Raw genomic sequence first — 56,488 nt, 5'->3', positions numbered from 1 at the left:
TCATCCTTGCCCCTTTCAGCCCGAACCGGCGGCATGCGGCGGCGCACCCGCCGTCCTGCGTCGTTTAAGCCATTCCTCGAACCTTTGCAGGACGACGAACAGCGACGGCACAACCGCAACCGTCAGGCATGTCGAGCCGATCATGCCAGTAAAGACGGCGATGCCAATCGATTTCTGCGCGCTTGCGCCGGCGCCTGTCTGCAGCACCAGCGGCAGCACGCCCAGGATGAAGGCGATCGAGGTCATCAGGATCGGACGCAATCGCACGCGGGCGGCCTCGATCGCCGCTTCGACGACGCTTTTGCCATCATGTGCCCTGAGGTGGCGGGCGAATTCGACGATCAGTATGGCGTTCTTGGCCGACAGCGCGATCAGGAGCACGAGGCCGATCTGCGTGTAGAGATTGACGGGCGCTTTCAGCGCCAGCAGAGTCAGCGCCGTTCCGATGAGGGCAAGTGGCACCGAGGCAATGACGGACACCGGCGCCAGCCAGCTTTCGTACTGGCCGGCGAGCACGAAATAGACCAGCAGCAGGCTCAGGGCGTAAACCAAGTAGATTTGCCCGCCGAGCATCTTCTCCTGTAGAGACGCCGCCGTCCACTCTGCCCCGTAGCCGCGCGGCAGGCTCTCAATCCGGACGTCGAGCGCGTCCATGGCCTCGCCGGAGGAATATCCTTCTGCCTGCGAACCGGTGATCTGGGCCGCGGGATAGAGATTGTAGAGGCTGATCAGCGACGGGCCGGTGACTTGCCGGATGTCGGCGAGCGCCGAAAGAGGCACCATTTGCCCCGACCGGCTGCGGACCTTGATCTTGTCGAGATTCTCGATCGCGACCCGGTCGCCAGCTTCTGCCTGCAGATAGATCTGGAACACACGTCCGAACAGACTGACCTGTCCGGCATAGCTGGAACCGATATACTGGCTGACGGTGTCGTAGACGCTGCCGCTGTCCACATCGAGGGCTTCCGTCTTCGTCCGATCCACGGAAACGGCATACTGCGGAGCGTCGGCCCGGAACGGAGTGAAGGCCTCGCGGAACACCGGATCGTCTTTCAGCGACCGCAGCATTGCAGCCGCCTCGCTCTGGAGCGCGGCATAATCGAAACGACCGTCGCGGGATTGAAGCTGCAAAGAGAAACCGGCGGCATTGCCGATGCCCTGGATCGCCGGCGGCGGCAGCACCAGTGCCTGCCCGTCCGGCAGGTTCTCGGTCGCCTCCCGCATGCGGGTGTAGAGCGAGCGAAGGTTCTCATTTGTCTGGCGCTCCGCCCAGTCCGTCAGGATGGCGTAGACAATGCCCGAGCTGGACTGGCTGGCATTGCCGTTGAGGGCGGAGACGCCGCTGATCGCGATGACGGTATCGACGGCCCCGATGGTTTCCAGCCGCTGCCGGACATCGTCGAGCGCCTCCCTCGTGCGTTCCAGGGAGGCACCTTCCGGAAGCTGCACGGAAATCAGGAAATAACCCTGGTCCTCTACGGGCAGGAAGGAGCTTGGCACACGCGATATGAGGAAGCCTGAGACCCCGACCAGCAGGATCGTCGCTATGCTGACGACGCCGCTGAACGAAACGAGGCGCCTGATCATGCCGACATACGCGCGTTCGCATGCCCCGTAAGCCGCGTTGAACCCGCGATAGACGAGGTTCGTCTTGTGAGAAGGGGAAGGCGCGCGAAGCCAGAGCGCGCATTGCGTCGGCTTCAGGGTCACGGCGTTGATGGCGCTGATGACGGCGGTTGCGGCGATGACCAGGGAAAACTGCCTGTACATCTGGCCACTCAGGCCAGGAAGGAACGCCGCAGGCAGGAAGACGGCAAGCAGCACGAGGGTGATGCCCACGATCGGCCCGGTCAACTCGTCCATCGCTAGCGCTGCCGCCTCGCGCGGTGATTTGCCCTCGCGCAGATGGCGCGCCGCCGCCTCGACAACGACGATCGCGTCGTCGACAACAATGCCGATCGCAAGAATGATGGCAAAGAGAGTCGAGAGGTTGATGGTGAAGCCGAAGGCCGCCATGGCGGCGAAGGCCCCGATGATGGTCACGGGAACGGTCGTCGCCGGCACGAGCGTCGCCCGCCAGTCCTGGAGGAAGATCAGGATTACCAAGAGAACCAGGACAGCCGCCTCGAACAGCGTGTGGTACACGTCGGAGATGGCGGCGGACACAAAGCGGGTAGTGTCGAAGGGTATGGCGTACACAAGCCCTTTGGGAAAGGCGGCAGACAGCGTCTCCATTTTCGCCTTCACGCGCTCTATGACATCGAGAGCATTGGCTTCGGGCAGCAGGAAAAGCGCGATGCCGGCCGCCGGTCTGCCGTCCATGGCGAAGTCCTGGCTATATTGCTGGGCGCCGAGCTCCACCCGCGCCACATCCCGCACCCGCGTGATCTCGTTGCCATCAGCCTTGACGATGACATCTTCAAACGACGGCACGTCGCTTAGCCTTGAATCGACCGTCAGCGTGTACTGGAAATCCTGTCCCGACGGCACCGGCGGCAAGCCGATCTGGCCGGCGGCGGTGCTGCGGCTCTGCCGGGCAATCGCGTTGGCGACATCGGCCGGCACCAGGCCGCGCGCGGCCATTCGTTGCGGGTCCATCCAGATGCGAACGGCATACTGGCCCGAGCCGAAGACGACGACATTGCCGATACCCGGCACGCGCAGCAATTCATCGACGAGGTTGATCGTCGCGTAATTCGCCATGAACAGGCTGCCATGGACGGGATTGTTGGACGACAGCGTGACGATCGACATGATCGCGGTCGAGCGTTTCGCGGTCTGTACGCCCTGCGACTGCACCGCGTCCGGAAGCGCCGGAATTGCGCTTGCCACACGGTTCTGCACCAGAACCTGCGCCTCGTCCGGGTCCGTCCCGATGGCGAACGTGACCGTCAATGTGTAGGAGCCGTCGCTGGTCGAGGTCGATTGCATATAGAGCATGTTCTCGACGCCGTTGATCTTCTGTTCGATCGGCAGCGCCACCTCGCGAACCAGCGTCTCGGCGTTGGCGCCCGGATAACGCGCCGTCACCTGGATCGAGGGGGGGACGATGTCCGGATACTGCGCCACCGGCAGGCCGATCACCGCAACGAGACCAAGGATCACCATCAGGATCGAAATGACGTTGGCGAGAACCGGCCGATCGATGAAGAAACGGGCGATCATGGCGCCACCTCTTGCGGCATTGCCTCGACCGAAACGACTTGCCCCGGCGCTACGGCGGCACCCCCACGGATCACCACCCGGTCATCCGGCTCAAGGCCGGAGCGAATTTCTCGTCGGCCGGCTTCGGCTGGTGCGCCAATCTCCACGAGCCGCTGCTCAATGCGGTTCTCTTCGCCGACCACCAGAACGGTCCGGCCTTCCTGCGTGTTGCCGATCGCCCTTTCGGGGACCGTCAGAGCATCTGGGCGCATCGCGACAGCGACACGAACCTTCACGAACATCCCGGGTGAGAGCAGAAGGTCCGGGTTGGCGATCTCCCCCCGCAGCGCCATCGTTCCAGTCGTCGGGTCTATTTCCGGGGCCACGTAATCGAGAGGACCGTTGAACGGATAACCGTCACCATCGGTGAGCGAAAGTTCCACGCTGACGGGTAGGCCAAAATTGCCGACCTGCATGCCGCGCTCCAGCATTCTGCGACGGATTTCCACCACCTGTCGGTCGGTTGCGGTGAAGTTCACATGGAGCGGATCGGGTTTGACCAGGGTCGCGAGTTTCTGCGCTGCCGCGCCGTTGATATAGGCGCCAACATCGGCAAGGCGTGCGGACAGGATTCCGTCAAAGGGCGCGGTGATCTCGGTGTATCCGAGGTTCAGTTCGGCGGTCCGCAGTCGCGCCCGTGCCGCCGCCAATTGCGACTCGGCAATGGCGTGCTGTGCGATTGCATCTTCGAGCGCGCTTGCCGAGACGACACTCTTGTCCTTGAGGTCGCGCTGCCGCGTCAGATTGGCAGCCGCCTGCGCGAGGCTCGCTTCTTGTTGCCGCACATCCGCCTGCGCGCTTGCGAGGCTGATCTCGTATGGCTCGCGCTCGATTCCGAAGATCACATCGCCCTTTTTCACCTTTTCTCCGTCCCGGAAGTTCACCTTTTCCAGCAGGCCGGAGGCCCGTGCCACGAGGTCAACCGATTGCTCGGCGGCAAGTGTTCCGGTGGACTGGAGGTATTGAACCACGTCCATCGCTTTCGGCTTTTCGACCGCCACCAGCGGCAACCGCTCCTGCGCCCCGGCACCCGAGGCGAGTGCCAGGACGACAAGGGCAGCAAGCCTTCCCGAGCGTTTTCCGATCATCGCGTAGTCCCCATCGATATGATGATCCTTCGAATCCCGTGAGACGGGCCGGGGAGGGCGCTTCCCCGACCCGTCTTCGATCAGCGCATCGCCGCCAGTTCGGCCTGCGTGATCGACCCATCCTTGTTCTTGTCGATGCGGGCAAAGGCCTGGGCATAGAGATTGGCCGATTGGATCTTCTTCGCGTTCGGCCGTCCCGCCTGTGCGGCGGCATCTATGAAGGCGGCGAATTCGGTCTTGTCGAGTGCGCCATCGGCATTGGCATCGACTTTCGCGAACATTTCCTGGGCGGTTGCCGAGGACGCGGCGACCAGCAACAACGCCGTCGCGATGGCGGGAATGGACTTGATGAACTGCAACATGGATGTCTCCTCAATATGTGTCGAAGTCGAAACGAATGATCAGTCCGGCGCGGCCGGTGAAGCGGGCCGAAAGCAGCCTGCCCGGTAGGTGGCGGGAGCCATCGGCGTCTCTCCTGCGAGTATGGATAACCCGAAGCACCTTGCGCCGCATGCCATGTTCATGGGGGGCAAGATCCGATGTGCCTATTCACCGGCTGGAACAGAAAAAGCCGCAGCGATCTGTGATCGCTGCGGCTTTGTCATTGCTGAAAGAACGGCGGCCTGTCAGCCCTTGATCGCTCCGGGGCCGGGCGTCGCGCCCGGAGGGCACTTGCCCATGATGATCATGCCGAGCACTTCGTCCTTGGTGACGTCCTGGGTGCGGGCATGGCCCACGACCTGACCGTTCTTCATCACGAACACGCGGTCCGCGAGGTCGAAGACGTCATGGATGTCGTGGCTGATCAGGAAGATGCCGATGCCCTCGGCCTTCAACTGCTTGATCAGTTCGCCAACCTGCGCCGTTTCCTGCGGGCCGAGCGCGGCGGTCGGCTCGTCCATGATCAGGATGCGGGCGTTGAACAGGATGGCGCGTGCGATCGCCACCGACTGCCGCTGGCCGCCGGAGAGCGCCTTCACCGGCTCCTTGAACCGCTTGAAGTTGGGGTTCAGGCGCCCCATGACTTCCCGCGCCTTGGCCTCCATTGCCACGTCGTCGAGCGTGCCCCACGGCGTCTTGAGTTCGCGGCCGAGATAGAGATTGGCGGCGGCGTCGACATTGTCCGCGACGGCGAGCGTCTGGTAGATCGTTTCGATACCATATTCCTTGGCATCGCGCGGGTTGCGGATATCAGCCGTCTCACCGTTGATCATGATGTCTCCGCTGTCGCGCCTATAGGCACCGGAGAGTATCTTGATCAATGTCGACTTGCCGGCGCCGTTGTGGCCGAGCAGGGCCACGACCTCACCGGGATAGAGGTCGACGGACGCCTTTTCGACGGCATGAATCCCGCCGAAGGCTATGGAAATGTCCTTCATTTCCACGAGGGGAGTTTTTTGCTCCGTCATGATGGACTCCTGATTACTTGGCGCGGGCGCGGTAGACGGTATCGAGCCATACGGCCACGACGAGCACCATTCCCACCACGATGCGCTGAAGGGGTGTGTCGATGCCGAGGAGCACCATGCCGGACTGAAGCGACTGCATGACAAGCGCTCCGAGCATCGCGCCGGCGACCGTGCCGACACCGCCAGCGAGCGATGTACCGCCGATGACGGCTGCCGCGATGGTGTAGAGCTCGTCGAGTTCGCCCTGGGCGTTCGTCGCCGCATTAAGGCGCGCCGTCGAGATCGCCGCCGCGATGGCGCACAGAATGCCCATCAGAGCGAAGATGCGTACCGTCACCCAGCGGGTCTTGATGCCGGCAAGTTCAGCCGCTTCCGGATTGCCGCCGATGGCGAAGACGTACCGGCCGAAACGCAGGCGGGTCGCGATGAAGGTCATCACGATGCCCACAGCGATGGCGATCAGGACCGGCACGGCAATGCCGTGTGAAATCTGCAGTCCGCCCTCTGGCCATGCGATGCCATTGGCGTCCGCGTAGCGACGGGCAATCGCGACTGGCCAGTAATAACTGTTGGCGATCAGCACGGCCCCAAGCACGATCACGCAACCGAGCGCGCCGATGACGTATTCCGCCCAGATCGGCTTCCGGGGAAAGGCAAAGCGCTTGCGCTGGCGGCGGGCATTGATGATGGCACCGACGATCGCCACGCAGGCGACGAGGCCAACGACCCAGCTCCATGTCGCGCCTACCGATCCCTCGGTTCCGCCACCCATGAGGCGGAAGGTGGGGTTCATCGGCGCAACGGTCTGGCCGCTGGTCACGAACCAGGTCGCGCCGCGCCAGACGAGCAGTCCGCCGAGCGTGACGATGAAGGACGGGACGCCGAGAAATGCGATGATGCCTCCATGAAGGGCACCGATCATGGCGCCAACGGCGAGACCGCTTCCGAGCGCCACGATCCAGATCGCGGGATGATCGAAGCCGAGCATCTGCGGAAGGATCTGGGCCTGCATTACGCCCATGATCATGCCGGTGAAGCCCAGGATCGAGCCGACCGACAGGTCGATGTTACGGGTGACAATGACCAGCACCATACCCGTCGCCATGACCGCGACCGAGGAGGTCTGAACTGTCAGGTTCCAGAGGTTGCGCGGTGTCAGGAACAAGCCGCCAGTCAGAAAATGGAAGCCGACCCAGATGATCAGCAATGCGCCGACCATGCCGAGAAGGCGGGTGTCGATCTCGGTCGCTCGAAAAAAACGCGTCACCGGGTTGGCGTCCGCCTGACGCGGTCCGCCTGTTGTCGTCGAATGCATGTTATCGGCCATTCTTGCCGTTCCCCACCTCTTCAGGCGCGTCGTCGTGGTTTCCCGGAGATGGTCCCGACTTGCGCTGGCTCCGGTGGCGCCGCTCGGGCGACGTCACCTCTCAATGACGATCCCGACGCCACGCCGCGGAGCGGGCAACGTCGGGATGTTTGGTCTGACGTTCGTGCTTGCCTTAGTTGCAGGCGGCGACGGAGCCGGCTGCAACGCCCTGGCAGGCCTCTTCCTTGCTGATCCAGCCTGCGTCGATGACGACGTTCAGGTTGTCTTTGGTGATCGGCATCGGAGCGAGGAACACCGACTTCATTTCAGCGCCCTTCGGGCCGCCGGTGAAGGTCTGGACGTTCGGGATTTCGTCCATCGACTTGCCTTCGGCGAGCGCCAGCGCGATTTCCGCTGCGTTCTTGCCGAGGTCGCGGGAGTCCTTCCAGACCGACACGGTCTGCGTACCGAGAGCGACGCGGTTCAAGGCAGCCTTGTCGGCGTCCTGACCCGAGACCGGTACGGAACCTGCGAGACCCTGAGCGTCGAGTGCGGCAATCGCGCCACCAGCGGTACCGTCGTTAGACGCGACGACGGCGTCAACGGCGTTGTTGTTGGCGGTCAGGAACTGCTCCATGTTCTTCTGGGCATTTTCCGGCTTCCAGCCGTCGGTATAGGCTTCGCCGACGTTCTTGATCTTGCCGCTGTCGATCGCTTCCTTCAGCACTTCCATCTGTCCGGAGAACAGGAAGTCGGCGTTCGGGTCGGACGAGGAGCCCTTGATGAACACGTAGTTGCCTTCCGGCTTCACCTTGAACACTTCGCGGGCCTGCATGCGGCCGACTTCCTTGTTGTCGAAGGTGATGTAGAACGCTGCCGGGTTTTCGATCAGGCGGTCATAGCCAACGACCGGGATGCCTTCAGCAGCTGCCTTTTCGATGGCCGGGCCGATAGCTTCGGAGTCCTGTGCCAGAACGATAATGGCATTGGCGCCCTGGGCGATGAGCGACTCGACGTCGGTCAGCTGCTTTGCGGCGGACGACTGTGCGTCAGCGGAGATGTACTTGGCACCGGCGGCTTCCAGCGCGCCCTTGATGGCAGCTTCGTCGGTCTTCCAACGCTCTTCCTGGAAGTTCGACCAGGAAACGCCGACGATTGTTTCGGCCATGGCTGCAGTATGCATGGTGACGATGACGGCCGCGCTGGCCATCAGCTTGAAAACGGTATTCATGATGTCCTCCCAAGTGACAGAACGGCCACCTCTCCTCAGCAAGCAGGCGACCGCGGAACGTCTGTCGAAAAGGCCTAAAAGACTTTTTTCTCGACAGTCGAGAAATTAAATGTCAGAGAATCCGGGAGCTGTCAACCTGCGCCAGGAAGAGCCGGAAAGGCCCCGTGTGGCAGCTTCGGGAGGAATATGCGAGCCGTCGCGGCGGCTGGGAGGTTGGTTACATGCTGGCCAAATCGAGCACCGAATTGGTGCGCCAGCAAAACAGCCATATCGTGTTGAGGGCGCTCAGGCTGCATGGCCGCCTGTCGCATACGGAAATCAGCGATTTCACCGGGCTCGCCTCCGCCACGGTATCGGCGATTACAGCCGATCTGGAACGCGCGGGGATCATCGAGAAATCGGAGCAAAAGCCGCTGTCGGGACGCGGCCGACCGCGTGTCCTCTTTACCCAGAGGCGCGGACATAGCTACCTCGTTGTGGTCATTATCTCCTCCGACGTCGTCCAGTACTCGCTTGCCGACTATTCCGGAACCCTTATCGATCGTTTCACCGAAACGCGTGTGGCCGGGGGCGTGGGGACTTTCATGGAAGGCGTGCAGCGTGCGCTGGAGAGGATGATCGAGCGAAACCGGGTATCGCCCTCCGCCGTGAGGGCGATCTCGATCAGCAGTAAGGGTCTTGTCGACTCGAGCGCGCCCGTCCTTCTGTGGTCGCCGGTACTCGGTACTGAGCGCGTTGATTTCCAGGCCGGCCTGTCACCACGCTGGCCGGCACGCATTCTCTTGAGCAATGAAACGCTTCTTGTCGCCCGGGCGCTGGGCCAGAAATCCGAGCGACGTTTGGGCCCCGACTTCCGCGGTCTCGTCACGCTGTCGCTGGGACACAGCATCGGGCTGGGCTTGGCCCTTCGCCGTGACCAGGATATCGATATTTCAGCGCCGAATTTCGGACATATGTTGCACGTCCCGGGAGGGGCGCTGTGTCGTTGCGGGTCGCGCGGCTGCATTGAGGCTTATGCCGGTTTCTATGCGATCTTGCGAACCGCTTTTGAGGTTCCGCGCGACACCATCCCCGCGAAATTCGTCCCCCTGCAAGAGGTCGACAAGCTCGCCATTCGTGCCAGAAGCGGCGAGCGTATGCCAAGCTACGCCTTCCGCGAAGCAGGGCTCGCCCTCGGATACGGTCTCTCGAGGCTGCTGAGCCTCTACGGTCATCTACCGATCTCGGTCACGGGGCCGGGCGCTCGCTATTTCGATCTTCTGCATCCCGGTCTGGCTGACGGGTTGAGCGAGGCCCAGGTCGTGCGGATGTTCGGCGTGCCGGCTTTGTCGGTGGTGTCGGACGAACCCATGCTCGTATTCGAGGGGCACCTCGACGGTGCCCTGACCGTTATGGATGAGGACCTGGTGGCCGGCGCCTGATCCGGAACGGGGCATGGAACCGTGGCCCGGACACAGCGCACGTCAGGATTTACAGGGCCTTTGCCTTCTTTTCGATTTTCCTTAAAAATAGGTGGGTGCTATAGATTTTATTAACCTTCGGGCAAGGAATTAACCATAAGACTTGTCGTATACGTCGGAGTGGGACCGTAAATCTTCGGTCCCCGCCAGGCATGAAGCCGCCCGCCGTACCGGTTCCGATCCGGTATGTTTTCATTGAAGAAGTGCCAGGAGCAACCTTCTGTGGGAACGGCGTTGCCCGCTTTTATGGTCGGGTGGCGGTAGAAATCCCCTGAATGCGCCTGGCTTGCAATGCGGCCGCCGTGAATGGCGACGTCAGCGGGGATCACAGGGCGTGGGGCAGGACTTGCCGACAGACGGAGCGAAAGCGGCCCAGGCTAGCAGCCTGAGGGATCGCCTGCGTTTTGCAGGTCTGGACGAGGAGACCAGCGAACGTCTGCGCCAGAACAGACCTATGATGCTGCCTCTTGTCGAGCGCGGCTTGAGGGATCTTTTTCAGCGCTTTGCCACTTCGCCCGATGCCACACGTGCCTTCACCGGCGAGCGGCAGGCCGACCGGCTTCACGACATTCTCCTCTCCCATTTTAACGTTCTCACGGACGCGCGCTTCGACGCGCTCTATGCCGAGCGGGTCAAGGTGCTCTCCGACACCGAGAGCAAGATGGGGCTCGACCCGCGCTGGACGGTTGCTGGCCACGGCGTTCTTCTTGAGCACATGCTGGCGGGCATACTCACCGAAATGTCCGGCGGCGGCTTCCTTCCGGTCGGCAAGCGTCGGCAAAAGGAAATGGCCAGTCTGGCTGCTGCGCTTGTCCGTCTCGTCATGGTCGATGCCGAGATCGCCGTCTCGCTGCGGTTCAATGAGCTCCGCATCAAGCATCACAATGAACTGGCAGGCCTGCGAGAGCGCGAGAGGGCGCAAGTCGTCTCGATCTTTCAGCCGGCCCTTGATGCACTGGCACGCCGCGATCTGTCCGTAACGATCGAGAGCGAGGTCCCGACGGAATACCAGGACATGGCAGATGCGTTCAACGCCGGCGTAAGGGAACTCGGCGATCTGCTAGAGAACGTTTCCCAACGCGTCTCGCAAACCCATGAGGCCGCGTCCCGGATCAAGGACTATCATACCTCTCAGACGCACCTCGGCGCCGAACAATGTCGGGAACTGGCCGAAGCGTCTGCCGCGCTGGAGCGTGTCTGGTCACGTCTGCGGGAAAGCACGGACCAGAGTTCGGCTGCCGAGAAAGCTGTGTCCATCACGCGCGAAGCCGTCGAACGCAGTGGTCAGGTTGCGGGTCGCGCGATCAGCGCTATGGCCGACATCGAAACCTCGGCGGAGCAGATCGGCCACATCATTGGCGCAATTGATGAAATCGCCTTCCAGACCAACCTTCTCGCGCTGAATGCCGGCATTGAGGCCGCCCGCGCCGGCGATTCCGGCCGGGGCTTCGCCGTCGTCGCACAAGAGGTTCGTGCGCTTGCCCAGCGGTCTGCGGATGCCGCCCGCGAGATCAAGACGCTTGTTGCTACGACCAAGTCGCAGGTCGACGCCGGCGTCGAGATCGTCGGCGAAACGCAACGCATGATCGGCGAGATCGCCGGCCAGGTTTCCGGTATCAACGAAACCATGTCGGGGCTCTCGGTGCTTGCCAGTGAAAACGCCGGCAGTGTCGGGGAGCTCTCCGGGACCTTCCGTTCCATCGGCAACCGAGCAACTGCGATGGGCGGAGCGGAGACGGAGGCAGATGAATTGCATACCGTTATCCTGGAGCTCGGCGAGACCGTCAGGCGGTTCCATCTGCAGCGCCGTTACGAGGCCGCGCCCGCGATGCAATCACCGCGCCGCGACGCGCCAGCTCAGCCGGTTCGGGAGCATCCGCTGCCGGCATCGCCTGCTGAACCTGACTTTTATTATCCCAATCATCTCGCGGGGCTGAGCGCATGAGGGGATTATTTACCACATTTGGATACACAGAAAACACGAGGGTGGAAAACCGCGGCTCGGAAGGCGCTGAGCGCCGACTGCCGACGGGAAGCCCGAGGGCGTTCTTTGGACGAGTTGAAAGACGAGGAAGCAATTGATGGCTGCAAAGAAGAATGATCCGGGCAACTTCAAGCTGGCGAGCGTGCTGGACTTGAACGAAGCCTCCAATCTGAAGGCCAATCTCCAGTCGTTGCGCGGCAAGCCGGTCGCCGTCGATGCCTCAGGCGTCGAGCGTCTCGGCGTGCAGTGCGTGCAGGTGCTCATGGCGGCTGCGAAGACCTGGGAGAGCGACGGAAAGCCGTTTGTCGTGGCCAAGGCTTCCGATGCCTTTTTGAAGACAATGCAACTGATTGGCGTGAACATCGAGCACCTGCTCGCGAAGGAGATTGCGAAATGAAGAAGAAGGTACTGACCGTCGACGATTCCAGGACGATACGGAACATGCTCCTGGTGACGCTGAACAACGCGGGATTTGAGACGATCCAGGCGGAAGACGGCGTCGAAGGCCTTGAGGTTCTCGAGGAGTGCAACCCGGACGTCATCGTCACGGACATCAACATGCCGCGCCTTGATGGCTTCGGTTTCATCGAAGGCGTCCGGCGCAACGAAAAGTACCGGGCCATCCCGATCCTCGTGCTGACGACGGAAAGCGATGCCGAGAAGAAGAACCGTGCTCGCCAGGCCGGCGCGACGGGCTGGATCGTCAAGCCCTTCGATCCGACAAAGCTGATCGACGCCATCGAGCGCGTAACCGCCTAAGCCGGGAATTTCTCCTATGGATATGAACGAAATCAAAGAGATCTTTTTCCAGGAGTGCGAGGAACAGCTCGCGGAACTGGAATCCGGTCTGCTGAAAATGAACGACGGGGATCGCGATCCCGAGACGGTCAATGCGGTGTTCCGTGCCGTCCACTCGATCAAGGGTGGTGCCGGTGCGTTCGGCCTCGACGATCTCGTGGCCTTTGCCCACGTTTTCGAGACGACTCTTGATTGCGTTCGGTCCAACAAGCTTGAGCCCGGCCCGGAAGTTATGAAGGTCATGCTGAAGTCGGCCGACGTGCTGGCGGATTTGACCAACGCGGCTCGCGACGGGGGCAGCGTCGACGAAAGCCGCTCCAGCGGTCTCGTCAAGGAACTCGAGGCTCTCGCAAACGGGGAAACGCCGCCGCCGAGCGCCGCCCCGGCTCCGAAGGCAGCGGCCCCCGCGCCAGCGCCGAAGCCGGCAGCACCTCAGGCCGCCGCACCCGCGCCGACCGACGACAGCGGCTTCCAGCCGATCCCGTTCACCTTCGACGGTTTCGGTGGCGAGGAAGAAGCATCGATTGTGCCGTCCAAGTTCGATGTCTCCTTCAAGCCGCGCCGCGAGCTCTACGCCAAGGGCAACGAGGCTGCGCTTCTGTTGCGGGACCTGTCCCGCGTCGGCGAGATGAGCATCCATTGCAACATGGACGATCTGCCTTCACTGGAAGACATGGACCCGGAAGCGGCCTATTTCTCGTGGAAGATCCAGGTCACCGCCGAAAAAGGCGAAGAAGCCGTCCGCCAGGTATTCGAATTCGCCGAATGGGACTGCGACCTGGAAATCAAGCCGCACGAGGAACCGACTGCGGAAGCCGCTGGCGAAGAGCCGCCGATGGTGCCGGTGCCGTTCGATCTGTCCATCCTGGATGACGCGGGTTCGTCCGAAGCCGGCGAAGCAGCGGAATCGACCGAGAATGCCGACGTTCAAGCGGCTGTGGCCGCGGCCGAGACCGCGACAAACGTCATGAACATGGCTGCAGGCGCAGCGAAAGCAGACCGCAAGGAAAGCGCCGCTGCGGCCGCCGCCGCTGCCGCCCAGAACAACGCCGCCGCCGCTGCGGCTGCAAATGCCGCTGGCCAGACCATCCGCGTTGATCTCGACCGCGTCGACCGCCTCATCAACCTGGTAGGCGAGCTCGTCATCAACCAGGCAATGCTGTCGCAGAGCGTCATCGAGAACGACAACAACGGTGCCTCATCGATCAACATGGGTCTGGAGGAGCTGCAGCAGCTCACCCGCGAGATCCAGGATTCGGTCATGGCGATCCGCGCGCAGCCGGTGAAGCCGGTGTTCCAGCGCATGTCGCGTATCGTTCGTGAAGTCGCCGACATGGTCGGCAAGTCGATCCGCCTCGTCACCGAAGGTGAAAACACCGAAGTCGACAAGACGGTCATCGACAAGCTGGCCGAGCCGCTGACCCACATGATCCGTAATGCTGTCGACCACGGTATCGAAAGCCCCGAAAAGCGTGCGGCCGCCGGCAAGAACCCGGAAGGCACGGTCAAGCTGACCGCGAAGCATCGTTCCGGCCGCATCGTCATCGAACTCGTCGACGACGGCGCTGGTATCAACCGCGAGCGCGTCCGCCAGAAGGCTATCGACAACGATCTGATCGCGGCCGATGCCAACCTGACGGATGAGGAAATCGACAACCTGATCTTCATGCCGGGCTTCTCCACGGCCGACAAGATCTCGGATATCTCCGGTCGCGGCGTCGGCATGGACGTCGTCAAGCGCTCGATCCAGGCTCTCGGCGGTCGTATCTCGATCACCTCGCGTCCGGGCCAGGGCTCGACCTTCACTATGAGCCTGCCGCTGACGCTCGCTGTTCTCGACGGCATGGTCGTCACGGTTGCCGGCCAGACGCTCGTCGTGCCTTTGACGGCGATCGTCGAGACCCTGCAGCCGGAAGCCGAGAACATCCACTCCTTCGGTGCGAACCAGCGGCTCATCTCGATCCGTAATTCGTTCTGCCCGCTCGTGGACGTGGGCCGTATCCTCAACTTCCGCTCCACCCAGGCCAATCCGATCGAGGGCGTCGCACTTCTGGTCGAATCGGAAGGTGGCGGCCAGCGGGCACTGATGGTCGATGCCATTCAGGGTCAGCGTCAGGTCGTTATTAAGAGTCTTGAGGCAAACTACACGCACGTGCCGGGCATCGCCGCGGCGACGATCCTCGGAGATGGCCGCGTGGCGCTCATCCTCGACGTGGATGCTGTCGTCGCCGCTTCGCGTGGCCAGTCGTTGAAACAGGAAATGTCGTTGGCAGTAGCAGGCTGAGTATAGGGTAGAGAGGTCGATGTCGTACGCCGTCAAGAATCTGAGTCAAGGGAGCCGGGAGATTATCGCCTTCCGGATCGGCGACCAGGAGTTCAGCGTGAACATCATGTCAGTGCGGGAGATTCGTGGCTGGACGCAGGCCACGCCGCTGCCGCACGCACCCTCTTACGTCATGGGCGTGATCAACCTGCGCGGAGCGGTGCTGCCGATCGTCGATCTAGCCAAGCGACTGGCCATGAAGCCGGCCGACCCGACACCCAGGCACGTGATTATCGTGGCACAGGTGAAGAACCGCATCATCGGCCTTCTGGTGGATGCGGTTTCCGACATCCTGACCGTCACGGACGACGACATACAGCCGACCCCCGAGGTCTCTTCCGACCTCGAGAAACAATACGCCCGCGGAATCCTCGCGATCGACAAGCGGATGATCTGCTTGATTGAGCTGGGGGCACTGTTCCCCGAATCCGAAAGTGAAGCTGCATGACACTGCTACAGGCGACATCGAGACTGCATGACGACGAGGTGCTGGCGAGCGGCGAGTACCCGCTGACCCGGCGCGACCTCAACGAGATTGCCGCGATGATCTACTCCGATGCCGGGATCGCGCTGAACGATTCCAAGGCTTCGCTCGTCTATTCACGGCTGTCTAAGCACATCCGGGCCCTCGGCCTGCGCGGCTTCCGCGAGTATTGCGCGCTCGTCTCCTCTCCGGAAGGCGCCACAGAACGCCGCGAGATGCTCTCGCACCTGACGACCAATTTCACCCGCTTCTTCCGCGAAAACCATCACTTCGAGCATCTTCGTGATGCGGTTTTGCCCGAACTGATCGGCCGCGCGAAGAGCGGTGGGCGTGTTCGAATCTGGTCGGCGGCCTCGTCCGACGGTCAGGAGCCGTATTCCATCGCGCTGACGGTGCTGCAGGCGCTGCCCAATGCCGCCGACTATGATTTCAAGATTCTCGCGACCGATATCGATCCGAAGATCCTGGCAGTCGCCCGTCAGGGGGCCTACGACGAGCAGGCTCTGGAAACCGTGAGCCCGGCCATGCGCAAGCAATGGTTCCGCGAGGTGGACATCAACGGCCGTCGCAAGTTCCAGATCGACGACAAGGTGAAGAGGCTGATCACCTACAACGAACTCAATCTCATGGCCCAGTGGCCGTTGAAGGGACCGTTCGACGTGATCTTCTGCCGCAACGTCGTGATCTATTTCGACGAGCCGACGCAGATGCGCATCTGGACCCGCTTTGCCGGACTTCTGGCGGAAGGAGGCCACCTCTATATCGGCCATTCCGAACGGGTCTCCGGCGAATCGAAGAACCTTTTCGATAATATTGGCATTACCGCCTATCGCTACATCGGCAAGACGGGGGGCAGGAAGGCATGAGCAATCCCGCCCGCGTTCTTGTCGTCGATGACAGCCCGACCATGCGTGGCCTCATCACGGCCGTTCTCAGTCAGGATCCCGAGGTAAACGTCATCGGTCAGGCCGGTGACGCAATGGAAGCGCGCGCCGCGATCAAGGAACTCAATCCCGACGTCGTCACTCTCGACATCGAGATGCCGAACATGAACGGCCTTGAGTTTCTCGAGAAGATCATGCGTCTGCGTCCGATGCCGGTGATCATGGTGTCGACACTGACGCACCAGGGTGCCGACGCCTCGCTGACCGCACTCGAAATCGGAGCCTTCGATTGTGTCAGCAAACCCATCCCCGGAGAGCGCAATCCGTTCGGCGATCTGGCCGAGAAGGTGAAGGCCGCGGCCCGTTCGCAGTGGCGCTTCAGCCATCATCGCGCCGCATCGCCGCCGCCGGCCGCCAATGCGGCTCCCGCTGCCGAATTCCGCGTCGGTCGTAAGATTGTTGCAATCGGTTCGTCGACCGGCGGCGTGGAAGCGCTGATCACGGTGTTGCAGAAGTTTCCGCGCAATTGCCCTCCCACGGTGATCACGCAGCATATGCCGCCAACCTTTACCAAGAGCTTTGCCGAGCGGCTGAATCGCTTGTCCGCGCCGGTGGTGGAGGAAGCCACGGATGGGGCTCGGTTGGAGATCGGCAAAATCTATCTGGCGCCCGGCGGCGATCGTCATCTTCAGGTGGTGAACGCGTCTGCGCCGTGCTGCCGTCTGGTTGAACGTCCGCCTGTCAATGGCCACAGGCCGTCGGTGGATGTGCTCTTCGATTCCGTCGCCGAACTGGCAGGCAGAAACGCGGTCGGGGTGATACTGACCGGAATGGGCCGCGATGGAGCGGCAGGATTGCTCAAGATGCGGCACGCAGGTGCCCGCACCCTTGGGCAAAATGAAAAAACCTGCGTGGTTTATGGCATGCCTCGCGTCGCCCAGGAGTTGGGTGCCGTCGAGCAGCAGTTGCCACTTGGTTCCATCGGCGAAGAGATCCTGAAACTTACCGCCCGAAAAGAAGGTATCGAATAATGTCTATAGCTGAAAAAATCAAAGTTCTGATCGTCGACGATCAGGTCACCAGTCGTTTGCTCTTGAGTGATGCTCTGACCCAGCTTGGCTTCAAGCAGATCACTGCTGCCGGTGACGGCGAGCAGGGCATGAAGATTATGGCTGCGCAGCCGCATCATCTGGTCATCTCGGACTTCAACATGCCGAAGATGGACGGCCTGGTCTTCCTTCAGAACGTCCGCGCCAATCCGGCGACCAAGAAAGCGGCGTTCATCATCCTGACCGCGCAGGGTGACCGCGCCCTGGTCCAGAAGGCGGCGCAGCTCGGCGCGAACAACGTTCTCGCAAAACCGTTTACCATCGAAAAGATGAAGGCCGCCATCGAGGCGGTATTCGGAGCCCTAAAATGATAGAGGAAAGCGCTGCAAAGCGGGTCCACATAATACAAGGCGAATACAAGGTAGTGAGTGACCCCAACGTGGTCCTCTCCACCATTCTCGGTTCGTGCGTGGCCGCTTGCTTGCGCGATCCGGTCGCCGGAGTCGGTGGCATGAACCACTTTCTCCTTCCGGGTTCCGCTACTCCCGGTTCGGGGGGAGGGGACGCGACCCGCTACGGCGTTCACCTGATGGAACTTCTGATCAACGGCTTGTTGAAACAGGGCGCGCGGCGCGACCGGCTGGAGGCGAAGGTCTTCGGCGGTGCGAAGACGATAGCGACCTTCTCCAATGTCGGCGAACAGAACGCGGCCTTTGCGATGCAGTTTCTGCGCGATGAAGGCATCAATGTTGTCGGGGGCTCGACGGGTGGCGAGCATGGCCGCAAACTGGAGTTCTGGCCCGTCAGCGGCCGCGCCCGCCAGTATCCCCTCACCGGAGCGGAAACGCAGCGCACCGTCGCTCTCGAGCAGAAGCCGGTACCAGTCAGCAAGCCGGTCGAGGATTCGATCGAGTTCTTTTAACGATCACGCGGTACGCCGCAGAGTATGTATGGAGACCACGACCGTGGATGAGACGTTGCCGGAAGTGCTGATGCGTGTCGTGTCCGAGTTGCACGATGTGGCGTATTTGATCGAACGTATCGAACCTCAGATTCTTGAACTCGGCGGCGAGACTATTCTTCAGTCTCCCGATGCGCTCAAGGTCATGCAGGGGATCGATCTTGCCGTCCAGAAGGCGCGCGGCCTGGCAGAGTTCATTGACACCATAACCGGCACCATCCCGGACAACTGGGTGGTCGACGTCTCCACGGCGCTCAGCCTGGTCAAGCTCGCCGACATGCAGAAGGCTCTTGGCGCCGGTATCAGGCACGGGCATTCGCAGCCGTTGACGAAGGCCGCTGGCGACTTCGACTTCTTCTGATCGTCCCCTCTACTTCATCTGTCTTTCACCAAAACGAAACGTTCGCACAAGTTTCGGCTTCTATTGTCCCTGCAAGGGCAAAAAGCCTTGAACCCTTCGTTTGACGGTGTGAGACAGAATGAATCTGTTAAATCAATTAGTTCAGGTCTTTAAGAACCTGGCGGAGCTAGGGCAGGCGCGTTTGATGGCCTTGGCCGGCGTCGCTGTCTTGTCGATCGCAGTGATTCTGGCGGGGGCGTTCTACGTCAACAAGCCCGCCTTTGAGACGCTTTATGTTGGTCTCGAAACCGTCGACCTGAACCAGGTTTCCATTGCACTCGCCGAATCGAACATTGATTTCGAGGTCGGAACGGACGGGAAAAGCATTCGCGTTCCCGTCGGCATGACCACCAAGGCGCGCCTTCTGCTCGCTGAGCGCGGTCTGCCGAACAGCGCCAATGCCGGCTACGAGCTCTTCGACAATGTCGGGTCCCTCGGCCTGACCTCGTTCATGCAGGAAGTCACCCGCGTCCGGGCGCTGGAAGGCGAAGTTGCACGCACCATCCAGCAGATCAGTGGCATCGCGGCTGCGCGGGTTCACATCGTCATGCCCGACGTCGGAAACTTCAGGCGTGGTGAACAGAAGCCGACAGCATCCGTCATGATCCGGGCAAGCGCCACGGCCGGCCGCAAGGCCGCCGCATCGATTCGGCACCTGGTCGCATCTTCGGTTCCCGGCCTCGACGTCGAGGACGTGACGATTCTTGATTCGACGGGCCAGTTGCTGGCATCTGGCGACGAGGCAGGCGGCACGGCAAGCCGGTCCCTCGGCGTCGTACAGTCGGTGCAGCAGGAGATCGAGACCAACATCGACAAGGCCCTGGCGCCCTTCCTCGGCATGGACAACTTCCGTTCATCCGTCACGGCAGTCCTCAACACCGATACGCAGCAGATCCAGGAAACGATCTTCGATCCGGAGTCGCGCGTCGAACGCTCGGTCCGGATCACCAAGGAAGCGCAGAAGTCGCAGCAGAGCCTGCAGGATACGGCCGCGACCGTGGAACAGAATGTGCCGCAGGGTAACGTCCAGGGCGGCGCCGGCGGTCCGAGCTCCAATGACGAAAGCGACAAGAAGGAAGAACAGACCAACTACGAGATCAATTCGAAGACGGTAGCGACAGTCAGGAACGGCTATACCGTCGAGAAGCTTTCGGTCGCCGTCGTGGTCAATCGCGGCCGTGTCGCCAAGATGGTCGGCGAGCCCGTCGACCAGGCCAAGATCGACGCCTATCTCGCGGAGATGCAGAAGATTGTCGCCTCCGCAGCCGGTCTCGATACTGACCGCGGCGACGTAGTCACGCTGACCGCCATGGAATTCCTGGAGAATCAGCTTCTCGAGGAAAGCGCGACCGGCCCCAGCGTCACGGAAATCCTCAGCCGCAATCTCGGTGGCATCATCAACTCGCTGGCCTTCGTCGCCGTCGCCTTCCTGATCATCTGGATGGGCATCCGTCCGATGGTCCGCTCCGTTGGCGGAACCAGCTCCAGCATCGCCACGGGCGGTTCCGAAGAGGCTGCTGGCCTGGAACTGCCGGACTTCTCACCCGCCCTCGGCGGTGCCGACGCAGGCGCATCGCTCATGGACGGTTTCGGCTCCGACTTCGGGTTCGATTCGACCGACGATCTTCTCAACATCGGCGACGATCCGAATTCCGGCTTCAATCGTCGGGTCAAGGAAGGCCCCGAGCGTCGTCTGTCGCGCATGGTCGAAATCAGCGAAGAACGCGCCGCGAAGATCCTCCGCAAATGGGCAGTCGACAAGGCAGCTTGATCGGCAAAGATACCGCACAGACAGAACGCGTCGCCCCCGGGGCGGCGCGTTTTACTTTTGGCATCCAGCGAGGGTTTCGTAAAAGCCATCTGTCATATTTGAAAGCCCAATGGTGTTGCGTTGCCCCGGCTCCCATCCCTTTAGAATCAGGGTTTTCAACTGCTGTCGCCATAAGTTCTACGACGGTTTCACTTCACTTCTGCTTGTCTTCACGGGTGAAAACTGGGGACTCCCAAAAAACGGGTTATCGCGCCTTCGAATTTAAGGCTTACTATGCCTGTGTGATTCGATGATCGAATTGAAGCTTGCAGGTCGGGAAATGGCGGCATTCCGACGGCACGCGACGAGATCGAAGCTTGCCGTTTCGTCCCGGAGAGGGGGAAACACGATGGAAGTGGGGTATCGCAAGGAGCAGCCGGGAGAAGCCACGGGCATCGTGGTCGGCACAAGGACTCTCGGCCACGGCATGACGCGCGAGCAGATGATCGCGCGGCTTTCGCTGGCGGCGGGCGCTGGCAACGTCGCGGCGGGCTTGCGTATCCTCACCGAGTATGTCGGTGCATCACTCTATCTTTTGGCCAGATACGACCTAGTCCAGGAAGCCGGTCTCGATTTCGTTGTCTGCTCCAACTGGCCCTTTGATATGGTGCGCCGTGTGGAGTCCGAGCTGGCGGCAAATTACGCCCGCACCACCGAATTCGAGAAGTGTCAGTCGATCCTTCACCCGCGGTTTGCCCTCTTGCCGGATGACGCCGAGGTGCCGTCCGACATCGACAGGCATTTCTGCTCGTTGACGTTCAACGTGGGACGAACCCGGCTCGCCCTGCTGATGCTGTTTCCGACCGATGTGGTGTTGTCGCCCGAGCGGCTGCGCGAGACCGGCCTGCTGGCGGGATACTGTGTCAGTCTGTCGACCTCCCGAGGCCAGAAGACCGACAGGGAATTCGAGTTGACCGAGCGCGAGCTCGAATGCCTCTACTGGATCGCCGAGGGCAAGACCAGCGACGAGATCGCGATGATTCTCGGCATTTCGAGAAACACCATCAACAACTACATCACCAGCGTGATGCGCAAGACGGCGACCAAGACGCGATCGGAAGCGATTGCCTACGCCGTTCGCAACAATCTCGTTTAGGGCTGGGACGCGACCATGACTTACACCGGCGACCATACGGAAAAAGGGCGGCTTGAAATGCCAGCGGTCCAGATCCGCAATGCGGTTAGTAGGTCGGACGTCTTTCCAAAGTTCCTGTCGATCCAGAAGTCACTAAATACGCGCAGCTTTGCTTTCCTGAGGGTTTCGGGCGCCAGTCTGCCGGGCAAGCGTCGTCTGGAAACGCAGATGGAAAACTGGGATCCCGTCGTCGGGGGTGGGTCGGCTGCATTTGTCGGCGCCTATGGTGATCAGCTTCTGCAGCATCTCGATGTGTCGATTCTGCCGATGGTTTGGAACGCCCAGGACGGCGAGGGGCTTGCCGACGTCTACGATTTCGCGCCGTTCGTTATCCAGTTGAAGCAGCGGCTTTTACCCAATTCAGGCATTGCGTTTCCGGTGCGTCTCGGCGCGGTCGGAAACGGTGTTGTGATTTTTGCAAGCAATCTCGAGATCGACCTTTCCGGCGAGGCGATCCTCGACGCGCATGGTCGTTGCTGCAAGCTGGTTATGGAGGTGCTGGCGCTCGAGGAACGTCGGCTCAGCCCCTCCGATGCGCTTAGCGATCGGGAGATCGCCTGTCTGCAGCTTGCCGGTGACGGGCGCATCAGCGAGGAGATCGCCGAAAAGCTCGGCCTTTCCGTGCATACGGTGAATGCCTATCTCGGCTCGGCGACGATAAAGCTCGACTCGGTGAACCGCATACAGGCGATAGCCAAGGCGATTCGCCTTGGCTACATCCACTGACAACTAATCGAGTGTTTTTCGCGTAAGAACGGACCGGCTCACCCGTGAACCGGCGACCCATGCTGTTTAATGAAGCGCGACTCTTCGAGAGCCTGTGCGAGAAACGCCGTGTTTTCATGCGGGTCGGCGCTGGGCTTTTCGAAGGCGATGTGGTTGATCTCAAGCCCGGCCTGCCGATCGCCCAGGCTGAGCTTGGCGTAAATCGTTACGTCCTTGGGTCGTATTTCCAGATCCAGCGAGACCTCCGGCATCTCGCCCCAATCCAGCCGATATTCGCCGCCCGCTCCAAAGATCACGGTTCCCGGATGGAAATAGAGCTCGGCAGCTGACGCCACGAGATCGGACAGGCTGCTGTAGAACTCGAATCGCAGCAGCGCGATCAAATCCGCCGCATCGAGCAGGCGTAACTCTGATGCAACCGGGCTTATGGCGCGTGCAACAATCTTTTCCCGCTCGTCGGTATAGGGGCTTTTTTTCATTTTCTTCCGGGTACCCGTTGTTTCTGAGCCTGCTTGACGTAAACCCGGTGCACGAGCTCCGCCACGGCCTTGTAGAAAACTGACGGGATGACACTATCCACCGAGACTTGCGCAAACATGGATCGTGCAAGCGGGGGATCTTCGAAAATCGGAATGCCGTTCTGACCCGCGATCTCACGAATCTTAAGCGCGATGAGGTCTTGGCCCTTGGCCACCACCACCGGAGCGTCGTTTTCCTCCCGCACATAGCGTAGCGCGACCGCATAGTGCGTCGGGTTCGTGATCACCAGGGTAGCTCTCGGCACGTTGTTGATCATGCGCCGGCGCGCGCGGTCGCGGGCGATCGATCTCTGGCGCGACTTAACGATCGGGTCGCCCTGAGACTGTTTGTATTCGTCCTTGATCTCCTGCTTTGTCATACGCAACTCGCTGTACCAATGGTGCCTCGTCCAAAAGAGGTCCACGGCGGCAAGAACTGCTGTGGCGGCAAGAATGACGAGCATAGCCTGCCGCATGAGCACGTCGATTCGGGTGAATACAGTCTCCGGTTCCGAAAACATCGCGTCGAGGATCGCGAAATAGTCGTCGCGCATCACCACGACCATGATGACCGACACGATAATGATCTTGAAAAGCGATTTGCCGAACTCCACCAGCCCCTGGGCGCTGAAAAGCCTGTTCCATCCCTTGATCAGCGAGATGCGGTTGGCCTGCGGTCTGATTCGCTCCAGCACGAACTGCGGCATGTTCTGCGCGAAAGCGGAGACGAGTCCGGCGAAAATAAAAAGCGCCATGACGGGAATGAGCAGGGAAGCAGACGCCCAGCCGAGATGGACGAAGAGCGACACCACGTCGGAAGCCGTTGCGATGTGCCACTGGTCAGGTTGTTCGAAGAGGTCGCGCAGCGTCTCGCCGACGCGCGCCACCCCGTCGGGCACAAAAAACACAAGATAGAGGTAGAAGGCGAGCGAAGAAGCGAAAATCGCCACCTCTCGAGAAACCGGTACATTGCCCTTCTCGATCGCGTCCCGCAGTTTTTTCTCTGTCGGGTCTTCTGTTTTACTCTCTTTGTCCTCGTCGTCGGCCAAGATATCGCCTCGTCGTTAGGGCGTGCGTGCGCGCCGATACGCAGGTTTAGGACCGTCTTTGCGACGGACGTATGTTTCAGTCAGATGCTGCTAAAACGTATAACTCCGGCCGTTGTCGCGCAATCGGCCGGAGTTCATGGTGCGGGTTATCAACAAGGTGCTTGTGTCAGGCGGCCTCTTCGCCACCTTCCGTTTCCTTGAGCTGGATCTGCCCGGCATTGGCGAGCCTGATCGCTTCCTGCGCCACGGCGCGGCGGGCGATCGCGATTTCGCGCGGATTGATACCGGTCGCGCCGGCGCCGAGATCGGCCTCGATCATGCGGCGCGAGCGTGGGCTGATCGAGGACAGGACGATCTCGCGGATCTCGGCATTGGCGCCACGCAACGCCATCGTGAGGATTTCGCCGGATATGTCGTTGAGCAGCATGACGCGGCTGCGCTGCGGCATCGCCAGCAGGTCCTCGAACAGGAAGATCTTCGGACGCACCTTGTTGACGGCTTCCTTGCTGATCGATTCGAGCGAGTCGAGCAGGGTATCGACCTGCGGCTTGTCGAGTTCGTTCATCAGTTCGGCCACCTTGTTGGTGCCGGTGGAGTTCTTGTCGGCCTCGATCTCCGCGATCAGGTCCTGAATCCGGTTCTCGATGATCTGTGCCGCCTTGGGGCTGACATTTTTCAGATTGACGGTCCTGTTCATGATATCGGCGCGCCGGCTTTCGGGCAGCTTCAGCAGAACCTTGGCACCAAAGCCGGAGGGCAGCATCGACAGGATATACGCGACAGTCTGTGGATGCTCACGCATCAGGTAGCGGGCGATGAAGTCCGGCTCCGCGTCCTGCAGGCGGTCCCAGATGGAGGCCTCGAAGGCCTGGAAGGCGGTACGGCGGCCGAGCAGCCCGTCGACCTCCTCGGGGGTCAGGCCTTCCTCAAGGATAGCCTCGATCGCCCGGGCATTGTCCATGAGACCCGCACCTTCGGTGAACAGGTCCTCGAATTCGTTGACGAGCTCGTTCAGCTCGTCCGGCGGAATGGCGCGCAGGGTCTGGGCCGAGGCGATGATCGTCTGCAACTCGGCCTGTGTGAAATACTTCAGCAGCTTGCCGGCAACGCCCTTGCCCATGGCCAGCAGCACGGCGGCCGCCTTGTCTGCCTGGGAGAGCGGCTTGCCGACCGCAGTGCTACCAAAGTCGTCAAAGTCCATCATGGTCTTTCCCCTCTGGCCCTAACTGGGTCAGTGCGCCTTCGTACTCAATACTTCAATCAGCTTGACACCGAAACGGGTGTCGTCATTTTCCAGCACGGTGATTTCGCCGCGAGCTATCTTGCGGCCGTTCACCATGATCTCGACCGGTTCCCCGATCTTCTTGTCCAGCGCGATAATGGCGCCTTCCTCAAGACTCATCAGTCCCGAGACCTGCATGCGGCTTGAGCCGAGCACGATCTGAACCTCGATCGGAATATCCATGATCAGGTCGAGGTTTGCCGTCAGTGCGCTGCCGGGAGCCTGCATGCTCGACGACGAATCACCAAAGGAGGCACCGCCGCCGAAATCGTCGCCACCGAAGTCGGCGCCGCCGCCGAGGTCGGAACCGAGATCGCCACCGCCGAAGTCGCCGCCGCCAAAGTCCGAATCGAACGATGACGTTGTCTCTGCTTCGCCGCCGGCCGCCGGAAAATCGCCGAAATCGGCGCTGAAGTCACCGCCGAGTTCAGGCAGTCCGCCCTCCTCGTCGGCTTTCAGCACGCCGCGAAGGTCGCCGACCGCCTGGTCGAAATCGGCATCGGTCGCCGCCGGAAAATCCAGCGCGTCTTCTTCGGTCACAGATGTCTTTTTCGTAGCCATGAAATCATTATTCCTGTTGAAACTTGCCTCAACCTGCCCGTTGTACCCTAGCGGCGATTTTGCCGCTCATCCCATCAGATGGCGGAGGATGTCGTCGTCGGTCGTGACGTTGTCCTTGACCCGAACCGTGTATTTCTCGCCCGACCGTCCAAACTCGCACCTGTAGAGGTCCTTGCCGTTGGCGCTGACATCCACCGTGACGTCGCCACGTTCCTCGAACGCGATGACGTCGCCGACGGCCAGACGCGAGACGGTGCCAAGCGTGAGCGGCTGGAGCCTTATCCTCGCCTCGAGCGTCACCTGGGAGCGTCGTACCTGCTCGGCCAGATGCTCCGACCATTCGGAATTGCGTCCGCCCTGTCCTTTCGAACGCGGTATTGTGACGACGGTCTTCAGCAGCGCCTTCTGCGGAATGATCAGGACGAACTCGGAGACGACTTCGCCGAGGTCGATACCCATCCGGATCGCAACGGCGTACTCGTCCTCGTGATCCTCGTCCGGCTTCGGCCGGTCCTCGGCGTTGTGGGCCTTTTCGAGAAGCGTCTCGAATCCACCCGGCGCGTTGACGCCCGAGCGCAATACGCTGCCGATCTTCTCGAACACCATGCTGGAAAGATCGAGTTCGATGCCGGAAAGCGGCCGTTCGATCGGCTGCTCGATCGTTCCCGACAGGGCGCCGAGCAGGTTTTCCATCAGCGTGATGATGAAGGCGTTGCCGCAAGCAAGCACGAAACTCGGCGACCAGTTGCGCAACGAAGCATCGCTGAGGGCGACATTCTCGCCCAAATCGGCGATCAGGTCGTTCTTGAGGCCGGATTCGTGGCCCTTGTAGTAGACGGTCACCGTCAGGCCGGTTTCGCTGTGGATCACGTCTGGCAGGAACTCGACATAGAGCCGGCCGACATCGCTGCAGAGGCGGTCCAGCGTCTTTCTGTCGCCCAAGCCGCCGGTCAACCGGGCAAGCAGCGCGCGATCCATGGTCGGGGTGGGGGAGGATTGCGTCTCGGTTTCGCTCATGCTCATGCCGCCTTGTTCTCACCGCCGGGGTTCATCATTTCCTGCTCGACGGCGTCGATCGACGGACGTTCGTAGGCCGAAATCGTCTTGCGGCCATACTCCAGCGCGACCTGCGGCACGGAGCCGTTCATGTAGGCGAGCAACGTCTGCTTGACGATGATGTAGAGGCGATGCTGCTTGGTGCGGACGATCTTGATTTGCGAGGTCAGCGGGTTGCACAGGCAGTAGGACAGGAAGATGCCGAGCATCGTGCCGACAAGCGCGGCGCCGATGAGACCGCCCAGCACCTCCGGCGACTCGTTGATCTTCGCCATGGCTTTGATAACGCCGAGAACCGCCGCGATGATACCGATGGCCGGGAAGGAATCGCCGATTGCCAGGATCGAGTTGTATGGCTTCATCTTGTCATGGAGGATCGTGTTGATTTCCTCATCCATCAACGCCTCTATTTCGTGGCTGCGGGCATTGCCGATGATGATGAGGCGGACGTAGTCACAGATGAAAGACGTCAGTTCCTTGTTCTTCAGGACCGACGGCGCCGCCTGGAAGATCGGCGATTCGTCCGGGTTGTCGATGTGCGCTTCGATTTCGTTACGCGACTTCGTGCGAAGGTCGCGCATCAGCGAGTAAAGGCATCCAAGGACGTCCAGATAGGCGCGTTCCTTGGGCACAGCGTGTTTGAATGCCTCGCCGATTGCCTTGCCGGAATCCTTTACCACCTTCATCGGGTTGCCCATGATGAAGGCGCCGACCCCGGCGCCGCCGATAATGACCAGCTCGAAGGGCTGGACCAGAACGTCGACATGGCCGCCCATGGCCATGAAGCCGCCCAACACGCAGCCTACGGTGATCACAAATCCGATGATGATATTCATGTCGTGCCCAACCAGAACGTTAAGTCTCAGACTGGACGATAGGCACAGTTCCTTGCGTGAGGCTGTCGATTTTCCCCTTCATGGTTTGTGAACCTACAAACAGTTTCGCACAAGCCTTTGCTGCCATTTAGAGCGATAACGGAAGCCCGATTGTTTCAATCAAGAGGCAGAAGGCCGTGACGACAACATATATCAGCTATCAGCAGATCAGCGGCAATATAGGCAAGTCGATCGAGCGCATATCCCAGAAGCCGGATGTCGCGCGCGAGACGGAATACTATTTGTCGCGTATCGGAGAGATCAAGTCGGTCGACGAATTCATGGCCGATACACGTCTCTACAATTACGCCTTGAAGGCCCATGGTCTGGAAGACATGGCCTATGCCAAGGCGCTGATCCGCAAGGTCCTGACGGAAGGTGTTTCAAGTGAGGACGCCTTCGCCAATCAGCTGAGCGACAGCCGATATGCTGGCCTGGCCGAGACGCTGAACTTCGAAGCGTTCGGCGAGGCTGCGACTTCCTTTACCAAGGCGCAGCAGGGCGTGGTCGACATGTACATGCGCCAGTCTCTCGAAGAGGAGGCCGGTGAAGACAACACCGGCGTCCGGCTTGCGCTCTACTTCGAGCGCAACGCCTCGAAGATCACGTCCGGCTACGACATTCTTGCCGACGATGCCTTGGCCGAAGTGGCGCGTGTCGCGCTTGATCTGCCGGACGAGATCGCTGCGTCCGACATCGACAAGCAGGCGCAGTACCTCGAAAAGCGCCTGAGCATCGAGGAGTTTCAGGATCCTGAATATGTCGGCAAGTTTCTGGAGCGCTTCACCGCGATGTGGGAGCTCAAGAACCCGTCGCAGAATTACGATCCGCTCGCCGTATTCGGCTCATCCGCCGGCCACGGCATTTCCGCGGATCTGCTCATCTCCATTAATTCGTTGAAGCTAGGAGGCAGCTAAGTTGCAGTCCGGATTGTATGTTTCCCTGTCCTCGCAGATCGCGCTGGAACGGCGTCTGACGACCATCGCCGACAACATGGCCAACCTCAACACGGTCGGCTTCCGGTCGACCGAGGTCAAGTTCGACGAGGTTCTGAGCAAGACGCAGAACGACCTGAACGCCAAGATCGCCTTCGTGTCGCAGGGCAACGACTATCTCTCGACCCGCTCGGGTGAACTGCAGCAGACCAACAATGCGCTCGACTTCGCCGTGAAGGGTGACGCATGGTTTGCGATCGATACGCCCGTCGGCATGGTGTTGACCCGCGACGGCCGCTTTACCATTCAGGAAACCGGACAGCTGGTGTCGTCCCGGGGATATCCGGTGCTCGATGCTGGTGGCGCGCCGATACAGCTCAATCGCGCTGGCGGACCGCCGGAAGTCGGCGCTGACGGCATGATCATGCAGGACGGCGTCCAGGTGGCGCAGCTCGGTCTCTTCACCGCCGATGTCCGTGAGGGCTTCTTGCGCTACGAAAACAGCGGCGTGACGACGGTCGACGATCCGCAGCCGGTTGTCGATAACGCCGAAATCTCCGTTCTTCAGGGCTATATCGAGAATTCCAATGTCAATGGCATCGGTGAAATGACCCAGCTCATTCAGGTCAACCGTGCCTTCGAAAGCATCTCGTCCCTGATCACCGAGAGCGAGCGGACGATGTCCGAGGCGATCAGAACGCTCGGCGGATCGAGCTGATCCGCGTTTCCGGGAGTGAACCATGATCGAGCTTGATGCCCCGCCGGTATCGGTAACTGGCAAGCTGACCCAATTGGTGGGCCTTGCCGAACGCTATGCCGCGCCCGAGCATGCGGTGACAAACGGGGGGCATGTCCGCACCATCGCGGCCGGCCACTACACCGTCACAGGCCTCTCGCGCCATGTCCGGCTCGGCGAATTTGTCGCCCACCGCAGTGCAACCGGCATTCATCTCGGTGAGGTCGTTCGGGTCGAGCCCGACGCGGCCTATGTCTGTCCGATCGAGCCCGGCGAACCGATTGGCATCCATGACGTGGTTATACGCAAGGGCGCGTTTCGCATCGCTCCGAATGAAAGCTGGTGCGGACGCACCATAAATGCCTTGGGCGAGCCCATCGATGGCAGGGGGCCGCTGGCGCCGGGCGACGTCCGCAGATCCATTTCCGCAAGCGCTCCTCCGTCGATGGCCCGGCGCCGGGTCGACGAAGGTTTTCGCACCGGCGTTCGCGCCATCGACATCTTTTCGCCGCTCTGCCTTGGTCAGCGCCTCGGCATCTTCGCCGGCTCCGGCGTCGGCAAGTCGACGCTGCTATCAATGCTGGCCCGCGCCGATGCATTTGACCGCGTCGTGATCGCCCTCGTCGGCGAACGCGGTCGCGAAGTCCGTGAGTTTATCGAGGACACGCTTGCCGACAACATGTCGAAGTCGATCGCGGTCGTCGCGACGAGCGATGAAAGCCCGATGCTTCGCAAGATGGCGCCGCTGTCGGCGATGACCATCGCCGAACACTTCCGCGACAAGGGAGAAAACGTTCTCTTCATCGCAGACAGCATCACGCGCTTTGCCCACGCCATTCGCGAGGTCGCCATGGCCGCCGGCGAACCACCGGTCGCACGCGGCTATCCGGCTTCTGTGTTCACTGAACTGCCACGCCTTCTAGAGCGCGCCGGCCCCGGCGAGGAAGGCCAGGGCACCATTACCGCGATCATCTCGATTCTCGTCGATGGCGACAACCACAACGACCCGATCGCCGATTCGACGCGCGGAATTCTTGATGGTCACATCGTGCTTGACCGCAGTCTTGCCGAGGAAGGGCGCTATCCACCGATTAACCCGCTGGCCTCGATTTCCCGTATGGCGCGCAAGGCCTGGACTCCGGAGCAGGAAAAGCTGGTCAGTCGCCTGAAAACGCTCATTCACCGTTTCGAGGAAACCCGTGACCTGCGTCTTATCGGCGGTTACAGGACCGGCAGTGATCCCGATCTCGATATGGCGATCAAGCAGGTACCGGTTGTTTACGAAGTGCTGAAACAATTGCCGTCCGAGCGGCCCACGGCTGACGCTTATGCCGATCTCGCCAATGCTCTGAAATCTGCTGCCGGGGGGCAGCCTGTCGCGGCAAAACCGAGGGGGTAGCAATGACCGAATCCGAAACCGTCCAGGTCGAATCAACGCATCGGCAGCCGAACGCGTCACCGGTAATCGACAAGTTGCTCGCGGGCGCGGGCATCGCCTTGGCATGCGCGGCGGCAGTATTCCCGTGGTATGTTTTCTTCAACGAGGAAAAGTTCGGCGTGCGCGTCGCGGCCTGGGAGAGGACGCGCGATCTGCCGGAGGGACCCGCCCGCAACGTCTTCAGTGTTTCGCCGCTCGCCATGGTTGACAAGGACGACGATGGAGCCGTGTCCGAGGACGGTACGGGCGTGGATGCCGTAACGACGGCCACCGTCTCCAACCTCGGAGAGGAAAAGACGGCGGTCGATTCCCCGGCGGCGAGCGCCCAACCATTTCCGGGTCGCAGCGGTTTCAGGCTGCTTCACGTAGCCAATGGCCGCGCGCTCATCGAGGACGATTCGGGCATGTTCATGGTGCGCGTCGGATCGGTTCTACCGGACAACAGCAAGGTCGCGACGCTCGAAATGCGTGACGGCAAATGGGTTATTGTCACCTCCACCGGTGCTATCTACGAGAACTGATAAGGCGCCGCATCGCGGCGCCGTGCTGGGTAAGTCCCACGCAAGATTAACGGCCTAGGTTTCAGCCAGAACGATTGGAGAAACCTATGAATCCCATCCAGCTTTTTTCCCTGGCCTCCAGGCAGGCTGAATGGCTGAGCATCCGCCAGGAGGTGGTTGCCGGCAACATCGCCAACGCCGCAACGCCGAAGTATCGCGCGAAGGAGATCACGCCGTTCAGCGCCGTTCTCGATTCCACGAGCACCAGCGCGATGGCGAGGACGCATCCCGCCCACATGGCCGCACTCGGCAGCAAGGGCGACGTGAATGTCGAGGAGGCCGACCTCAACAATGAGATCGGCGTCCAGGAGTCCGGCAACACCGTCTCCCTCTCGGCAGAACTCTCCAAGACCGGCGAGATCAAGCGTCAGTTCGAACTCAACACCAATCTCGTCTCATCCTTCCATCGCATGATGTTGATGACGGTAAAGAGGTAAGATCATGGATTCTTTGGCAGCGTCCCTCAAGATCGCCGGCAGCGGCATGGAGGCCCAGTCCACCCGCCTGCGTATCGTCTCGGAAAACATCGCCAACGCTCGTTCGACCGGCGACACGCCAGGTGCCGATCCCTATCGGCGCAAGACGATCACGTTCGGCGCCGAGGTTGATAAATTGACGGGTGCCGAACTGGTCGACGTCAAGAAGCTCGGCGTCGACGACTCCGACTTCATCGAGGAATACGACCCGAGCAGCCCGGCGGCCGACGAGCGTGGCATCGTCAAGATGCCGAACGTCAACATGCTGATCGAGATGGCGGACATGCGCGAGGCCAATCGCAACTTCGAAGCCAATCTCCAGACCGTCAAGCAGACGCGCGAACTGATCTCCGCGACCATCAACCTTCTGAAGGCCTCTCAATGATTGATACTGTTCAGAACGTAAGTTCTCTCTCGCTGACGGGTGGTCTCGGCTCGATTACCGACGACATGTCGACGACGACGAGCCTGACGCCGTCCGTCACGCCTGGAATGCAGACGGGCGGGAGCTTTGCCCAGGTTCTCGGCGACATGGCGACGGACGCCATGAACAACGTCAAGCAGGCCGAGTTCATGTCTTTCGAAGGTATCAAGGGCACCGCCAACACCCGCGAGGTCGTTGACGCCGTGCTCGCAGCGGAACAGTCGCTGCAAACCGCCATCGCGTTCCGCGACAAGATCGTGAACGCCTATCTCGAAATCACCAAGATGCAGATCTGACTGAGCTGAGGACGTAAAATGAGAGCGCTTGCTATCGCCGCCACGGGTATGGACGCCCAGCAGACCAATCTTGAGGTCATCGCCAACAACATCGCCAACATCAACACGACGGGCTACAAGCGCGCGCGTGCCGAGTTCGCCGACCTTCTCTACCAGACCGAGCGCGCCCAGGGCGTGCCGAACCGCGCAAACCAGGCGATCGTGCCGGAAGGCGCCAATATCGGTCTCGGCGTACAGACCTCGGCTGTCCGAAACATCCACAGTCAGGGCGAACTGACCCAGACGACAAACGAACTGGATGTGGCCCTGATCGGTCGCGGTTGGTTCCAGATCCAGTCGCCCGACGGCACGACGCTCTACAGCCGTGCCGGCGCCTTCAACAAGGGGCCGGACGGCCAGCTTGTGACGATCGACGGTTATGCGGTCGTCCCCGGCATCATCGTCCCCGATGACGCGAGCGAGATATCCATCAGCCGTACCGGCACGGTATCGGCTCGCCTGGGTAACGATACCGACTTCACCGAACTCGGCCAGCTCACGATCGCCAACTTCGTCAACGAGGCCGGCCTCAAGCCGCTCGGCGACAACCTGTTCGCTGAGACCGCCGCATCGGGCGAGCCGATCGTCGCGGCGCCGGAAGATCCGGGCTTCGGCTACATCAAGCAGGGCTATCTCGAAGCGTCCAACGTCGACGCGGTGAAGGAAATCACCGACCTCATCTCCGCGCAGCGCGCCTACGAGATGAATTCGAAGGTCATCACCACTGCCGACGAAATGGCCCAGATCGTCAGCAAAAACCTGAAGTAAGACAATGGAGGTGGTCGAACATGACGTTTTACCGCAAATGGATCGATGAACGGATCGCGGCGGCATTGATCGCTGTCGCCATGCTGCTCCTCGGATCGGTGGCAACGGCCACCGCTCAGGTCCGCTATGCCGTCGTGCCCACCGCCATCATCTATCCCGGCGAGGAAATTTCGCCGACACAGGTCGAGGAGGTGGAAATCACCAATCCGAACCTCGCCGGCGGTTATGCCGATTCGATGACTCAGGTCATCGGCATGGTGACGAAGCGCACGCTTCTGCCCGGCCGCACGATTCCCGTTTCGGCGCTGCGCGAACCCTTTGCGGTCAAGCGCGGCACAAATCTCCGGCTCACCTTCGCAATCGGCAACATGATGATTTCCGCCGCCGGCTCGCCGCTGCAGGACGCGGCAATAGGCGATGTGATCAAGGTCAGAAATCTCGACTCGGGTGTGATCGTCACAGGCACGGTCATGGCTGACGGTACTGTTCAGGTGATTGCACGATGAGAGTCTTCCGTTTCGCACTTGTGCTTCTGCACACGCTCGCGCTCGCGCTCGGGCTTGCGCCGCTGCCGGCAGGCGCCGCCGGCGGCACGTCGCGCATCAAGGACATCGCCTCGCTGCAATCCGGCCGCGACAACCAGCTGATCGGGTACGGCTTGATCGTCGGCCTGCAGGGAACCGGCGACAGCCTTCGCGCCTCGCCGTTCACCGAACAATCCATGCGCGCCATGCTGCAGAACCTCGGCATCTCGACCCAGGGCGGCCAGTCGAATGCCAAGAACACCGCCGCCGTCATGGTCACGGCCAACCTGCCGCCTTTTGCGAGCCCTGGCAGTCGTATCGACGCAACGGTAAGCTCGCTGGGCGACGCGACTTCGCTGCGCGGCGGCACGCTGATCATGACCTCGCTGTCCGGCGCAGACGGCCAGATCTACGCCGTCGCGCAAGGGTCGATCATCGTCTCCGGCTTCAGTGCACAGGGTCAGGCAGCATCTGTGACCGAAGGTGTCACGACGGCTGGCCGAGTACCAAACGGCGCAATCGTCGAGCGCGAACTGCCGTCCAAGTTCAAGGACGCCATCAACCTCGTCTTGCAGCTCCGCAACCCGGACTTTACCACCGCAATAGGCATTGCCGATACGATCAACGCCTATGCGCGCGCCAACTATGGCGCACCGATCGCAGAGGCGCGCGATTCGCAGGAAGTCGTCGTCGAAAAGCCGAGGACCGCGGATCTTGCGCGCCTGATGGCCGATATCGAAAACCTCGTTGTCGAAACGGACACGCCGGCCAAGGTGGTCATCAACGAACGGACCGGTACCATCGTCATCGGCGCCGATGTCCGCGTCGCCAAGGTTGCGGTGAGCTACGGCACGCTGACCGTCCAGGTCACGGAAACCCCGCAAGTCATCCAGCCTGAGCCGTTCTCGCGCGGCCAGACGGCGATCCAGCCGCAGACCGATATTCTCGCCCAGAAGGAAGGCGGCAACGTCGCCATCGTCGAGGGGCCGGATCTGCGCACCCTCGTCGCCGGCCTCAACAATATCGGCGTCAAGCCCGACGGCATCATCGCGATCCTCCAGGGGATCAAGTCGGCCGGCGCCCTTCAAGCGGAGCTCGTCCTGCAATGATCGCAGCACATCGTCTGAAGTCCATCCGTCCCCTCGGTTATGCCGTCGTTTCCAGTCTGCTTATCGGCGTCGCTTGGACCATGGCTCCGGCCGTGGCGGTTTCCCAGGAAGCCGCCGTGCCGCAGCCGTCGGTCCTTGATGCGGTCACGCAGGAAGAAATCCAGAAGTTCTGCACATCGATCGCCGATCCGGCCCGCGATCAGCGCTACCTCCTGCAGAAGCAGGAGCTGGAGCAGCTCCAGGCCGGTGTCGACAGCCGTATTGCCGTGCTTGAGGAGCGGAAAGCCGAATACGAGGACTGGCTGAAACGCCGCAACGATTTCATGAAGCAGGCCGAGGGCCAGCTGGTGGAAATCTACAAGAAGATGCCGGCGGACGCCGCCGCGCCGCAGCTCCAGGAAACCGATGCAATCCTGGCCGCCGCCATCATCATGAAACTTCCTCCGCGTCAGTCGAGCCTCATCCTCGCTGAAATGGAGCCGACAAAGGCCGCCACGGTCGCCTCGATCATGTCGAGCGCCGGTGACCCCACCACATCGAAGGACCCGACATGAACACTCGTATTCCGGCCGTTCTGGCTCTCGTAGTCCTGGCGGGTTGCCAAAGCCAGACGGTCAAGGAAATCGGCAACGCGCCGGCGATGAGCCCGATCGGCAGCGGTCTGCGCTATAGCCAGACGCCGCAGATGGCACTCTACCCTAAGCAGCCCCAGCAGGTGGCGCGCGGCTACTCGCTGTGGAGCGACAGTCAGTCGGCGCTCTTCAAGGACGCGCGGGCGCTGAATGTCGGCGACATCCTCACCGTCAACATTCAGATCAACGACAAGGCCTCGTTCGAAAACGCGACCGATCGCAGCCGTACCAATTCGACAGGCCTTAAATGGGGCCTCAATGTCCAGAACTTCCTGGGCTTCTCGACGGATGCCGGCTCCACCGGCGATCTCGGGTCGGACTCCGATACGAGTTCCAAGGGCAAGGGCAAGACAGAACGGTCCGAGAAGCTGACGCTCCTGGTCGCGGCCGTCGTCACCGGTGTGCTGGAAAACGGCAATCTCTTGATCAGCGGTTCGCAGGAGGTTCGCGTCAACCACGAAATCCGCATCCTCAACGTCGCCGGTATCGTTCGGCCGCAGGATGTCGATGCCGACAACACGATCTCCTACGAGCGCATCGCCGAGGCCCGCATCTCCTACGGCGGCCGTGGCCGCCTGACCGAAGTTCAGCAGCCGCCGATCGGCCAGCAGGTCGTCGACATCTACTCGCCCTTCTAAGGAGGGCGGGTTCAAGGGCAGAGCGCCACGCCAGGAAAGCCGGACATGGAAGCCGAGGAAACCGAACAGAAGAAAAAGACATCTCCGATGGTCATGATGATCGTGGCCATCGCGATCCTCACGCTGCTGGGCGCCGGTGGCGGCTGGGTCGTGGGCGGCATGATCGCGCCGAAGGTGCAGGTCGCCGAGGACGAGGCGAAGAAAGCTGCCGAGGCGGCGGGAGGTCACGGCGGGGGCAAGGAAGAAGAAGGCCTGCCACACGTCGCCACCGAGGCGAACGGTATCGTTCAGCTCGAGCCCATCACTACCAATCTCGCCTATCCGTCCGAAAACTGGATTCGTCTCGAGGTTGCTCTGCTGTTCAAGGGCGCTCCTGACGTCGTTATCGCCGAGAGCATCCACCAGGATATCCTCGCCTATCTGCGCACCGTCTCCCTCCAGCAGGTCGAGGGGCCGCGTGGCTTTCAATATTTGAAGGATGACATCCAGGAGCGTGTTGACCTCCGCTCCGAAGGACGAGTAACGAAGGTGATGTTCAGGACCTTCGTGATCGAATGATTCGATTCCTATTTCTCTTCGCCGTCATGATGGCGGTACCGGAGCTTGCGCACGCTCAGCAACTCCCCAACATCTTCAACGAGCCGATCGACGGCTCGGTCGCGGCCTGGATTATCCGTACCTTCGGATTGCTGACCGTTCTTTCGGTCGCCCCCGGCATCCTGATCATGGTGACGAGCTTTCCGCGCTTCATCATCGCCTTTTCGATCCTGCGCTCCGGCATGGGACTTGCGACCACGCCGTCCAACATGATCCTGGTCAGCCTGGCGCTGTTCATGACCTTCTACGTCATGGCGCCTACCATGGACCGGGCCTGGAGCGATGGCGCCCAACCGCTGCTCGACAATCAGATCACCGAGGCGGAGGCCATCCAGCGCATCGCCGAGCCGTTCCGCACCTTCATGCAGGCGAATACCCGCGACAAGGATCTCGCCCTCTTCGTCGATATCGCCAACGAACGCGGCCAGACGACGATCACCGAGGGCCGTGTCGACTACCGCGTCCTGATCCCTGCCTTCATGCTGTCGGAAATCCGCCGCGGCTTCGAGATCGGCTTCCTCGTCATCCTGCCGTTCCTGGTCATCGACCTGATTGTCGCAACAATCACCATGGCCATGGGTATGATGATGCTACCGCCGACATCGATTTCGCTTCCCTTCAAGGTCCTGTTCTTCGTGCTGATCGATGGCTGGAACCTGATGGTCGGAAGCCTGGTGCGATCCTTCGCCTGACAACCTTATCGATTCAATCCTTGTTTACTATGCACGCGAGACGAGTCCCTCTGGACCCGTTCTGTTAAGGCGTTGGCAATAATTGGCTGTGATTTTTGAACTCACACGACCGGTCTGGGAGCCGCTGCGGGCGGCACCAAATGGCATGATGCCGACGGTCTGTGACCGGTAAGTATTCAGTCCGGTATGTCCCCATCAGTATTTCGTTTTAAGGGACACTTAAATGACCAGCATTCTGACCAACAACGCAGCAATGGCTGCGCTGGAAACCCTCCGCTCCATCTCGTCGAATCTCGACAAGACCCAGGCTCGCGTTTCGTCCGGCCTGCGCGTCGGCACCGCGTCCGACAACGCCGCCTATTGGTCGATCGCGACCACCATGCGTTCGGACAATATGGCGCTTTCCACCGTTTCCGACGCCCTCGGCCTCGGCGCCGCAAAGGTCGACACGGCCTATGCCGGTATGGAATCGGCTGTTGAAGTCGTAAAGGAAATCAAGGCCAAGCTCGTTGCCGCGACCGAAGACGGCGTCGACAAGGACAAGATCCAGGAAGAAATCTCGCAGCTCCAGGACCAGCTCATCTCGATCGCCGAATCGGCATCGTTCAACGGCGAGAACTGGCTGCAGACCGACCTGACGGCTGCCGGCGGCACCGAAACCAAGAGCGTCATCGGTTCCTTCGTCCGCACCGACAGCAGCGTCAGCGTCCAGAAGGTGAACTATGAACTGTCGACGACCTCGGTCCTGTTCGACACCGGCGGCGACACCGGCATTCTCGATGCCACGACCACCATCGATGGCGACGCTGTTACCCTGAACATCAACGTTGCAGGTGTGACCTCGGCCTACACGGTTGCTGCTTTCACAACCGAAGACGTTATCACCAACGGCGCTGGCTCCTCGACCTTCGATGGCAACTACGCCAGTGACGGCACGTCCGACTACGTCAAGGTCGCCGATGACACCTGGGTTCTGGCCGTCGATCAGACAGGCGTCACGGATCAGGAAGTCGCCTATGAAGACTCGACGAATGCCCTGTGGGCTGTTGATCTGGCATCGGCTCCAGTCAATACAACGGCATCCGTATCGACCCTTACCATCGACAACAATACCACCGCTGCCCAGCTCGATGGTATGATCCAGATGGTAGACGACGCTCTGTCGCTGATGACCAGCGCGACGGCCGACCTCGGCTCGATCAGCATGCGCATCGACATGCAGAGCGAGTTCCTCGGCAAGCTGTCCGACTCGATCGAAGCCGGTGTTGGTCGTCTCGTCGACGCCGACATGAACGAGGAATCGACCCGCCTGAAGGCACTGCAGACCCAGCAGCAGCTTGCCATCCAGTCGCTGTCGATCGCCAACTCGTCGACCGACGTCATCCTGCAGCTCTTCCGTTAATCGGAAGTCCGCAGACCCTGATTTCAGGCATTTTGAGCACGCCGCGCCCTTGGGCGCGGCGTGTTTACTTTTGTTAACGGCCGTTTAGCTTTTGTTAACCATGTTTAAGTTAGATCAAAGCATCGAAACGACGGGTTAACACACCTTAAAAGAACGTTAGCAGGCATGAATGCTGACCGTCGTTCCCGGTGCCATCCGGAATGTCCCTTCCCAATCGCCAATCAAGGGGCACTATTTAAATGACCAGCATCCTTACCAACGTCGCGGCCATGGCCGCTCTCCAGACTCTCCGCACGATCGACGCCAGCATGGAAGAAACCCAGGCCCGCGTCTCGTCCGGCCTGCGGGTTGGCACAGCCTCCGACAACGCCGCATACTGGTCTATCGCGACCACCATGCGCTCCGACAACATGGCACTGTCGGCTGTCGAAGACGCCCTCGGTCTCGGCGCCGCCAAGATCGACACCGCCTACGCAGGGATGGAAACGGCCGTTGAGGTCGTGAAAGAAATCAAGGCCAAGCTCGTCGCCGCGACCGAAGAAGGCGTCGACAAGAACAAGATCCAGGAAGAAATCGCGCAGTTGCAGGACCAACTGGTGAGCATTGCCGAAGGCGCTTCGTTCTCCGGCGAGAATTGGCTGCAGGCAGACCTCGCCGCAAGCGGCGGCTTCGAGACGAAGAGCGTTGTCGGCTCCTTTATCCGCGACGAGACCGGTGCTGTCTCGGTCAAGAAGATCGATTACGAGCTGAGCTCCGCAACAGTCCTGTTCGACACCGGCGGTAACGACGGCATTCTCGATACCGAATACTCGCTCGAAGGCAATAGCGTTACGCTCAGCATCAATATCGGTGGCGTCACCTCCGCCTACACCGTCGCTGCATTCACGACCGATGAAGTCATTGCCCTGGGTGCCGGTGCCTCTACGTTCGACGGCAGCTACGCCAACGACGGCACCAGCGACTATGTCAAGGTCGCGGACGATACCTGGGTTCTTGCCGTCGACCAGACGACGGTGCCGACGCAGGAGGTTGCTTTCCAGGATTCGACGACGGCCCTTTGGGCGGTCGACACGACATCCACAGCCGGTACGACCTCGACGTCGGTCTCGACGCTCAGCATCAGCAACAATACCACCGAGGGGCAGATCGATGCGCTGGTGCAGATGGTCGATGACGCTCTGGAGGATATGATCAGCGCAACCGCCGACCTTGGCTCTATCGGAATGAGAATTGAGATGCAGCAGAACTTCGTCGCGTCCCTCACGGACTCCATCGACTCGGGCATCGGCCGTCTGGTCGACGCGGATATGAACGAGGAATCGACCCGGCTGAAGGCCCTGCAGACGCAGCAGCAGCTGGCGATCCAGTCGCTCTCCATCGCCAACACCGCCTCGGAAAACATCCTGACGCTCTTCCGTCAGTAAGCGGGATAGCCGGGCGCATAGCCCGCCACCCTACGAAACTTTGGAAACTGGCCGCACCGGCAACGGTGCGGCCAGTTTTGTTTGTCTTCCGTCCCTGGAAATCCCGCGTCGTCTGCCGCGACCGGTCTGTAAAAAAAATCGGGAAAAATTTAACCGTCGGGACCTGACAAACCGCAAGGCCATGCATCCGCAATCGTTAACGGGCGGGAACGGTTGGTCCGGGCAGGATCGGCGGCTTATGCCCGGAAAACAAGGAGATCCATCCAAAGCGCCGTGGCACCACCGGTTAACGGCCGCGATCGCTGGAGGTCCGTTTGTTAAGGAAGCGGAAATATCCACTAATAAACGGTTACCTTCAGTTACGTTTTATTAAGTAAAATCAGTAACTTGCTTCACAAATGATTAACCATGGCCCGGCTACGGTCCTCCCATCGAACGGGGGTTAACCCAGCCACAGGGGCGTTAACATGCATGATGCACGTCACCCGTTCCCGGTAAAATCCGGAATGTCCCTGTCTAACATTTCGCCAAGGGGCACATCATTATGACGAGTATTCTGACCAACGTCGCGGCTATGGCTGCACTCTCCACCCTGCGTTCGATTTCTTCCGGCCTGGAAGAAACGCAGGCTCGCGTTTCCTCCGGTCTGCGCGTCGGCGAGGCTTCGGACAACGCCGCCTACTGGTCGATCGCAACCACCATGCGTTCCGACAACATGGCCCTTTCGGCCGTGTCGGATGCCCTCGGCCTCGGCGCTGCTAAGGTCGACACCGCTTACGCCGGTATGGAGTCGGCGATCGAAGTGGTAAAGGAAATCAAGGCCAAGCTCGTTGCCGCAACCGAAGACGGCGTCGACAAGGACAAGATCCAGGAAGAAATCTCCCAGCTACAGGATCAGCTCCGCTCGATCTCGGAAGCTGCTTCGTTCTCCGGCGAGAACTGGCTGCAGGCTGACGTAACATCCACACAGACCAAGAGCGTCGTCGGCTCCTTCGTCCGTGACGATGCCGGCAATGTATCGGTCAAGAAGGTTGATTATGAACTGTCGACCCAGACCGTTCTGTTCGACACCGCCGGCGACACCGGCATTCTCGACAACATCACCTCGATCGAAGGCAATGCGATTAGCCTCAACATCAACGTTGCCGGCGTTGTTTCTTCCTATTCTGTTGCCTCTTTTGACACGGATTACGTGATCGCACAGGGCGGCGGCGCATCGACCTTCGACGGCAACTACGCCAACGACGGCACGTCCGACTACGTCAAGGTTGCCGACGACACATGGGTTGTCGCCGTAGACCAGACCACGGTCGCCGATCAGGAAGTGGCCTTCGAAGACTCGACCACCGCATTGTGGGCGGTCGACCTGACGTCGGTACCGACCACCACCAACACATCTGTCGACACCCTGGTCATCGACAACAACACCACTGCCGCTCAGCTTGACGGCATGATCCAGATGGTCGACGACGCCCTGACGCTGATGACCAGCGCCGCTGCTGAACTCGGCTCGATCGGCATGCGTATCGACATGCAGACCGAGTTCGTCAACAGCCTGTCGGACTCGATCGACTCGGGTGTTGGTCGTCTCGTCGACGCTGACATGAACGAAGAATCGACCCGCCTGAAGGCCTTGCAGACCCAGCAGCAGCTCGCCATCCAGTCGCTGTCGATCGCGAACTCCTCTTCGGAAGTTATCCTCTCGCTGTTCCGTTAATCGGCAGCTTAAGGATCAGGCATCCTCTGAAATGGCCGCGCCCTCCCGGGGGCGCGGCTTTCGTTTTCCGGGCCTTGCGCGAGGCTTTAGGCGTGTGTCCGGAAAGCCAAATACTACCCTTCCCAGCCTTGCCAAGCCCGTCTGCGCCTTGTTAAATGCGACCGTTAACGATTTGTTAACGTTTGACGGGAGCCGCGCGTTGCGCGTGGCCAGCATGATGCCCGCCCGTCAGCACCGGACTTCGCGCCGGATGTTTTTCGACGCGCAACAGGGCTTCATAGATGACAAGTATCTTGACCAATGCGGCGGCCATGGCCGCGCTGCAGACCCTCCGGGCCATCGACAGCAGTCTCGAGACGACGCAGCGCCGCGTATCCTCGGGTTACCGCGTCGAGACCGCGGCGGACAATGCCGCCTATTGGTCGATCGCCACCACGATGCGCTCCGACAATGCCTCGCTTTCGACCGTGTCGGACGCCCTTGGCCTCGGTGCCGCGACTGTCGATACCGCCTACACCGCGCTCGACAACGTCATCGACGTGATGACGGAGATCAAGGCCAAGCTGGTGGCCGCGCGCGAGCCGGGTGTCGACAAGGGCAAGATCAACGATGAAATGGACGAGCTGAAGAACCAGCTGATCTCGACCACCCAGTCGGCGTCCTTCTCGGGCCAGAACTGGCTTTACAACACCGATACCGGGCCGCTGGGCACAAAGCAGGTCGTGTCCTCCTTCGTCCGCAACGCCGATGGCAGCGTCGAGGTGACAACCCTCGACTTCGACACCGAGAACTCCGTCCTGATCGACACCGAGGATGCCGAACGCGGCCTCCTGACGATGACGGTTGACGCGGATCTGCTGACGTCGACACCGACCGGCACCGCGCGTGAATACTATCTGCTCGACGTTGGCTCCACCACAGCCGCCACCGGTACCGAAATCACCATCGACAACACGACCGACGACGACACGCTCGACGACATGATCCGCGTGGTCGACAGTCTCCTCGAGCAACTGACCGACGCAGCCTCGACCCTTGGCGCGATCATTACGCGCATCGAGATGCAGGATCAGTTCGTCTCCAACCTCATGGACGTGATCGACAAAGGTGTCGGACGACTTGTCGATGCCGACATGAACGAGGAATCGACCAAGCTCAAGGCGCTGCAGACCCAGCAGCAGCTCGGCATCCAGGCGCTCTCCATCGCCAATACCAGCGCCGAGAAAATCCTGATGCTGTTCCAGCAGTAATCTGAAGCCTGCCGCTCCGCCCCGGTCGACAACCGTGGGGTAGGGCGGCAACCTCGTCATTAACCCTCGCACAAGTTTGGTCCCTTAACCTTCGAGGACGATGGAGTTTGAACGCCGCGCCGACGACCGGTGCCGGCCGACACGAGTGGATCGAAGCTGTTATGATGACAAGCCGCCATTGGAGACCGAAGCACGGCGCTGCAAGCGTCGCGCAGTTCCGTTGCCGCCAGCGCCATGGAGGGCGATCATGAGCGTGCACCTCTCGCGTTATCTGAAAGATTTCTCCGCGCCGGCACCGATGCCCGAGCCCGAATTGTCCATGGCTTTCGACACGCTCGACGATCCGTTCCCCGCGCTCGATGCACCGGAGCCTGTTGACGTCGAGGAAGAGCGCCGCAAGGCCTATGCCGAGGGTTACGAGGTTGCGACCGCCGAACTGACCGCCCGTTACACGGCCGAGCGCGTCGAGGTCGAGGCCGCGCATGCCGAGGAACTCAAGCGCATCGAGGAAGACCGCGATGTGAAGTGGGCGGACGCGATCGCCCGCAGTCTCAAGCGACTTGCCGCGGACCTGTCTGCCGCCGTCAGTGACGAGGTCGCCAGAGGTATTGCGCCCTTCCTGGAAGAAGAGATCGCGACGAAAGCCGTCGCCGAACTCGCAGCCAAGGTCCAGGCCGCGATCATCGCCGGTTCGGCCGGCACGATCGTCGTCAAGGGTCCGGAGACCCTGTTCGAGAAATTGAAGACCGCATTGCCGGAAGCGGCCGAGACGCTCCGCCATGTCCCGGCGGACGATCTCGATCTCTCGGTAGAGATCGGCGAGGCGGTGCTCGTGACCCGCATCTCGGCCTGGACTGCCAGCCTTAGGAAAGTGATGGGATGAGCGACAGCGAGAACCACCACCACGGCAAGAACGAAATCCTGATCATCAAGCGCCACGGCGGCGGTGATCACGACGGCCACCACGGCGGTGCCTGGAAGATCGCGTACGCCGACTTCATGACCGCGATGATGGCCTTCTTCCTCGTCATGTGGCTCGTCAACGCCGCCAATGAGGAAACCAAGGCGTCGGTCGCGAGTTATTTCAACCCGATCAAGCTGTCCGACGAGAGCCCGACCAAGAAGGGCATCGAAAAGCCCGTTGATCAGGCCGAAGGCGAGCAGAAGCAGGAACGCTCCGAAGTCGACGCGGACGCTAAGACCGAAGGTTCGGCCGCCGCCACAGGTGAGGATCAGACCTCCAGCTCCGGCGACCAGCAGAACTATTCCGAGGCGGACTTCTTCGAAAATCCCTATTCGGTCCTGGCCGAGATCGCGCAGGAAGTCGGCCAGCAGGCCAATGTCAGCGCCAAGGGCGAGGGCGGTGCGGCCGATTCCGGCCCCAGCACCGGAGCCGACGGTGGTGAAGCTTACCGCGATCCCTTCGATCCGGATTTCTGGACGCAGCAGGTGCAGAAGTCGGATGGCGAGCCCGGTCCGGTGCCCTCAACAGCGCCGCAGGCCGGCCAGACCGATCCCGCCAACCCGCAGGATCCCCTGGCAGCGCAGCCGCAGGTCGCCATGCTGCCAAAGGACAAGCCCCGCGAACTTCAGGTCGTCAAGCCAGAAGCGCAGCCAGCCGAACAGCCGGTCGAGCAGCCTTCCGAGGTCACCGAGACCAACGACGGCAAGACGAATGTCGACACCGCGCTGAGCAGCGAGGATGCAACGGATCTCGCCGAGAAGCAGGCGTTCGAACGGCAGGTTGCCGCGGCCGACCAGTTGAAGGCACAGATCGAGAAGGAAATCGGTGGTGTTGCCGGCAAACTCGCCGAAGGCCTGATCGTCACGCCGGCCGAAGGCGGCATCCTCGTAAGCATTTCCGACCAGTCCGACAGCGCGATGTTCAATGTCGGCTCGGCCGTCCCCCGCAAGGAGATGGTGCTGGCCATGGAACGCATCGGCAAGCTCCTGGAGCAACAGCAGGGACGTATCGTCATCCGCGGGCATACGGATGGTCGCCAATTCAAGGGCACGGAAAACGACAACTGGCGCCTCTCGATGGCCCGCGCCCACAGCGCCTATTACATGCTGGTGCGTGGTGGCCTCACCGAAGGTCGCGTCGAGCAGGTCACCGGCTATGCCGATCGTCGTCTTCTCGTGCCGGACGATCCGCTGGCCGATGCCAACCGCCGCATCGAAATCCTGATCGAGGCGGAGCAAGGCTGATCATGTTGGGAGGTCGCATCCTGAGGCTTTCCTGTTGCCTCCTGGCGCTGGCCGCAAGCCTGCCGGCGCCGGTCGTGGCGCAGGATGCCGAGACCCTGCCTCCCTACAAGATGCTGCGTTCGCTGCAATTCGTCCAGGACAGCGTCGTGCTCGGCGATCACTCCGCGTCCGAGATGCAGCGTTTTATGCTGGAGACCATCGACAAGCGGCTACGGACGGCCGATTCCACGGTGTTCGACGACGTGCGGAACGTCGACGCGGCACTGATCTACGCGATGAGCGGCGGCAATCCCGAGACGCTTGAGTATCTCGTGGCTCGTGACGTCAACGGCAATTTCGACAGCCGTGTCAGCGACGCCCTCCGCAAGTATCTGGGCGGTAAGGGAACGTTGATCGCCAAAAGCCTGGCAGCGATGGTGCCGGAATATCGCGACACGAAGATTGCGCCTTATCTTGCCCTCGTCGCCGGCAATGTCACGATCACCCAGGATCCGGCGGCCGCGCTGAAGTTCTATGATCTTGCCCGCCTCACCGCACCCGGTACGATCGTTGAGGAAGCGGCCCTTCGCCGTTCCATATCGGTCGCCACTGATGCGAAGATGGTCGACAAGGCATTTTCCTACGCGACGCGCTACGCCCGCCGCTTTCTGCACTCGCCCTATGCCAGCCAGTTCGCCGATCTCTTCGTAAAGCTCAGCGTGGATTACTATGAGCAGTTGAATCGCGACGACCTGCTGGCGACACTCGATCTCCTGGATGCCGACCGTCGGCGGGAAATCTACCTGCGTATCGCCCGGCAGGCCGCGATCGTCGGCAAAAACGATCTTGCCCGCAGCGCGGCCGTCGAGGCGAAGAAGCTCAGCGGCCAGGAGAGCGACCCGCTAGGCGCGCTCGCAGACCTCTACGGTGGGCTTGCAGACCTGCCGACATCGGAGGTTGGCGCCGTCGTCGAGCGGATCTCGCAGATTCCCGATTCGATGCTGACGGAGTCCGATCGCGTCCTGAAGTCGGCCGCCGAGGCTGTCGGACGCGAGGTCCTGCGGGCACCCGATCCGGACAGTTTCACGCAAGCTGAAACACTTATCACCATACCGGGAGATGGCGAAACCAAAGCGACGGACGGCGGCGAACAGGCCGCGGCCGAACCTCCCGCGGCAGAGCCGGTCCAGACCGCGGACGGCGCGACGCCACCGCAGGATGATCCTGAATTCACATCATTTGTCGAAAAAGGCAGAAGCAAGCTCGATGAAATCGACAGCTTGCTGGATCAGGAAAGCGTCGTCCCATGATTGACCCCAGCATTGCGCCCAAGGTTCATGCCAATGACGGCGCGTCTTACGCGTCAGGCAAGACCGGGAAGTCGGCCGAGCCGGGGTTCTCCCACGCGCTTTCCGGTGCAGAACAACAGGATCAAAACTCCTCTCGCCAAACTCCCGGCGGCGATGCCGACGCTGCTGCTACCGGTACGACACAGGCCGATGGACAGGAAGGCACGCAGTCGTCCCGCAAGCCGATCATCGATCTCCGCGCCGCCGCTGCGATCCGTGGCATGGAAGCATCTGGCCAGCATGGGAGACATAACCGCCACGCGTCCGATGATAGTCGCGTCGGACAGGACGAGAAGACCGGCGAGGCGAAGTCGAAGACCGACAAGGCTGCGGTGCGAAAGACCGCGAAGGACGCTCTCGAGGATGTCGCGTCCGGCGATGATCTGACGACAGACAAGGCGCAGTCGCCCGCCACGGATGAGCTGAATGTCGATGCTGCCCAGGCCGGCGCGACCGCAAATCCTCTTGAGGAGGTCTTCAGCCTGCTCGCCGCTGCCGGCGAGGTGGCAGGACAGGCAAATGCCGGCGTCAAGTCGAACACGGGCAAGACCCGATCCCAGGACGGCGAAGCCTCCAGGACTGCATCGGTTGATGCGGCGGAGAAGGGCAACGACGATGATATCGACGTCGCGGCTCTGCTCGCCGACGGGCAGTCCGCGGAAGACACGGCGGATATGCGCGATGATGGGGGCGCTTCTTTCCGGGCGGTAAGGGCCGATGGCAAGGGGCAGCCGCTGATCCTACAGACCGCCGAGGCGTCGGCGGACGCCGGCACATCGGGCAATGCTGACAGCACGCCAACAGTCGCGGTTCTCGAATCCCGCCGCTATATCGCTCCGGTTTCCACGAGCAATGCGGCCAATATAGCCGCGGCGATGAGTGGTGATCGTGACTGGGTCAGCGCCTTGCAGGCAGGGTCTGATTTGACTGGCGTTGGAACGCATGCGGCTGCCGGCAAGGTCATGAACACGCTCAAGATCCAGATGAGCCCCATCGAGCTTGGAAATGTGACCGCCACCCTTCGACTGCACGGTGAGACGCTGAGCGTCCATCTGACGGTCGAAAACGGAGCGGCATATCGCAAACTCAATGAAGACAACAACGAGATCATGAAGACCCTGAGAGCGCAGGGTTATGCGGTCGACAGCATCCAGATCTCGATTGCCAGCACCGACCGGAGCTCGAGCGATACGAGCCAGCAGAACGGCCAGCAGTCGTCCGGACAGGCGCCACAGGGCGACGGCCGCCAGCAAGCCTCGTCCAATGGCGGCGGTGGCGATCGTTCGCAGTCGTTTTCCAGCAGTTTCGATAATCAGGGTTCCGGCAATGAAGACATATCCGCGGCGCGCACTGTTGCTGATAACGGCAATAATCGGGCTGGGGGCGTCTATCTCTGACAGCCACGCATCCGCCGCGTCGGGAGCTTGCGAGCGCGAGATACGGGGCGCCGCGGCCCGGTACGGCATACCGGAAGGCATTCTTTATTCGGTCGGCCTGACGGAGACGGGACGCAAGGGGTCACTCCAGCCTTACGCTATGAACATCGAGGGCAAGGCCGTGTTTCTGTCGAGCCGCGAGGAGGCATTGGAGGCGTTTCGCCAGGCCAGACGCAGTGGCGCGAAGCTCATCGACGTCGGCTGTATGCAGATCAATCATCATTTCCATGGCGAGAATTTCCCATCCGTCGATGCGATGTTCGAACCGCGACGCAATGTCGAATACGCAGCGAAGTTTCTGACCAACCTCCACCAGCGCCATGAAACCTGGACCATGGCGGTGGCCAGATACCACGCAGGCCCGAACAACGATCCCGCGCAGAAGCGTTATGTGTGCCGCGTGATCTCAAATCTGGTCGCGACGGGATACGGAAAATGGACGCCGAACGCCAAAAACTTCTGCGATCCATGACAACCAAAACTTGCATTCGCTAATCAGAGCGGAATCTGGGCGATTAAGGCAGGAATGCGGACGAAAATTGCCGCGCAAGCCTATTTTAGGAAAGTGTTAATTTTTCCACTTGAAAATTGTGTGCCAAAAGGCGCCTAGCCACTATATATAGACCAAATCGGCACACAAAAGTTAAGCAATTGTTAATACCCATCATTAACTTTCTACCCTTGTCCGCGATTCGCCCGATTCGTACCCATTGTTCATCGAGGCACCACACTGATTCGGAGGCGGACGAATGATCGTAGTGGTTGATGAGCGAGAGCTCGTGAAAGATGGGTATACTTCCCTTTTTGGACGTGAAGGCATTCCTTCGACTGGGTTCGACCCGGCGGAGTTTGGCGAATGGGTGAACTCGGCGGCCGATTCTGATATCGCGGCTGTCGAGGCTTTCCTGTTGGGCCAGGGTGATCGTACCCTGGAACTTCCCAGAGCGATACGCGACCGGACGACAGCTCCGGTCATCGCGGTTAGCGACCAGCCCTCATTGGAGGCGACGCTGGCTCTTTTCGATTGTGGCGTGGACGACGTGGTGCGCAAGCCGGTCCATCCTCGCGAAATCATGGCCCGTGCGGCGGCGATCCGTCGCCGCCTGAAAGCGATCACCAATTTCTCCGAGATCGGACCGATTCGTGTCTTCGCGGACGGCCGCGATCCGGAAATCTCTGGCGAAATCTTCCCGCTGCCGCGCCGCGAGCGCCGCATCCTCGAATATTTGGTCCAGAACCGCGGTCGCCGCGTATCCAAGTCCCAGATCTTCAACGCGATCTACGGCCTCTTCGACGACGAGGTCGAGGAAAACGTCGTTGAAAGCCACATCAGCAAGCTGCGCAAGAAGCTGCGCAAGAAGCTCGGTTTCGATCCCATCGATTCCAAGCGTTTCCTCGGTTACTGCATCGACTGGAACTGATCTGTTCCAGTGGGCCTGGGGCGGCCGATATCCGCAAGACGGAAAAGATCGAGCCGCCACTTTTCAGACAGCTTCACGCAAGGCCCATTTCATAATCTCTCCCTAAGACATCTTGAGTGAGGACTTACTATGAGCCTTTACGGAACCATGCGTACCGGCGTGTCCGGGATGAATGCCCAGGCAAATCGTCTCGGAACGGTTGGTGAGAACATCGCCAACTCCAGCACCGTCGGGTACAAGCGGGCCGACATCCAGTTCTCGTCCATGATCCTGCCGTCGACGGCCGGCGCCTACAATTCCGGCGGCGTCAACAGCGTCGTGCGCTACAACATTTCCGACCAGGGCACGTTCTCCTACACGACCTCGAAGACGGACCTTGCCATCAACGGCAGCGGTTTCTTCATCGTCACGGGTGCCGATGGTACCAACTATATGACCCGCGCCGGCTCCTTCGTCCCGATGGACGACGGCACGCTGCAGAACGCGGCTGGCTACACCCTGATGGGTTACCAGTATTCCTCGACCGAGGATCCGACCATCGTTGTCAACGGATTCGACGGTCTCGAGCCGATTAACCTGGCCTCGGCTGCGATCGAGGCCAAGGCGTCCGAAACCGGCACGCTGCTGGTCAACGTTCCCTCGAGCGCGGCAATCGGCGACACCAAGACCACCTCGGTCGTCGCGATCGACAGCCAAGGCAACACACGTCTGCTGACCTTCACCTACGAAAAGACCGCGGTCAACGAATGGGAAGTTTCGGCAAGCTATGACGACAACGGCACCCCGGTCTCGGCGCTTGCTGCGACGACGCTGACCTTCGATGTCGACGGCCAGCTCGTCGTGCCGCCATCGCCGACCTCGCTGACCACCACTTTGCTCGACGACACCATTCTCGACGGCGCCGAACTGCCGCCGATCACGCTCGATATCACCGGCACCACGCAGCTCAACGCGGACTGGTCGGTCAAGGCCAACATCGACGGCAACGAGGCGGCCACCGTCAAGGGCTACGAAGTCAGCGCCGACGGCGTCGTGTCCGTTCTCTACACCAACGGTAAGCTCGTGCCCCGTTATCGCGTCGCGCTTGCGACCGTGCAGTCGCCGGACAACCTCAACCCGGTGGCCGGCAACCTCTACACTCAGAGCAACACCTCCGGCGTCGTCGTCCTCGGCTACGCCCAGAACTCCGGCTTCGGCTCCGTTCTGTCGGGCGCGCTGGAAGATTCGAACGTGGACATCGCGGAAGAACTGACCGCGATGATCGAGGCTCAACGCAGTTACACCGCGAACTCGAAAGTGTTCCAGACGGGCTCGGAACTGCTTGAGGTGCTCGTAAACCTCAAGCGGTAAACCGGCCCGAAAGCCAAGCCTTAGGATGATCCTATGACGCTCACATCTGCACTTCATTCGGCAAAAAGCGTATTCACGAACTCCGGCGAAACGTCGGCTGTGATTTCCAAGAATATTGCCAATGCGGGCAATGAAAACTATGTGAAGCGTTCGACGGTCGTCATGACGACCCTGGAAGGCGCGACGGTGGTAGCTACCAATCGCGCCGAACAGGACGTCCTGCAGCGGCAGATGTTCCTCGCGAGCTCCGAGAGCTCCGGCCAGGACGTCCTGCTGGATGGACTGGAGCAGTTGCAGTCGATCCTCGGCGGCAACGACTATGAGCTGGCACCCTCCACTTATCTCGCCGAATTCTACAACAGCCTTGAACAGTTCGCCGCCAAACCCGGCGAACTGTCTCTCGCGCAGACGACGGTCTCCTCGGCGGTCGATGTCGTCAATTCGCTGAACAATGCGTCGAACTCGGTCCAGCAGATTCGTGCACAGGCCGACAAGGATATTTCGACGGCGGTCGGCGAGCTCAACGACCTTTTGACCAGCCTCGACAAGGTCAACCGCATTATCGTCCAGGCCACGGCGACCGGGGACGATCCGAATGACGCGTTGGATCAGCGCGATGCGATCGTGAAGGACATCTCGAAGCTCGTCGGCGTAACAGTCCAGACCCGCGACAACAACGATATCGTCCTCTACACGGCGGACGGAACGGCGCTCTACGAAACGATACCGCGCACCGTGTCGTTCGCTCCGACGATGAACTACGACGCAAATGTGGTCGGCAACTCCGTCTACATTGACGGTATTCCGGTCAATCTCGGCGTCGGCGGCGACACGACAGCGCGAGGTTCCATCGCGGCCTCCCTGCAGATTCGCGATGAGATCGCCCCGGTATTCCAGAGCCAGCTCGATGAGGTGGCCCGAGGCCTCATCACGGCCTTCGCGGAAACCGATCCGGCCACCATAGGTCCGGACATGCCCGGTCTGTTTACCTGGCCGACCGGCACGACGCTGACCACGGGCACGATCGAACCAGGCCTTGCTGCCCTCATTGCGGTCAACCCGCTTGTGCAGCAATCGGCCGGCGGCGACCCGATGCTGTTGCGCGACGGTATGGTGTACGACCAGAACCCGGACGATCTGAGCGGCTTCACCGATCTGCTGTCGTCGTTCCTCGACAATATGACCGGCGATATGGTGTTCGACCCGGCGACCCAGCTCGACGACAACACCAGCCTTCTCGAATTCTCCACCAATTCCGTTGGCTGGCTGGAACAGTATCGTTCGAATGCCTCCTCCGGTGCGGAAAAGAAAACCGCAATGCTGCTGCGGGCCGAAGAGGCCTATACCAGCGAAACCGGTGTGAGCCTCGATGAGGAATTGTCTCTGCTGCTCGATGTCGAGCAGTCCTACAAGGCGGCGTCGAAGCTGCTCTCGACCGTGGACGAGATGCTACAGGCGCTGATAGCGGCCGCGGGGTAAGTCATGAAGACGTCAACGGTATCCAGCCTTTCCATTCAAAATGCCATGCGCCTGACCATCATGCAGGCGCAGAACGAATTGCTGAAGAGCCAGCAGGAAGCGACGACGGGCAAGTACTACGACGTCGGCGCCGAACTGGGCTCGCGAACCTCCATGTCGCTCGATCTGTCGCGCGAAAGCATGCGCCTTCAGTCTCTGCTGGAGACCAACGCAATCGCCAAGCAGCGCCTGGAATCGGCGCAGGAAGCCATGAATCAGATGGCGACCTCGGCACAGAGCATGATGAACGGCCTTGTGGTTGTCAGCGGCACGACGGACGCGAACAACCTGGAGGTTGCGCGCAAGACGGCATCGGACGCCTTCGACAACTTTATCTCCATGGCCAACATGTCGGTATCCGGCGAATACCTCTTCTCCGGCATCAACACCGACGTGAAGCCGCTGGTCGATTCCAGCGTCTTCATGGCCGATTTCGAGACGGCCTTCTTCGGCGAGTTCGGTTTCAACTCGGACGATCCGCTGACGGCCACCATCACGCCGACCCAGATGGAAGACTTCATCACCAATACGGTCGAGCCGATGTTTGCCGCCGGCGCTGTGCCGGGATGGGGCAATTGGTCGACGGCATCCGACGACGTGATGATGTCGCGCGTCAGCACCACCGAAACGATTGCGACCTCGACATCGGTCAACAGCGAGGGCATGCGCGATTTCGCGCTCGCCTCCGTGCTGTCCATGGGTTTGCTGACCCTTAACCTTGACGCAGAGGTTCTCAACGTCGTCACCGAAAAGGCTGTAGACTATACGGGACAGACGATTTCGGGTGTCGATGCGCAGCGAACGCAGCTTGGTCTGTCGCAGGAGCGACTGGAGAAGGCGAACGCATCGCTGGAGATCCAGCAGGATATCATCGAGACGAATTTCACCTCGATGGTCGAAGTCGATGTGTACGAAGCCTCCACCCGAGTGAACAACCTGCTGTCTCTCGTCGAGGCGTCATACACGCTGACATCGAAGATACAGCAGCTAAGCCTGGTCAACTACCTTTGATGAGCAAAGGTGAGAAATGAAGATGAAGGACCTCTAGATGTATCAGTTCTCATATGCAGAGATCATGGAGGACGGGGTCGCCGACGCGAAAGATCGCGAGCGACAGGCGCTGACCAGATCGATTGAGCTTCTGGCAGCCGCGCGCGACGAACAGACCTACTCGCGTGCCGCCATCGAGGCTCTCTTTTATACCCGGCGTGTGTGGATTCGTTTCATCGAGGATCTGAAACAGCCGGACAATCAGCTGGAAGCGGAGCTGCGGGCAAATCTTATCTCGATCGCGATCTGGATCCTCAAGGAATGCGACCGGATCAGGAAACGGCAGTCCAGCAACTACCAAGGCATTATCGACGTCACCACCATCATCAGGGATGGATTGAAATGAAGAGCACTTTGCGCATCTCGCTCAAGTCGGGCGAACGGATTTTCATCAACGGAGCGGTCTTGCGCGTCGACCGCAAAGTGGCTCTGGAATTCCTCAACGACGTTACCTTCCTCCTGGAGAACCACGTTCTCCAGCCGGAAGACGCGACCACACCCTTGAGGCAGCTCTATTTCATCGCACAGATGATGTTGATCAATCCGGAAGGCCGCGAGCAGTCGCTCGCCATGTTCCGCAAGTCGATCATCATGTTGCTGTCCTGCTTCGAGAACGAGGAAATCCTCGCAGAGCTGAAGCGGGTCGACGGAATGGTTGCCTCCGGCCGCGCCTTCGACGCGCTGAAGGCCATCCGGGCGCTCTACCCGATCGAGGATCGCATCCTGAACAACCAGGAAATGGCTCCGGCCACCATAGAACACATCCGCAAGGAGATTGCACCATGGCGGTAGACGGCGTAACGGCATACAGTTCGGTCGCCAATTCGACGGCCTCGTCCAGCGCGTCCTCGGCGGCGTCGCTGAACTACGACTCTTTCCTGCAGCTTCTCATCGCCCAGATGAAGAATCAGGATCCGACCGATCCGATGGACGCCAGCGAGCAGGTCGCCCAGCTCGCCACCTTCTCGCAGGTCGAACAGACGATCCAGACCAACCAGCATCTGGAAAGCCTGATCGCCGGCTCGGCGCTCACCAACGCTGCGGACTTCATCGGCAAGACCATAACGAACGCCGACGGAAGCCAGAGTGGCATCATCGAATCCGTCAAGGTCTTCAGCGACGCTATCGTAGCCTACACCACCGACGGCGAGGAAATCCCGCTGACGGTCGGTGTCACCGTAGGTAAGCCGTTGCCGACGGAAACCGACGATACGGACAGCTCGACCGATACGTGAGGCGGTGATACGACATTATCAGCGCCTCCCGGCGCTGATTCGTGAACCAGTGCCAAAGGAGCTGCCGCAATGAATGAGGCAGATGCTCTTGATATCATGCAGGCCGCCGTCTGGACCGTGCTCGTCGCCGCCGGTCCTGCTGTTCTCGCCGCCATGGTCGTCGGTGTGACAATCGCGCTCGTTCAGGCGCTGACCCAGATCCAGGAAATGACGCTGACCTTCGTGCCGAAGATCGTGGCCGTCTTCATCGCGATCGGCATTTCCGCGCCTTTCGTCGGCCAGCAGATCGCACTGTTCGCCAATCTGGTCTTCTCGCGAGCCCAATCCGGCTTCTGACCGGGCGGTCTTCGCGACCGCTCTGCCACCCTCGCGCAAGCTTCGGCCAGTATTGCTGGTCCCGAACGGGTCGCGGAATGTGTCCGCCGCCCGCCTTCTCATGAAGAGACGGAAGCACAATGGCGCAGACACCCGCACTCGTAATACCGAAGGCCAGTCCCCAGGGCCGAGACATCGGCTTTGCCCTCGGTATCGTCGTTATCCTCTGCATCCTGTTCCTGCCGATCCCGCCCTTCCTCATCGACATGGGCTTGGCATTCTCGATCGCCTTCTCGGTGCTGATCCTCATGGTCGCACTCTGGATCCAGCGGCCGCTCGACTTCTCGTCCTTCCCGACCATTCTTCTGATTGCCACCATGATCCGCCTGTCGCTCAACATCGCGACGACCCGCGTGATCCTCACCCACGGCCACGAGGGCCATGGTGCCGCCGGCGGCGTCATCGCCGGCTTCTCCAGCCTCGTGATGTCCGGCGATTTCGTGATCGGTCTGATCGTCTTCATGATCCTGATCACGGTGAACTTCATCGTTATCACCAAGGGCGCCACCCGTATCGCGGAAGTCGGGGCCCGCTTCACCCTCGATGCCATTCCCGGCAAGCAGATGTCGATCGACGCCGACCTCTCCGCCGGCATCATCGACGAAAAGGAAGCGCAGCACCGCCGGCGCGAACTGGAGCAGGAAAGCTCCTTCTTCGGCGCCATGGACGGTGCGTCCAAGTTCGTGCGCGGCGATGCGATCGCAGGCCTGATCATCACCGCCATCAACGTCTTCGGCGGTATCGTCATCGGCTATTTCCGCCATGGAATGGATATCGGCGAAGCAGCGGATGTCTTCGTCAAGCTCTCCGTCGGCGACGGTATCGTCTCCCAGGTTCCGGCCCTCATCGTCTCGCTCGCCGCCGGCCTTCTGGTCTCACGCGGCGGCACGCCGGGGTCGACCGACCAGGCCGTCGTCAATCAGCTGTCCGGCTATCCGCGCGCCCTTATGGTCGCCGCTCTCCTTATGGGGCTTCTCGCCCTTGTGCCGGGTCTGCCGCTCATCCCGTTCACGGCACTTGGTGGCGTCATGGCCTTCGGCGCGTGGTTCATTCCGCGCCAGCTGGAAGCGGAAAACAAGCTGAAGCGGGAGCAGGAGGAAAAGAAGGTCCAGCAGACGAAGGAAGCCGAGAAGGAATCCGTCAAGTCTGTCCTCAAGACCGCCGAGATCGAGCTTGCTCTCGGCAAGCTGGTCTCCACCCGCCTGCTCGGTGCCCACCAGGAACTCGCTTTCCGCGTCGGCAAGATGCGCAAGAAGTTCGCCAGCCAGTACGGCTTCGTGGTCCCGGAGATCAAGGTGTCCGACGACATCGCGATAC

The 56,488-nt window shown here is 60.8% G+C and carries 59 protein-coding genes (2 of these 59 only partly in view); 46 read left to right on the top strand and 13 right to left on the bottom strand.

Translation table 11 applies throughout. The features are described 5' to 3' along the window. The 7 genes from J5J10_RS15225 to xylF form a co-directional block, all read right to left on the bottom strand. Positions 1-4, bottom strand: the start of a protein-coding gene (locus tag J5J10_RS15225; RefSeq protein ID WP_211930499.1) for a response regulator transcription factor. The gene continues 668 nt to the left of window position 1, outside the view; only the first 4 of its 672 coding nucleotides appear in the window; its start codon is at positions 2-4; the stop codon falls past the left edge of the window. Between the two features lie 11 nt (positions 5-15). Further along, positions 16-3,165 (bottom strand): efflux RND transporter permease subunit, encoded by a 3,150-nt coding sequence (locus J5J10_RS15220; protein ID WP_211930498.1) that lies wholly within the window; start codon positions 3,163-3,165, stop codon positions 16-18. Beyond that, on the bottom strand, positions 3,162-4,292 hold the full coding sequence (locus J5J10_RS15215; protein WP_211930497.1) for an efflux RND transporter periplasmic adaptor subunit: 1,131 nt from the start codon (positions 4,290-4,292) through the stop codon (positions 3,162-3,164). Before J5J10_RS15215 ends, J5J10_RS15220 begins: the two co-directional genes overlap by 4 nt. Positions 4,293-4,372: 80 nt before the next feature. Further along, entirely contained in the window at positions 4,373-4,654 is a 282-nt protein-coding gene (locus J5J10_RS15210; protein ID WP_208552957.1) for an EF-hand domain-containing protein, read from the bottom strand. 264 nt (positions 4,655-4,918) lie between these two features. Further along, the gene (locus J5J10_RS15205) at positions 4,919-5,701 is read right to left on the bottom strand and encodes an ATP-binding cassette domain-containing protein (RefSeq protein ID WP_208547945.1); all 783 of its coding nucleotides are present in this window, start codon (positions 5,699-5,701) and stop codon (positions 4,919-4,921) included. 13 nt (positions 5,702-5,714) lie between these two features. After that, positions 5,715-7,028 carry a sugar ABC transporter permease gene (locus J5J10_RS15200; protein WP_211930496.1) on the bottom strand — a complete coding sequence of 438 codons (1,314 nt, stop codon included), beginning with the start codon at positions 7,026-7,028 and terminating at the stop codon, positions 5,715-5,717. Between the two features lie 172 nt (positions 7,029-7,200). Next, positions 7,201-8,238 (bottom strand): D-xylose ABC transporter substrate-binding protein, encoded by a 1,038-nt coding sequence (xylF, locus tag J5J10_RS15195; RefSeq protein WP_208547943.1) that lies wholly within the window; start codon positions 8,236-8,238, stop codon positions 7,201-7,203. Positions 8,239-8,459: 221 nt separating this feature from the next. Between xylF and J5J10_RS15190 the strand changes: the two genes are divergently transcribed. From J5J10_RS15190 to J5J10_RS15125, 14 genes are all read left to right on the top strand, one after another. Beyond that, positions 8,460-9,659 (top strand): ROK family transcriptional regulator, encoded by a 1,200-nt coding sequence (locus tag J5J10_RS15190; RefSeq protein ID WP_211931259.1) that lies wholly within the window; start codon positions 8,460-8,462, stop codon positions 9,657-9,659. A gap of 385 nt (positions 9,660-10,044) precedes the next feature. Further along, positions 10,045-11,643, top strand: coding sequence for a globin-coupled sensor protein (locus J5J10_RS15185; RefSeq protein ID WP_249116752.1), 1,599 nt, complete (start codon positions 10,045-10,047; stop codon positions 11,641-11,643). Positions 11,644-11,779: 136 nt separating this feature from the next. Continuing rightward, positions 11,780-12,079, top strand: coding sequence for an STAS domain-containing protein (locus J5J10_RS15180; protein ID WP_208547941.1), 300 nt, complete (start codon positions 11,780-11,782; stop codon positions 12,077-12,079). Beyond that, positions 12,076-12,441 carry a chemotaxis response regulator CheY1 gene (cheY1, locus tag J5J10_RS15175; RefSeq protein WP_028738986.1) on the top strand — a complete coding sequence of 122 codons (366 nt, stop codon included), beginning with the start codon at positions 12,076-12,078 and terminating at the stop codon, positions 12,439-12,441. Before J5J10_RS15180 ends, cheY1 begins: the two co-directional genes overlap by 4 nt. Positions 12,442-12,457: 16 nt before the next feature. Continuing rightward, entirely contained in the window at positions 12,458-14,764 is a 2,307-nt protein-coding gene (locus J5J10_RS15170; RefSeq protein WP_208547940.1) for a chemotaxis protein CheA, read from the top strand. 19 nt (positions 14,765-14,783) lie between these two features. Further along, positions 14,784-15,251, top strand: a complete 468-nt coding sequence (locus tag J5J10_RS15165; protein WP_208547939.1) for a chemotaxis protein CheW — start codon at positions 14,784-14,786, stop codon at positions 15,249-15,251. Beyond that, positions 15,248-16,153 carry a protein-glutamate O-methyltransferase CheR gene (gene cheR, locus J5J10_RS15160; RefSeq protein WP_211930495.1) on the top strand — a complete coding sequence of 302 codons (906 nt, stop codon included), beginning with the start codon at positions 15,248-15,250 and terminating at the stop codon, positions 16,151-16,153. The genes J5J10_RS15165 and cheR overlap by 4 nt, the downstream gene beginning before the upstream one ends. Then, positions 16,150-17,202, top strand: coding sequence for a chemotaxis response regulator protein-glutamate methylesterase (gene cheB / locus J5J10_RS15155; RefSeq protein ID WP_208547937.1), 1,053 nt, complete (start codon positions 16,150-16,152; stop codon positions 17,200-17,202). Before cheR ends, cheB begins: the two co-directional genes overlap by 4 nt. Continuing rightward, the gene (locus tag J5J10_RS15150) at positions 17,202-17,591 is read left to right on the top strand and encodes a response regulator (protein WP_208547936.1); all 390 of its coding nucleotides are present in this window, start codon (positions 17,202-17,204) and stop codon (positions 17,589-17,591) included. The genes cheB and J5J10_RS15150 overlap by 1 nt, the downstream gene beginning before the upstream one ends. Then, positions 17,588-18,142 carry a chemoreceptor glutamine deamidase CheD gene (gene cheD / locus J5J10_RS15145; protein WP_208547935.1) on the top strand — a complete coding sequence of 185 codons (555 nt, stop codon included), beginning with the start codon at positions 17,588-17,590 and terminating at the stop codon, positions 18,140-18,142. The genes J5J10_RS15150 and cheD overlap by 4 nt, the downstream gene beginning before the upstream one ends. Before the next feature lie 70 nt (positions 18,143-18,212). Next, positions 18,213-18,542, top strand: a complete 330-nt coding sequence (locus J5J10_RS15140; RefSeq protein WP_246745884.1) for a hypothetical protein — start codon at positions 18,213-18,215, stop codon at positions 18,540-18,542. A gap of 118 nt (positions 18,543-18,660) precedes the next feature. Beyond that, entirely contained in the window at positions 18,661-20,352 is a 1,692-nt protein-coding gene (fliF, locus tag J5J10_RS15135; protein ID WP_208547933.1) for a flagellar basal-body MS-ring/collar protein FliF, read from the top strand. Between the two features lie 466 nt (positions 20,353-20,818). Next, positions 20,819-21,487, top strand: a complete 669-nt coding sequence (locus J5J10_RS15130) for a helix-turn-helix transcriptional regulator (protein ID WP_246745883.1) — start codon at positions 20,819-20,821, stop codon at positions 21,485-21,487. 57 nt (positions 21,488-21,544) lie between these two features. After that, a complete protein-coding gene (locus J5J10_RS15125; protein ID WP_246745882.1) occupies positions 21,545-22,252 on the top strand; it encodes a helix-turn-helix transcriptional regulator in 708 nt (235 codons plus the stop codon). A gap of 38 nt (positions 22,253-22,290) precedes the next feature. On the opposite strand, the gene J5J10_RS15120 is transcribed toward J5J10_RS15125, so the two are convergent. The 6 genes from J5J10_RS15120 to motA all read right to left on the bottom strand — a co-directional run bounded on the left by J5J10_RS15120 (position 22,291) and on the right by motA (position 27,554). Next, positions 22,291-22,731, bottom strand: coding sequence for a hypothetical protein (locus tag J5J10_RS15120; protein WP_208547930.1), 441 nt, complete (start codon positions 22,729-22,731; stop codon positions 22,291-22,293). Further along, positions 22,728-23,819 (bottom strand): flagellar biosynthesis protein FlhB, encoded by a 1,092-nt coding sequence (flhB, locus tag J5J10_RS15115; RefSeq protein ID WP_208547929.1) that lies wholly within the window; start codon positions 23,817-23,819, stop codon positions 22,728-22,730. Before flhB ends, J5J10_RS15120 begins: the two co-directional genes overlap by 4 nt. Before the next feature lie 166 nt (positions 23,820-23,985). After that, positions 23,986-25,023 (bottom strand): flagellar motor switch protein FliG, encoded by a 1,038-nt coding sequence (gene fliG, locus J5J10_RS15110; protein WP_211930494.1) that lies wholly within the window; start codon positions 25,021-25,023, stop codon positions 23,986-23,988. Positions 25,024-25,050: 27 nt separating this feature from the next. Then, positions 25,051-25,662: a flagellar motor switch protein FliN gene (gene fliN / locus J5J10_RS15105; protein ID WP_211930493.1), complete on the bottom strand. Its 612-nt coding sequence runs from the start codon at positions 25,660-25,662 to the stop codon at positions 25,051-25,053. Positions 25,663-25,728: 66 nt separating this feature from the next. Next, positions 25,729-26,685: a FliM/FliN family flagellar motor switch protein gene (locus J5J10_RS15100; RefSeq protein ID WP_211930492.1), complete on the bottom strand. Its 957-nt coding sequence runs from the start codon at positions 26,683-26,685 to the stop codon at positions 25,729-25,731. Continuing rightward, the gene (gene motA, locus J5J10_RS15095) at positions 26,682-27,554 is read right to left on the bottom strand and encodes a flagellar motor stator protein MotA (protein ID WP_208547925.1); all 873 of its coding nucleotides are present in this window, start codon (positions 27,552-27,554) and stop codon (positions 26,682-26,684) included. Before motA ends, J5J10_RS15100 begins: the two co-directional genes overlap by 4 nt. 176 nt (positions 27,555-27,730) lie before the next feature. Here motA and J5J10_RS15090 point away from each other — a divergent pair, with 176 nt between their 5' ends. The 32 genes from J5J10_RS15090 to flhA form a co-directional block, all read left to right on the top strand. Then, positions 27,731-28,510, top strand: a complete 780-nt coding sequence (locus J5J10_RS15090) for a DUF1217 domain-containing protein (RefSeq protein WP_208547924.1) — start codon at positions 27,731-27,733, stop codon at positions 28,508-28,510. Position 28,511: 1 nt separating this feature from the next. Further along, positions 28,512-29,246, top strand: coding sequence for a flagellar basal-body rod protein FlgF (gene flgF / locus J5J10_RS15085; protein ID WP_208547923.1), 735 nt, complete (start codon positions 28,512-28,514; stop codon positions 29,244-29,246). 22 nt (positions 29,247-29,268) lie between these two features. Next, the gene (gene fliI, locus J5J10_RS15080; RefSeq protein WP_208547922.1) at positions 29,269-30,663 is read left to right on the top strand and encodes a flagellar protein export ATPase FliI; all 1,395 of its coding nucleotides are present in this window, start codon (positions 29,269-29,271) and stop codon (positions 30,661-30,663) included. A gap of 2 nt (positions 30,664-30,665) precedes the next feature. Beyond that, on the top strand, positions 30,666-31,223 hold the full coding sequence (locus J5J10_RS15075; protein ID WP_208547921.1) for a flagellar protein: 558 nt from the start codon (positions 30,666-30,668) through the stop codon (positions 31,221-31,223). An 86-nt stretch (positions 31,224-31,309) separates the two neighbouring features. Further along, entirely contained in the window at positions 31,310-31,699 is a 390-nt protein-coding gene (gene flgB / locus J5J10_RS15070) for a flagellar basal body rod protein FlgB (protein ID WP_211930491.1), read from the top strand. 4 nt (positions 31,700-31,703) lie between these two features. Then, the gene (flgC, locus tag J5J10_RS15065) at positions 31,704-32,123 is read left to right on the top strand and encodes a flagellar basal body rod protein FlgC (RefSeq protein ID WP_208547919.1); all 420 of its coding nucleotides are present in this window, start codon (positions 31,704-31,706) and stop codon (positions 32,121-32,123) included. Continuing rightward, positions 32,120-32,458 (top strand): flagellar hook-basal body complex protein FliE, encoded by a 339-nt coding sequence (locus tag J5J10_RS15060; protein WP_211930490.1) that lies wholly within the window; start codon positions 32,120-32,122, stop codon positions 32,456-32,458. The genes flgC and J5J10_RS15060 overlap by 4 nt, the downstream gene beginning before the upstream one ends. Positions 32,459-32,476: 18 nt before the next feature. Beyond that, positions 32,477-33,265, top strand: coding sequence for a flagellar basal-body rod protein FlgG (gene flgG / locus J5J10_RS15055; RefSeq protein ID WP_208547917.1), 789 nt, complete (start codon positions 32,477-32,479; stop codon positions 33,263-33,265). A 20-nt stretch (positions 33,266-33,285) separates the two neighbouring features. After that, the gene (gene flgA, locus J5J10_RS15050; protein ID WP_208547916.1) at positions 33,286-33,771 is read left to right on the top strand and encodes a flagellar basal body P-ring formation chaperone FlgA; all 486 of its coding nucleotides are present in this window, start codon (positions 33,286-33,288) and stop codon (positions 33,769-33,771) included. Beyond that, the gene (locus tag J5J10_RS15045; RefSeq protein ID WP_211930489.1) at positions 33,768-34,898 is read left to right on the top strand and encodes a flagellar basal body P-ring protein FlgI; all 1,131 of its coding nucleotides are present in this window, start codon (positions 33,768-33,770) and stop codon (positions 34,896-34,898) included. Before flgA ends, J5J10_RS15045 begins: the two co-directional genes overlap by 4 nt. An 80-nt stretch (positions 34,899-34,978) precedes the next feature. After that, a complete protein-coding gene (locus tag J5J10_RS15040) occupies positions 34,979-35,452 on the top strand; it encodes a MotE family protein (protein WP_246745881.1) in 474 nt (157 codons plus the stop codon). Beyond that, positions 35,449-36,168, top strand: a complete 720-nt coding sequence (flgH, locus tag J5J10_RS15035; protein ID WP_208547913.1) for a flagellar basal body L-ring protein FlgH — start codon at positions 35,449-35,451, stop codon at positions 36,166-36,168. The genes J5J10_RS15040 and flgH overlap by 4 nt, the downstream gene beginning before the upstream one ends. 45 nt (positions 36,169-36,213) lie before the next feature. Next, positions 36,214-36,726, top strand: a complete 513-nt coding sequence (locus J5J10_RS15030; RefSeq protein ID WP_208547912.1) for a flagellar basal body-associated FliL family protein — start codon at positions 36,214-36,216, stop codon at positions 36,724-36,726. Then, a complete protein-coding gene (gene fliP, locus J5J10_RS15025) occupies positions 36,723-37,457 on the top strand; it encodes a flagellar type III secretion system pore protein FliP (RefSeq protein WP_208547911.1) in 735 nt (244 codons plus the stop codon). The genes J5J10_RS15030 and fliP overlap by 4 nt, the downstream gene beginning before the upstream one ends. A 223-nt stretch (positions 37,458-37,680) precedes the next feature. Beyond that, complete coding sequence (locus J5J10_RS15020) at positions 37,681-38,859, top strand: flagellin (protein WP_208547910.1); 1,179 nt, start codon at positions 37,681-37,683, stop codon at positions 38,857-38,859. 239 nt (positions 38,860-39,098) lie between these two features. After that, on the top strand, positions 39,099-40,283 hold the full coding sequence (locus J5J10_RS15015; protein WP_208547909.1) for a flagellin: 1,185 nt from the start codon (positions 39,099-39,101) through the stop codon (positions 40,281-40,283). 544 nt (positions 40,284-40,827) lie between these two features. Then, the gene (locus J5J10_RS15010; protein ID WP_208547908.1) at positions 40,828-42,000 is read left to right on the top strand and encodes a flagellin; all 1,173 of its coding nucleotides are present in this window, start codon (positions 40,828-40,830) and stop codon (positions 41,998-42,000) included. 281 nt (positions 42,001-42,281) lie between these two features. Continuing rightward, positions 42,282-43,250, top strand: a complete 969-nt coding sequence (locus J5J10_RS15005) for a flagellin (RefSeq protein ID WP_208547907.1) — start codon at positions 42,282-42,284, stop codon at positions 43,248-43,250. Positions 43,251-43,497: 247 nt separating this feature from the next. Then, on the top strand, positions 43,498-44,133 hold the full coding sequence (locus J5J10_RS15000) for a GTPase (protein WP_211930488.1): 636 nt from the start codon (positions 43,498-43,500) through the stop codon (positions 44,131-44,133). After that, positions 44,130-45,458 carry a MotB family protein gene (locus J5J10_RS14995; protein WP_211930487.1) on the top strand — a complete coding sequence of 443 codons (1,329 nt, stop codon included), beginning with the start codon at positions 44,130-44,132 and terminating at the stop codon, positions 45,456-45,458. Before J5J10_RS15000 ends, J5J10_RS14995 begins: the two co-directional genes overlap by 4 nt. A gap of 2 nt (positions 45,459-45,460) precedes the next feature. Beyond that, entirely contained in the window at positions 45,461-46,747 is a 1,287-nt protein-coding gene (gene motC, locus J5J10_RS14990; RefSeq protein WP_208547904.1) for a chemotaxis protein MotC, read from the top strand. Next, positions 46,744-48,183: a flagellar hook-length control protein FliK gene (locus J5J10_RS14985; protein WP_211930486.1), complete on the top strand. Its 1,440-nt coding sequence runs from the start codon at positions 46,744-46,746 to the stop codon at positions 48,181-48,183. The genes motC and J5J10_RS14985 overlap by 4 nt, the downstream gene beginning before the upstream one ends. Further along, positions 48,113-48,694: a lytic transglycosylase domain-containing protein gene (locus tag J5J10_RS14980; protein ID WP_208547902.1), complete on the top strand. Its 582-nt coding sequence runs from the start codon at positions 48,113-48,115 to the stop codon at positions 48,692-48,694. The genes J5J10_RS14985 and J5J10_RS14980 overlap by 71 nt, the downstream gene beginning before the upstream one ends. Positions 48,695-48,971: 277 nt before the next feature. Next, positions 48,972-49,643: a response regulator transcription factor gene (locus J5J10_RS14975; protein ID WP_208547901.1), complete on the top strand. Its 672-nt coding sequence runs from the start codon at positions 48,972-48,974 to the stop codon at positions 49,641-49,643. Between the two features lie 129 nt (positions 49,644-49,772). After that, complete coding sequence (locus tag J5J10_RS14970) at positions 49,773-50,993, top strand: flagellar hook protein FlgE (protein ID WP_208547900.1); 1,221 nt, start codon at positions 49,773-49,775, stop codon at positions 50,991-50,993. A 33-nt stretch (positions 50,994-51,026) separates the two neighbouring features. Beyond that, the gene (gene flgK, locus J5J10_RS14965; RefSeq protein ID WP_211930485.1) at positions 51,027-52,472 is read left to right on the top strand and encodes a flagellar hook-associated protein FlgK; all 1,446 of its coding nucleotides are present in this window, start codon (positions 51,027-51,029) and stop codon (positions 52,470-52,472) included. 3 nt (positions 52,473-52,475) lie between these two features. After that, the gene (locus J5J10_RS14960) at positions 52,476-53,522 is read left to right on the top strand and encodes a flagellar hook-associated family protein (protein WP_211930484.1); all 1,047 of its coding nucleotides are present in this window, start codon (positions 52,476-52,478) and stop codon (positions 53,520-53,522) included. 37 nt (positions 53,523-53,559) lie between these two features. Then, positions 53,560-53,907: a flagellar biosynthesis regulator FlaF gene (gene flaF / locus J5J10_RS14955; protein ID WP_208547897.1), complete on the top strand. Its 348-nt coding sequence runs from the start codon at positions 53,560-53,562 to the stop codon at positions 53,905-53,907. Next, positions 53,904-54,353, top strand: coding sequence for a flagellar biosynthesis repressor FlbT (gene flbT, locus J5J10_RS14950; RefSeq protein ID WP_208547896.1), 450 nt, complete (start codon positions 53,904-53,906; stop codon positions 54,351-54,353). The genes flaF and flbT overlap by 4 nt, the downstream gene beginning before the upstream one ends. Continuing rightward, entirely contained in the window at positions 54,344-54,796 is a 453-nt protein-coding gene (flgD, locus tag J5J10_RS14945; RefSeq protein ID WP_211930483.1) for a flagellar hook assembly protein FlgD, read from the top strand. The genes flbT and flgD overlap by 10 nt, the downstream gene beginning before the upstream one ends. A 69-nt stretch (positions 54,797-54,865) precedes the next feature. Then, positions 54,866-55,132: a flagellar biosynthesis protein FliQ gene (gene fliQ / locus J5J10_RS14940; RefSeq protein ID WP_208547894.1), complete on the top strand. Its 267-nt coding sequence runs from the start codon at positions 54,866-54,868 to the stop codon at positions 55,130-55,132. A 119-nt stretch (positions 55,133-55,251) separates the two neighbouring features. Beyond that, a protein-coding gene (gene flhA, locus J5J10_RS14935; protein ID WP_208547893.1) for a flagellar biosynthesis protein FlhA crosses the window boundary here: on the top strand, positions 55,252-56,488 show its 5' portion. 851 nt of this gene lie beyond the right edge of the window; 1,237 of the gene's 2,088 nt are visible here — the first part of the coding sequence; the start codon lies at positions 55,252-55,254; the stop codon falls past the right edge of the window.

The sequence above is a fragment of the Ciceribacter sp. L1K23 genome (assembly GCF_018122705.1).
Classification (GTDB): domain Bacteria; phylum Pseudomonadota; class Alphaproteobacteria; order Rhizobiales; family Rhizobiaceae; genus Allorhizobium.
Note: the sequence above shows the minus strand (reverse complement) of the source record. Positions and strands in the feature narration are given on the sequence as shown.

Excerpts from the sequence above, each read along its gene's own strand:
- J5J10_RS15190 (WP_211931259.1), top strand. The coding sequence starts at position 8,460 with ATGCTGGCCAAATCGAGCACCGAATTGGTGCGCCAGCAAAACAGCCAT.
- xylF (WP_208547943.1), bottom strand. The coding sequence starts at position 8,238 with ATGAATACCGTTTTCAAGCTGATGGCCAGCGCGGCCGTCATCGTCACC.
- J5J10_RS15125 (WP_246745882.1), top strand. The coding sequence starts at position 21,545 with ATGCCAGCGGTCCAGATCCGCAATGCGGTTAGTAGGTCGGACGTCTTT.
- J5J10_RS15010 (WP_208547908.1), top strand. The coding sequence starts at position 40,828 with ATGACGAGTATTCTGACCAACGTCGCGGCTATGGCTGCACTCTCCACC.
- J5J10_RS15030 (WP_208547912.1), top strand. The coding sequence starts at position 36,214 with ATGGAAGCCGAGGAAACCGAACAGAAGAAAAAGACATCTCCGATGGTC.
- J5J10_RS14995 (WP_211930487.1), top strand. The coding sequence starts at position 44,130 with ATGAGCGACAGCGAGAACCACCACCACGGCAAGAACGAAATCCTGATC.
- J5J10_RS15180 (WP_208547941.1), top strand. The coding sequence starts at position 11,780 with ATGGCTGCAAAGAAGAATGATCCGGGCAACTTCAAGCTGGCGAGCGTG.
- flbT (WP_208547896.1), top strand. The coding sequence starts at position 53,904 with ATGAAGAGCACTTTGCGCATCTCGCTCAAGTCGGGCGAACGGATTTTC.
- flgB (WP_211930491.1), top strand. The coding sequence starts at position 31,310 with ATGAATCCCATCCAGCTTTTTTCCCTGGCCTCCAGGCAGGCTGAATGG.
- flaF (WP_208547897.1), top strand. The coding sequence starts at position 53,560 with ATGTATCAGTTCTCATATGCAGAGATCATGGAGGACGGGGTCGCCGAC.
- J5J10_RS15100 (WP_211930492.1), bottom strand. The coding sequence starts at position 26,685 with ATGAGCATGAGCGAAACCGAGACGCAATCCTCCCCCACCCCGACCATG.
- cheB (WP_208547937.1), top strand. The coding sequence starts at position 16,150 with ATGAGCAATCCCGCCCGCGTTCTTGTCGTCGATGACAGCCCGACCATG.
- J5J10_RS15020 (WP_208547910.1), top strand. The coding sequence starts at position 37,681 with ATGACCAGCATTCTGACCAACAACGCAGCAATGGCTGCGCTGGAAACC.
- flgA (WP_208547916.1), top strand. The coding sequence starts at position 33,286 with ATGACGTTTTACCGCAAATGGATCGATGAACGGATCGCGGCGGCATTG.
- J5J10_RS15150 (WP_208547936.1), top strand. The coding sequence starts at position 17,202 with ATGTCTATAGCTGAAAAAATCAAAGTTCTGATCGTCGACGATCAGGTC.
- J5J10_RS15130 (WP_246745883.1), top strand. The coding sequence starts at position 20,819 with ATGACGCGCGAGCAGATGATCGCGCGGCTTTCGCTGGCGGCGGGCGCT.
- J5J10_RS15015 (WP_208547909.1), top strand. The coding sequence starts at position 39,099 with ATGACCAGCATCCTTACCAACGTCGCGGCCATGGCCGCTCTCCAGACT.
- J5J10_RS14980 (WP_208547902.1), top strand. The coding sequence starts at position 48,113 with ATGAAGACATATCCGCGGCGCGCACTGTTGCTGATAACGGCAATAATC.
- J5J10_RS15215 (WP_211930497.1), bottom strand. The coding sequence starts at position 4,292 with ATGATCGGAAAACGCTCGGGAAGGCTTGCTGCCCTTGTCGTCCTGGCA.
- J5J10_RS15200 (WP_211930496.1), bottom strand. The coding sequence starts at position 7,028 with ATGGCCGATAACATGCATTCGACGACAACAGGCGGACCGCGTCAGGCG.
- J5J10_RS15165 (WP_208547939.1), top strand. The coding sequence starts at position 14,784 with ATGTCGTACGCCGTCAAGAATCTGAGTCAAGGGAGCCGGGAGATTATC.
- fliI (WP_208547922.1), top strand. The coding sequence starts at position 29,269 with ATGATCGAGCTTGATGCCCCGCCGGTATCGGTAACTGGCAAGCTGACC.
- fliG (WP_211930494.1), bottom strand. The coding sequence starts at position 25,023 with ATGATGGACTTTGACGACTTTGGTAGCACTGCGGTCGGCAAGCCGCTC.
- J5J10_RS15140 (WP_246745884.1), top strand. The coding sequence starts at position 18,213 with ATGCGTGTCGTGTCCGAGTTGCACGATGTGGCGTATTTGATCGAACGT.
- J5J10_RS14970 (WP_208547900.1), top strand. The coding sequence starts at position 49,773 with ATGAGCCTTTACGGAACCATGCGTACCGGCGTGTCCGGGATGAATGCC.
- fliF (WP_208547933.1), top strand. The coding sequence starts at position 18,661 with ATGAATCTGTTAAATCAATTAGTTCAGGTCTTTAAGAACCTGGCGGAG.
- J5J10_RS15220 (WP_211930498.1), bottom strand. The coding sequence starts at position 3,165 with ATGATCGCCCGTTTCTTCATCGATCGGCCGGTTCTCGCCAACGTCATT.
- fliQ (WP_208547894.1), top strand. The coding sequence starts at position 54,866 with ATGAATGAGGCAGATGCTCTTGATATCATGCAGGCCGCCGTCTGGACC.
- fliP (WP_208547911.1), top strand. The coding sequence starts at position 36,723 with ATGATTCGATTCCTATTTCTCTTCGCCGTCATGATGGCGGTACCGGAG.
- J5J10_RS15000 (WP_211930488.1), top strand. The coding sequence starts at position 43,498 with ATGAGCGTGCACCTCTCGCGTTATCTGAAAGATTTCTCCGCGCCGGCA.
- motA (WP_208547925.1), bottom strand. The coding sequence starts at position 27,554 with ATGAATATCATCATCGGATTTGTGATCACCGTAGGCTGCGTGTTGGGC.
- J5J10_RS14985 (WP_211930486.1), top strand. The coding sequence starts at position 46,744 with ATGATTGACCCCAGCATTGCGCCCAAGGTTCATGCCAATGACGGCGCG.
- cheD (WP_208547935.1), top strand. The coding sequence starts at position 17,588 with ATGATAGAGGAAAGCGCTGCAAAGCGGGTCCACATAATACAAGGCGAA.
- motC (WP_208547904.1), top strand. The coding sequence starts at position 45,461 with ATGTTGGGAGGTCGCATCCTGAGGCTTTCCTGTTGCCTCCTGGCGCTG.
- J5J10_RS14975 (WP_208547901.1), top strand. The coding sequence starts at position 48,972 with ATGATCGTAGTGGTTGATGAGCGAGAGCTCGTGAAAGATGGGTATACT.
- flgK (WP_211930485.1), top strand. The coding sequence starts at position 51,027 with ATGACGCTCACATCTGCACTTCATTCGGCAAAAAGCGTATTCACGAAC.
- cheY1 (WP_028738986.1), top strand. The coding sequence starts at position 12,076 with ATGAAGAAGAAGGTACTGACCGTCGACGATTCCAGGACGATACGGAAC.
- J5J10_RS15040 (WP_246745881.1), top strand. The coding sequence starts at position 34,979 with ATGGCTCCGGCCGTGGCGGTTTCCCAGGAAGCCGCCGTGCCGCAGCCG.
- fliN (WP_211930493.1), bottom strand. The coding sequence starts at position 25,662 with ATGGCTACGAAAAAGACATCTGTGACCGAAGAAGACGCGCTGGATTTT.
- J5J10_RS15210 (WP_208552957.1), bottom strand. The coding sequence starts at position 4,654 with ATGTTGCAGTTCATCAAGTCCATTCCCGCCATCGCGACGGCGTTGTTG.
- J5J10_RS14960 (WP_211930484.1), top strand. The coding sequence starts at position 52,476 with ATGAAGACGTCAACGGTATCCAGCCTTTCCATTCAAAATGCCATGCGC.
- J5J10_RS15075 (WP_208547921.1), top strand. The coding sequence starts at position 30,666 with ATGACCGAATCCGAAACCGTCCAGGTCGAATCAACGCATCGGCAGCCG.
- J5J10_RS15170 (WP_208547940.1), top strand. The coding sequence starts at position 12,458 with ATGGATATGAACGAAATCAAAGAGATCTTTTTCCAGGAGTGCGAGGAA.
- J5J10_RS15205 (WP_208547945.1), bottom strand. The coding sequence starts at position 5,701 with ATGACGGAGCAAAAAACTCCCCTCGTGGAAATGAAGGACATTTCCATA.
- flgC (WP_208547919.1), top strand. The coding sequence starts at position 31,704 with ATGGATTCTTTGGCAGCGTCCCTCAAGATCGCCGGCAGCGGCATGGAG.
- J5J10_RS15060 (WP_211930490.1), top strand. The coding sequence starts at position 32,120 with ATGATTGATACTGTTCAGAACGTAAGTTCTCTCTCGCTGACGGGTGGT.
- flgH (WP_208547913.1), top strand. The coding sequence starts at position 35,449 with ATGAACACTCGTATTCCGGCCGTTCTGGCTCTCGTAGTCCTGGCGGGT.
- flgG (WP_208547917.1), top strand. The coding sequence starts at position 32,477 with ATGAGAGCGCTTGCTATCGCCGCCACGGGTATGGACGCCCAGCAGACC.
- J5J10_RS15005 (WP_208547907.1), top strand. The coding sequence starts at position 42,282 with ATGACAAGTATCTTGACCAATGCGGCGGCCATGGCCGCGCTGCAGACC.
- flgD (WP_211930483.1), top strand. The coding sequence starts at position 54,344 with ATGGCGGTAGACGGCGTAACGGCATACAGTTCGGTCGCCAATTCGACG.
- cheR (WP_211930495.1), top strand. The coding sequence starts at position 15,248 with ATGACACTGCTACAGGCGACATCGAGACTGCATGACGACGAGGTGCTG.
- J5J10_RS15045 (WP_211930489.1), top strand. The coding sequence starts at position 33,768 with ATGAGAGTCTTCCGTTTCGCACTTGTGCTTCTGCACACGCTCGCGCTC.
- J5J10_RS15120 (WP_208547930.1), bottom strand. The coding sequence starts at position 22,731 with ATGAAAAAAAGCCCCTATACCGACGAGCGGGAAAAGATTGTTGCACGC.